The organism is Streptosporangium nondiastaticum (assembly GCF_003011965.1).
Lineage (GTDB): Bacteria > Actinomycetota > Actinomycetes > Streptomycetales > Streptomycetaceae > Streptomyces > Streptomyces nondiastaticus.
Window position 1 is genome coordinate 1 of sequence record NZ_PXWG01000045.1, and the last position, 48,026, is coordinate 48,026.

43 protein-coding genes and 2 pseudogenes are annotated in these 48,026 nt (G+C 71.3%); 9 read left to right on the plus strand and 36 right to left on the minus strand.

The features are described 5' to 3' along the window. Positions 1 to 104: 104 nt before the first annotated feature. The 10 genes from tatC to B7P34_RS18065 form a co-directional block, all read right to left on the minus strand. Positions 105 to 1,040: a twin-arginine translocase subunit TatC gene (tatC, locus tag B7P34_RS18020; RefSeq protein ID WP_223267964.1), complete on the minus strand. Its 936-nt coding sequence runs from the start codon at positions 1,038 to 1,040 to the stop codon at positions 105 to 107. 110 nt (positions 1,041 to 1,150) lie between these two features. Further along, the gene (tatA, locus tag B7P34_RS18025) at positions 1,151 to 1,432 is read right to left on the minus strand and encodes a Sec-independent protein translocase subunit TatA (protein ID WP_106677746.1); all 282 of its coding nucleotides are present in this window, start codon (positions 1,430 to 1,432) and stop codon (positions 1,151 to 1,153) included. Positions 1,433 to 1,661: 229 nt separating this feature from the next. Continuing rightward, positions 1,662 to 1,877 carry a hypothetical protein gene (locus B7P34_RS18030; RefSeq protein WP_106677748.1) on the minus strand — a complete coding sequence of 72 codons (216 nt, stop codon included), beginning with the start codon at positions 1,875 to 1,877 and terminating at the stop codon, positions 1,662 to 1,664. Positions 1,878 to 1,955: 78 nt separating this feature from the next. After that, positions 1,956 to 2,195 carry a hypothetical protein gene (locus tag B7P34_RS18035; protein WP_106677798.1) on the minus strand — a complete coding sequence of 80 codons (240 nt, stop codon included), beginning with the start codon at positions 2,193 to 2,195 and terminating at the stop codon, positions 1,956 to 1,958. Between the two features lie 11 nt (positions 2,196 to 2,206). Continuing rightward, entirely contained in the window at positions 2,207 to 3,169 is a 963-nt protein-coding gene (locus B7P34_RS18040; protein ID WP_106677749.1) for a helix-turn-helix transcriptional regulator, read from the minus strand. A 76-nt stretch (positions 3,170 to 3,245) separates the two neighbouring features. Beyond that, a complete protein-coding gene (locus B7P34_RS18045; RefSeq protein ID WP_106677751.1) occupies positions 3,246 to 4,259 on the minus strand; it encodes a helix-turn-helix transcriptional regulator in 1,014 nt (337 codons plus the stop codon). A gap of 117 nt (positions 4,260 to 4,376) precedes the next feature. Continuing rightward, complete coding sequence (locus B7P34_RS18050; RefSeq protein WP_106677752.1) at positions 4,377 to 4,751, minus strand: FKBP-type peptidyl-prolyl cis-trans isomerase; 375 nt, start codon at positions 4,749 to 4,751, stop codon at positions 4,377 to 4,379. A gap of 78 nt (positions 4,752 to 4,829) precedes the next feature. Next, entirely contained in the window at positions 4,830 to 5,813 is a 984-nt protein-coding gene (locus B7P34_RS18055; protein ID WP_106677754.1) for an FKBP-type peptidyl-prolyl cis-trans isomerase, read from the minus strand. Between the two features lie 137 nt (positions 5,814 to 5,950). Beyond that, positions 5,951 to 7,312: a Pup--protein ligase gene (pafA, locus tag B7P34_RS18060; protein ID WP_030367640.1), complete on the minus strand. Its 1,362-nt coding sequence runs from the start codon at positions 7,310 to 7,312 to the stop codon at positions 5,951 to 5,953. Between the two features lie 9 nt (positions 7,313 to 7,321). Further along, complete coding sequence (locus B7P34_RS18065) at positions 7,322 to 8,608, minus strand: MFS transporter (protein WP_106677755.1); 1,287 nt, start codon at positions 8,606 to 8,608, stop codon at positions 7,322 to 7,324. A 122-nt stretch (positions 8,609 to 8,730) separates the two neighbouring features. On the opposite strand from B7P34_RS18065, the gene B7P34_RS18070 reads away from it, so the two are divergent. Beyond that, positions 8,731 to 9,801, plus strand: coding sequence for a LacI family DNA-binding transcriptional regulator (locus B7P34_RS18070; protein WP_223267965.1), 1,071 nt, complete (start codon positions 8,731 to 8,733; stop codon positions 9,799 to 9,801). 92 nt (positions 9,802 to 9,893) lie between these two features. On the opposite strand, the gene prcA is transcribed toward B7P34_RS18070, so the two are convergent. The 6 genes and pseudogenes from prcA to arc form a co-directional block, all read right to left on the minus strand. Beyond that, a complete protein-coding gene (gene prcA, locus B7P34_RS18075) occupies positions 9,894 to 10,679 on the minus strand; it encodes a proteasome subunit alpha (protein ID WP_106677756.1) in 786 nt (261 codons plus the stop codon). A 47-nt stretch (positions 10,680 to 10,726) separates the two neighbouring features. Continuing rightward, positions 10,727 to 11,503, minus strand: coding sequence for a proteasome subunit beta (gene prcB / locus B7P34_RS18080; protein ID WP_223267973.1), 777 nt, complete (start codon positions 11,501 to 11,503; stop codon positions 10,727 to 10,729). A gap of 20 nt (positions 11,504 to 11,523) precedes the next feature. Continuing rightward, positions 11,524 to 11,688 (minus strand): annotated as a pseudogene (locus B7P34_RS39735) (hypothetical protein); the annotation flags it as partial. A gap of 28 nt (positions 11,689 to 11,716) precedes the next feature. After that, positions 11,717 to 11,935 carry a ubiquitin-like protein Pup gene (locus tag B7P34_RS18090; protein ID WP_030367635.1) on the minus strand — a complete coding sequence of 73 codons (219 nt, stop codon included), beginning with the start codon at positions 11,933 to 11,935 and terminating at the stop codon, positions 11,717 to 11,719. A gap of 174 nt (positions 11,936 to 12,109) precedes the next feature. Beyond that, on the minus strand, positions 12,110 to 13,621 hold the full coding sequence (gene dop, locus B7P34_RS18095) for a depupylase/deamidase Dop (protein WP_189382864.1): 1,512 nt from the start codon (positions 13,619 to 13,621) through the stop codon (positions 12,110 to 12,112). A 336-nt stretch (positions 13,622 to 13,957) separates the two neighbouring features. Continuing rightward, positions 13,958 to 15,733, minus strand: a complete 1,776-nt coding sequence (arc, locus tag B7P34_RS18100; protein WP_435693969.1) for a proteasome ATPase — start codon at positions 15,731 to 15,733, stop codon at positions 13,958 to 13,960. A 234-nt stretch (positions 15,734 to 15,967) separates the two neighbouring features. Between arc and B7P34_RS18105 the strand changes: the two genes are divergently transcribed. Then, positions 15,968 to 16,306 carry a ferredoxin gene (locus B7P34_RS18105; RefSeq protein WP_223267966.1) on the plus strand — a complete coding sequence of 113 codons (339 nt, stop codon included), beginning with the start codon at positions 15,968 to 15,970 and terminating at the stop codon, positions 16,304 to 16,306. 4 nt (positions 16,307 to 16,310) lie between these two features. Here B7P34_RS18105 and B7P34_RS18110 read toward each other — a convergent pair whose 3' ends face one another. The 3 genes from B7P34_RS18110 to B7P34_RS18120 form a co-directional block, all read right to left on the minus strand. Next, the gene (locus B7P34_RS18110; protein ID WP_223267967.1) at positions 16,311 to 16,925 is read right to left on the minus strand and encodes a hypothetical protein; all 615 of its coding nucleotides are present in this window, start codon (positions 16,923 to 16,925) and stop codon (positions 16,311 to 16,313) included. A 245-nt stretch (positions 16,926 to 17,170) separates the two neighbouring features. Then, positions 17,171 to 18,058 carry a tRNA (adenine-N1)-methyltransferase gene (locus tag B7P34_RS18115; RefSeq protein ID WP_106677765.1) on the minus strand — a complete coding sequence of 296 codons (888 nt, stop codon included), beginning with the start codon at positions 18,056 to 18,058 and terminating at the stop codon, positions 17,171 to 17,173. 80 nt (positions 18,059 to 18,138) lie between these two features. Beyond that, complete coding sequence (locus B7P34_RS18120) at positions 18,139 to 19,455, minus strand: site-2 protease family protein (protein ID WP_353620250.1); 1,317 nt, start codon at positions 19,453 to 19,455, stop codon at positions 18,139 to 18,141. Between the two features lie 76 nt (positions 19,456 to 19,531). Between B7P34_RS18120 and B7P34_RS18125 the strand changes: the two genes are divergently transcribed. Next, complete coding sequence (locus B7P34_RS18125) at positions 19,532 to 20,479, plus strand: RecB family exonuclease (protein WP_106677769.1); 948 nt, start codon at positions 19,532 to 19,534, stop codon at positions 20,477 to 20,479. Positions 20,480 to 20,492: 13 nt separating this feature from the next. After that, positions 20,493 to 21,164 carry a response regulator gene (locus B7P34_RS18130; RefSeq protein ID WP_030367627.1) on the plus strand — a complete coding sequence of 224 codons (672 nt, stop codon included), beginning with the start codon at positions 20,493 to 20,495 and terminating at the stop codon, positions 21,162 to 21,164. 80 nt (positions 21,165 to 21,244) lie between these two features. Here the strand turns inward: B7P34_RS18130 and B7P34_RS18135 are convergent. The 10 genes and pseudogenes from B7P34_RS18135 to B7P34_RS18175 all read right to left on the minus strand — a co-directional run. Beyond that, a pseudogene (locus tag B7P34_RS18135) lies at positions 21,245 to 22,579 on the minus strand (ABC transporter substrate-binding protein); the annotation flags it as partial. Positions 22,580 to 22,591: 12 nt separating this feature from the next. Beyond that, positions 22,592 to 22,834, minus strand: a complete 243-nt coding sequence (locus tag B7P34_RS38660) for a hypothetical protein (RefSeq protein WP_223267969.1) — start codon at positions 22,832 to 22,834, stop codon at positions 22,592 to 22,594. Positions 22,835 to 22,919: 85 nt separating this feature from the next. Further along, on the minus strand, positions 22,920 to 24,518 hold the full coding sequence (locus tag B7P34_RS18140) for an ABC transporter substrate-binding protein (RefSeq protein ID WP_106677771.1): 1,599 nt from the start codon (positions 24,516 to 24,518) through the stop codon (positions 22,920 to 22,922). A 413-nt stretch (positions 24,519 to 24,931) separates the two neighbouring features. Beyond that, complete coding sequence (locus tag B7P34_RS18145) at positions 24,932 to 25,645, minus strand: HAD family hydrolase (RefSeq protein ID WP_106677772.1); 714 nt, start codon at positions 25,643 to 25,645, stop codon at positions 24,932 to 24,934. 184 nt (positions 25,646 to 25,829) lie between these two features. After that, complete coding sequence (locus B7P34_RS18150) at positions 25,830 to 26,801, minus strand: PAC2 family protein (RefSeq protein WP_106677773.1); 972 nt, start codon at positions 26,799 to 26,801, stop codon at positions 25,830 to 25,832. Positions 26,802 to 26,939: 138 nt separating this feature from the next. Next, entirely contained in the window at positions 26,940 to 28,004 is a 1,065-nt protein-coding gene (locus B7P34_RS18155) for a hypothetical protein (RefSeq protein ID WP_106677775.1), read from the minus strand. Between the two features lie 130 nt (positions 28,005 to 28,134). Further along, positions 28,135 to 29,742, minus strand: a complete 1,608-nt coding sequence (locus tag B7P34_RS18160; RefSeq protein ID WP_106677776.1) for a glycerol-3-phosphate dehydrogenase/oxidase — start codon at positions 29,740 to 29,742, stop codon at positions 28,135 to 28,137. Between the two features lie 2 nt (positions 29,743 to 29,744). Next, positions 29,745 to 31,271, minus strand: a complete 1,527-nt coding sequence (gene glpK / locus B7P34_RS18165; RefSeq protein WP_106677777.1) for a glycerol kinase GlpK — start codon at positions 31,269 to 31,271, stop codon at positions 29,745 to 29,747. A gap of 40 nt (positions 31,272 to 31,311) precedes the next feature. Then, complete coding sequence (locus B7P34_RS18170; protein WP_106677779.1) at positions 31,312 to 32,094, minus strand: MIP/aquaporin family protein; 783 nt, start codon at positions 32,092 to 32,094, stop codon at positions 31,312 to 31,314. Positions 32,095 to 32,395: 301 nt separating this feature from the next. After that, complete coding sequence (locus B7P34_RS18175; RefSeq protein WP_106677780.1) at positions 32,396 to 33,160, minus strand: IclR family transcriptional regulator; 765 nt, start codon at positions 33,158 to 33,160, stop codon at positions 32,396 to 32,398. Positions 33,161 to 33,422: 262 nt separating this feature from the next. Between B7P34_RS18175 and metH the strand changes: the two genes are divergently transcribed. From metH to B7P34_RS18190, 3 genes are all read left to right on the plus strand, one after another. Continuing rightward, positions 33,423 to 36,932 carry a methionine synthase gene (gene metH, locus B7P34_RS18180; protein ID WP_106677782.1) on the plus strand — a complete coding sequence of 1,170 codons (3,510 nt, stop codon included), beginning with the start codon at positions 33,423 to 33,425 and terminating at the stop codon, positions 36,930 to 36,932. 131 nt (positions 36,933 to 37,063) lie between these two features. After that, complete coding sequence (locus tag B7P34_RS18185; protein WP_106677783.1) at positions 37,064 to 37,717, plus strand: TetR/AcrR family transcriptional regulator; 654 nt, start codon at positions 37,064 to 37,066, stop codon at positions 37,715 to 37,717. Then, the gene (locus tag B7P34_RS18190) at positions 37,714 to 38,382 is read left to right on the plus strand and encodes a VC0807 family protein (protein ID WP_106677784.1); all 669 of its coding nucleotides are present in this window, start codon (positions 37,714 to 37,716) and stop codon (positions 38,380 to 38,382) included. The genes B7P34_RS18185 and B7P34_RS18190 overlap by 4 nt, the downstream gene beginning before the upstream one ends. A gap of 63 nt (positions 38,383 to 38,445) precedes the next feature. On the opposite strand, the gene B7P34_RS18195 is transcribed toward B7P34_RS18190, so the two are convergent. From B7P34_RS18195 to B7P34_RS18215, 5 genes are all read right to left on the minus strand, one after another. Then, a complete protein-coding gene (locus B7P34_RS18195) occupies positions 38,446 to 39,426 on the minus strand; it encodes an SMP-30/gluconolactonase/LRE family protein (protein WP_106677786.1) in 981 nt (326 codons plus the stop codon). Between the two features lie 174 nt (positions 39,427 to 39,600). Beyond that, positions 39,601 to 40,830, minus strand: coding sequence for a cysteine--1-D-myo-inosityl 2-amino-2-deoxy-alpha-D-glucopyranoside ligase (mshC, locus tag B7P34_RS18200; RefSeq protein WP_106677787.1), 1,230 nt, complete (start codon positions 40,828 to 40,830; stop codon positions 39,601 to 39,603). A gap of 161 nt (positions 40,831 to 40,991) precedes the next feature. Next, the gene (locus B7P34_RS18205; RefSeq protein WP_223267970.1) at positions 40,992 to 41,780 is read right to left on the minus strand and encodes an SCO1664 family protein; all 789 of its coding nucleotides are present in this window, start codon (positions 41,778 to 41,780) and stop codon (positions 40,992 to 40,994) included. Then, positions 41,777 to 42,367 carry a DUF3090 domain-containing protein gene (locus B7P34_RS18210; RefSeq protein ID WP_106677791.1) on the minus strand — a complete coding sequence of 197 codons (591 nt, stop codon included), beginning with the start codon at positions 42,365 to 42,367 and terminating at the stop codon, positions 41,777 to 41,779. Before B7P34_RS18210 ends, B7P34_RS18205 begins: the two co-directional genes overlap by 4 nt. A 128-nt stretch (positions 42,368 to 42,495) precedes the next feature. Next, positions 42,496 to 43,200 carry a histidine phosphatase family protein gene (locus B7P34_RS18215; RefSeq protein ID WP_106677800.1) on the minus strand — a complete coding sequence of 235 codons (705 nt, stop codon included), beginning with the start codon at positions 43,198 to 43,200 and terminating at the stop codon, positions 42,496 to 42,498. A 97-nt stretch (positions 43,201 to 43,297) separates the two neighbouring features. Between B7P34_RS18215 and B7P34_RS18220 the strand changes: the two genes are divergently transcribed. Beyond that, entirely contained in the window at positions 43,298 to 44,290 is a 993-nt protein-coding gene (locus B7P34_RS18220) for a magnesium and cobalt transport protein CorA (RefSeq protein WP_106677803.1), read from the plus strand. 51 nt (positions 44,291 to 44,341) lie between these two features. On the opposite strand, the gene B7P34_RS18225 is transcribed toward B7P34_RS18220, so the two are convergent. Both B7P34_RS18225 and B7P34_RS18230 read right to left on the minus strand, forming a co-directional pair. After that, entirely contained in the window at positions 44,342 to 45,130 is a 789-nt protein-coding gene (locus B7P34_RS18225; RefSeq protein ID WP_106677792.1) for a ferritin-like domain-containing protein, read from the minus strand. A 252-nt stretch (positions 45,131 to 45,382) separates the two neighbouring features. After that, positions 45,383 to 46,441, minus strand: coding sequence for an LLM class F420-dependent oxidoreductase (locus B7P34_RS18230; RefSeq protein WP_223267971.1), 1,059 nt, complete (start codon positions 46,439 to 46,441; stop codon positions 45,383 to 45,385). A gap of 163 nt (positions 46,442 to 46,604) precedes the next feature. On the opposite strand from B7P34_RS18230, the gene B7P34_RS18235 reads away from it, so the two are divergent. Beyond that, the gene (locus tag B7P34_RS18235; protein ID WP_106677795.1) at positions 46,605 to 47,588 is read left to right on the plus strand and encodes an aldo/keto reductase; all 984 of its coding nucleotides are present in this window, start codon (positions 46,605 to 46,607) and stop codon (positions 47,586 to 47,588) included. The last annotated feature ends 438 nt before the right edge of the window (positions 47,589 to 48,026 follow it).

Below are 48,026 nucleotides of genomic sequence, written 5' to 3' on the forward strand. Positions count from 1 at the left end.
AGCGCCCGGGCGGCGGGCTGGGCCGCGCCCGCCCCGCGGCCGCGGCCCGCCGCCGGGTTGACGAAGAGCGTGATGTCGCTGGTCACCCGGCGGACCCTATCGGGTCAGGTCACGTCGTCGTAGCCGTTGCGGGCGGCGTGCTGACGGCCGTCCTCGGAGCGGTCCCGCAGGGCCGGCATCGGCTCGGAGTCGCCGAGGGACTGCGGGGTGAGGTCCAGCGGTGCGGCCTCGTCGTCCGACAGCATCCGGTCGGGGTTGCTCCGCGCCCGGCGCTTGTCGTTGAGCATCGAGAACCCGACCGCACCGAAGTACAGGATGATGATCGGGACGGCCAGGATGCACATGCCGAACGGGTCGGTGCTGGGCGTGGCGACGGCGCCGAAGACGAAGGTGCCCATGACGACGCCGCGCCACCACTTGACCATGGTCTTGCCCGTGACCATGCCGGCGATGTTCATCATCACCAGGAGCAGGGGCAGCTCGAAGGCGAGGCCGAAGACCAGGATCATCCGGACGGTGAAGTCGAGGATGTCGTCGAGGTTGAGGGTGTTGGCCGCCGACTCGGGGGTGATCTTCAGCAGCACCCGCATGCTCATCGGCATGATCGAGTAGGCCAGCCAGGCGCCCGCGACGAAGAGCGGGGCCGCCGTCGCCACGAAGGCGATCGTGTACTTCTTCTCGTTCTTGTGCAGGCCGGGGGCGAGGAACGCCCACAGCTGGTAGAGCCAGATCGGTGCGGAGACCGTCACGCCCGCCAGGAGGCAGATCTTGACGATCGTGGTGAACGGCGACGACAGGCTGTTGAAGACCACGACCGCGCAGTTGCCGCCGTGGCTCTGGGCGAGGTCGCGCCCCTCGCACTTGGGGACGGGGCTCGAGAGGAAGTCCGTGAGCTGCTTCTGGTAGAAGGCCGCGACGATCGCGACCACGACGATCGCGAGGACCGCCTTGGCCAGCCGGTTGCGCAGCTCACGGAGGTGCTCCGCGAGCGGCATCCGCCCCTCGGGGTCCTTCTCCTTCTTGCGGGCAGACTTGGGCAACCCACGTCCCTATCTCGTGCGGCAGACGGACGCCACGGGGGCGGCCGCCTCGATCGTCCCTGGAAAAACCTGGAAAAGCTGGAAACCTGAAAGACCCGGCTGAGCGGTGCTCAGTGCTGGGTCGTGCGGTCGCTCGGCTCGGTGACCGGCCGGGCGCCGGCGACATCGCCGGGAGCCGCCTTGATCGTGCGGGGGGCCTGGCCGGCGGGCGGGTCGGCCGGAGCGGAGGCGTTGTCCTGGCCCTCCGACTTCATGGCCTTGGCCTCGCTCTTGAGGATGCGGGCGGACTTGCCGAGGGAACGCGCCATGTCCGGGAGCTTCTTCGCACCGAACAGCAGGACGATGACGACGAGAATGAGGATGATCTCGGGGGCGCCGAGCCTACCGAACATTTGCGTTTACCTTCTCACCGAGGCGGCATGGGGTGGGGTACTGCCCGACTGATCGGACATTTGTCCATCAGACGTACGGCAGCGATCGTAACGCGCAGGGGTAAACGCTGGGCAATCCCCTTGCGTACTCCCGGTTGCGGCCCCCCGCCTCGTAGCCAGGGCCGCCGAAACAGCGTACCGCCCGGTCAGCGGCCCCAGCAGAGAGCGGGAGCGACGTTGTCAGAACCGCTCATTCCTGGCGCAAAGTCTGCACCGCCCGGGCGCTCGCGGCGGCGAGCGGGGCCGCGGCGCGCTCCAGGTCCTCCGCCGCCCGGCTGATCCGCACCGAGCTCTCCGACACCTGGCGGGCCAGCCGCCGCACCTCGGCCAGCACCCGGGCGGCCAGCACCCCGAGCACGGCGATGCCCAGGAAGGCGAGGGCGACGGCAAGCATGGGCCAGAACATGGGACGAACCTATCGGGATGTCGGAACGACGCGAAGCATCGGAATGACTCAAAACAGCTGTTTGTCCGGGCGGCGCGCTCAGACCGTGGAGTGCAGCCGCAGCGTCCGCACGCCGCCGCCGGTCAGCAGCTCCACGATCCGCTCCCCCGCCGGCTTGCGGACCGCCGTACCGCAGTCCGGGCACGTGAAGGAGTAGAAGGTGGTGCGCCGGCTGCCGCCGATCGCCAGCCGCAGCGCGCTCGCCGCCAGCTCGAAGCTGCCGCGGCAGTCCGGGCAGGCCGCCTTGAACATCGCGGCGCCCGGCACCCTCCCGTCCATCCCCTCCACCCTCACTCCCCGTACGCCGCAAGGGCCTCGCGGGCCGCGTCCCGGGCGCTGTCCGCCAGCGCGGCGGGCGAGACGATCCGCCCGTCGCCGCCGAGCCGCAGCGCGAGCCGGCGCAGCGAGGCCGGGTCCGGGGTGCGCAGCGTGATCCGCAGGCCCCCGTCGGGCAGCTCCTCGGCGCTGTCGTGGGGGTAGTACTCGGCGACCCAGCGGCCGCCGGGGCCGACCTCGATCACGACCTCCGGGTCCTCGGCGGCGGGCTGCACCAGCCCCTCGGAGAGGTCCCGCAGCTCGACCGGCGGCGGGTCGGAGGGCTCGTCCAGCAGCCTGATTTCGGCCACCCGGTCCAGGCGGAAGGTGCGCCGGGCCTCCGAGAGCCGGCACCACGCCTCCATGTACGTGTGCCCGACGACGAACAGCCGGATCGGGTCGACCTCGCGCTCGGTGAGCTCGTCGCGCGCGGGCGAGTAGTACGTGATCCAGACGCGGCGGCGCTCGGCGATCGCCCGGTCGACGTCCGCGAAGACGCCGCCCTCGGACTCGAAGGTCACCGACAGCCGGGAGCTGGCCCCGGCGGCCTCGCCCGCGGCGGCCTCGATCTTCGCGGTGGCCCGCACCAGCGCCTGCCGGCCGCTCTCGCGCAGGCCCGGCAGCGTGGCCACGGCGCGCGCGGCCACCAGCAGGGCCGTGGCCTCGTCGGCGGCGAGCCGCAGCGGCTCACCGGTGCTGCTGCCCGAGGCGTCCGGGTTGTGCCACCAGATGCGGTCGCCGTCGGTGTCGATGTCGAGCAGGTCACCGCCGCGGAAGCTGGTGCCGCACATGGGCAGCACGTCGAGGTCGCCGATGAGCTCGTCCTCGGTGATCCCGAAGGCCCGTGCCACGTCCGTGACCCGGGCGCCGGGGCGCTCCCGCAGATAGGTGACGAGCGACAGCATGCGCCGCGTCTGGTCAATGGCGTTTCCGGCCATCAGAAGTCGGTCCGTTCCTCTCAGCCCTCGCCGGGCCCTCGGGCCCGTCGTCCGCCTGTCCCCGTATCAGCCTGTCTCAGCCCTTGGCCACGGCACGCAGCCGGTCCAGGACCGCGTCCCGCAGCTCGGCCGGCTCCAGCACGACCACGTCCGGGCCGAACTCCACCAGCCACGCGTCCAGCCCGTGCCCGTAGGGGATCTCCAGCTCGTCCCAGCCGTCGCCCAGCTCGCGTGTGCTCGTGGCCCGGGCGCGCAGCGGATAGCCGTGGTCGGCCCGCACCTTGATCCGGGCCGTGCCCGTCGCCGTCTCGCCCGCCCAGCGCTCGACGGTCTCGCGGACCGTCACGTGGTCGGGCACCGGCGCCGTGAAGGGGATGCCCCGCGAGCGGACCTTGCCGGTGATCCGGGACAGCCGGAAGACCCGCTCCGCCTTGCGGTCGCGGTCCCAGCCCGCCAGGTACCAGTGGCCGCGCCAGCACTCCAGGGTCCACGGCTCGACGTGCCGCTGCTCGGGGCGGGCCGAGTTCGCCTTGCGGTAGTCGAAGACCACCGGGCGCCGGTCGCGCGCGGCGAGCATCAGCGGCTCGAAGGCCGCCTCGTGCACCGGGATCCGCGTCTCCAGCGCGCTGTGGCTGCCGTAGACCTCTTCCGCGAGCGGCATGCCGGCGGCCCGCAGCTTCTGCAGCGCCCCGCTGGCCGCGGCGGCCAGGCGGGCCTGCTGCCAGACGCTGGCCGCAAGGCCCAGGGCGGCGGCCTCCTCCACGTCCAGCGTGATGGGGGGCAGGCGGTTGCTGTCGCGGCGGGCCAGGTAGCCGGTCTCGCCGTCGACGCTCTCCACCGTCTCGATGATCAGGCCGAGCTCGCGCAGATCGTCCTTGTCGCGCTCGAACATGCGGTTGAAGGCGTCATCGCTGCCCGTGGCGTTGTCCGCGGCGCCGGACTCGGCGCCCGAAGCCGCCCCGTTCCCCGGCCCGAAGGCCTCCAGGTAGGCCTCGATGGACCCGCGAAGCTCCCGCTTGCTCAGCGGGCGGCGGGTCCCCAGCAGGCACAGCGCCAGGTTCATCAGCCGCTCGGCCTTGGCAATCGCCATCGACGCCCTCTCTACTTGTGCTCTCAACCGCTGACCGTACCGCCCCGGTCTTCCTGCGCAAAAGCCGAGGGTCCATGCCCCTCGGGGCATGGACCCTCGGCCCGTCAGCGGATGACGTCAGACCGCGATCAGGTCACAGACGAAGATCAGCGTCTCGCCCGGGGCGATCACGCCGCCACCGGCGCCACGCTCGCCGTAGGCGAGGTGGGCGGGGATGACCAGCTTGCGGCGGCCACCGACCTTCATGCCCTGGATGCCCTTGTCCCAGCCCTCGATGACCTGGCCGGCGCCCAGCTTGAACTCCAGCGGGTTGCCACGGTTCCAGCTCGCGTCGAACTCCTCGCCGGTGGAGAACGCCACGCCCACGTAGTGGACCTTGACGAAGTCGCCGGCCTTGGCGACCGCGCCGTCGCCCTCCCAGACCTCGGTGATCTCCAGCTCGGTGGGCGCCGGGCCCTCGGGGAAGTCGATCTCCGGCTTGTCGATGCTCACGAAAGTGCTCCTACGAACGAATCTTGTAGACAACCGTGCAAGTCTGGCAGATCCCGGTCAAGGTTCGGACCTTACGGGTCAGACCTTGCCCACGATGTCCACGACGAAGACCAGGGTGTTCTTGTCCAGGCCGCTGCCGGCCTGGCCCTCGTAGCCCAGCTTCGGCGGGATCACCAGCTCCACACGGTCGCCGACGTGCTTGCCGACCAGGCCCTTGTCCCAGCCCTGGACGACCGAACCGGTGCCGATCTGGAAGCTCGTCGCGCCCGAGTGGTCCCAGGAGGAGTCGAACTTCTTGCCGTCCTCCCACTTCACACCCGTGTACTGGGCGATCAGCCCCTCGCCGGCCTTGATCTCCGGGCCGCTGCCCTTGATCAGCACCTGCTCCTTGAGGTCCGACGGCGCCTTGGCGTCCTTCGGAATGGTGATCTCCGCGGCCTTCTGCGGCACCACCTTCACCTCGGGCATGCCCTCGTCCGGCTTCGCCTGATCGCCCTTGACCTCGCTCTTCGGGTCGACCTTCTGGCCGCCGACCACGTCCACGACCCAGACCAGGCCGTCCTCCGGAGCCAGGCCGAGCTGCGGGTTGACCTGCTCGCCGATGGTCTCCTTCACCGTGCCCACGACCTCGACCCGGCTGCCGGCCCGCTGGCCGATCACGGCGTCCGCCACCTTCGCCGGCACCTGCTGCCCCGGCTGGCCCGCCGCGAAGACGTCCTGGCGGCGCACGTCCTTGTTGCCCGGAACCTGCCCCTGGCTCGACCAGGAGCCGCCCAGCGGCTTGTCGTCCTTCATGCTCTGCACGGCGAAGTCGAGGCGCACGAACGTGCCCTTCTCGACCTTGTCGCCCTTGCCCTCGGAGAGCGTCTTGACGGTGAGCTCGTCGCCCGCCTTCGACCCCTTCTCCACGGAGATCTCGGGCTTCTGACCGAAGTCGCCCTTCACCGAGACCTTCGCCTCGGACGAGCCCTTGTCGTCACCACCGCACGCGGCGGCGGAGAACAGCAGGGCAGGCACGGCCAGCGCCGCGGCCAGGCGACGCGTGTTCTTCGTGAGGTTCATCAGTCCAACTCGGGCTAGGGGGGTGACTGAGCAAGTGCCCGCCACTCTACGGGCTCAACCTGTGCGATCAACCCCGCTCGACACGGCGGTGCACCGGGCCCGGCCGCCCGGTGCACCACGCTGCCCGCGCCGCCCGGTCACATCCCGGCGATCAGCTTCTCCACCCGGTCGTCCACCGACCGGAACGGGTCCTTGCACAGCACCGTCCGCTGCGCCTGGTCATTGAGCTTCAGGTGCACCCAGTCGACCGTGAAGTCCCGCCGCTGCTCCTGCGCGCGGCGGATGAAGTCGCCCCGCAGCCGGGCCCGCGTCGTCTGCGGCGGCACCGACTTGCCCTCGAAGATCTTGAGGTCGTTGCACACCCGGGCCGCCTGACCGCGCTTCTCCAGCAGGTAGTACAACCCGCGGCGGCGGTGGATGTCGTGGTACGCGAGGTCTATCTGCGCCACCCTCGGGTGCGACATCGTGATGTTGTTCTTCGCGCGGTAGCGCTCGATGAGCTGGTACTTCATCACCCAGTCGATCTCCGTGGAGATGCGGTCCAGGTCCTCGTCCCGGACGGCCTCCAGGGTGCGGCCCCACAGCTCCAGGACCCGCTCCACCGTGCCCGTGCGGATGCCTCGGCGCTCGCAGAAGTCCACGGCCTTCTCGTAGTACTCCTGCTGGACCTCCAGGGCCGAGGCCTCGCGCCCGCTCGCGAGCCGGACCTTCCGCCGGCCCGTGATGTCGTGACTGACCTCGCGGATGGCCCGGATCGGATTCTCCAGCGTCAGGTCCCGCATGACCGTGCCGGCCTCGATCATGCGCAGCACCAGGTCGGTCGCGCCGACCTTCAGCAGCATCGTCGTCTCCGACATGTTGGAGTCCCCGACGATCACGTGCAGCCGGCGGTAGCGCTCGGCGTCGGCGTGCGGCTCGTCCCGCGTGTTGATGATCGGGCGGGAGCGGGTCGTCGCCGAGCTGACGCCCTCCCAGATGTGCTCCGCGCGCTGGCTGACGCAGTAGACCGCGCCCCGCGGCGTCTGCAGGACCTTCCCGGCCCCGCACAGCAGCTGCCGCGTCACCAGGAACGGGATGAGGATGTCCGCAAGACGCGAGAACTCCCCGTGCCGCGCGACGAGATAGTTCTCGTGGCAGCCGTAGGAGTTCCCGGCGGAGTCGGTGTTGTTCTTGAAGAGGTAGACGTCGCCCGCGATCCCCTCCTCGTGCAGGCGCCGTTCGGCATCGACCAGCAGACCCTCGAGAATGCGCTCGCCCGCCTTGTCGTGGGTGACCAGCTCGATCACACTGTCGCACTCCGGCGTTGCGTATTCCGGGTGCGAGCCCACATCCAGGTAGAGACGCGCTCCGTTGCGCAGGAAGACATTGCTGCTGCGGCCCCAGGAAACGACACGGCGGAAGAGGTAGCGCGCCACTTCGTCAGGCGACAGCCGGCGCTGTCCCCTGAAGGTGCACGTGACGCCGTACTCGTTCTCCAGCCCGAAAATGCGGCGGTCCATGCCTGAACATTACGCCTGATGCCCTGCGCTGAAACCGGGTTCGACCGCACCGTTCCGATCATTTTCCGACCGCGCCACGGCGGGCTCCTCCTCCGACCGCGCCACGATGGGAGACGGCGTCGCGGGAGCCTGCAGCGCCCGCCGCGCCAGCAGCATGACGAGCAGGGCGGCCACGCCGCAGCCCACGGCGACCGCGAAGCCCGCACGGAGGCTGACGTTCTGGAGCGCGGGACCGGCGAAGGCCGTGCCGATGGCCGCGCCCACGCCGAAGGAGGTCACCAGCCACGAGAACGCCTCGGTCACGGTGCCGCGCAGCGCGTGCCGGTCCACGACCACGAAGGCACAGGCCAGGCAGGGGGCCAGGAAGACGCCCGCGACACCGGCGAAGACCGTCATCAGGACCGGGCCCGGAACCAGCAGCAACGGCAGGTAACACACCGCGAGGCCCGTCACGAGCAGCCGCAGCCGCTGCTCCGGGGTGCCGGGCCACTGGCGGTGACCGTAGACGGTCCCGCCGATGAAGGCGCCGACACCGACCGCGGAGAGCATGTAGCCGGAGATGTTGCCGTCGTGGTGGGCCTCTCCGTAGGCCACCGCGGAGACGGCGATCGAGCCGAGCGCGGAACCGATGAAGAAGAACGTGCCGAGCAGCACGAGCAGGCCGCGCGAGCGCAGGGCGCCCAGCCAGTGCGCCTCACGGGGCGCGCTGCGCCACTCGCGGGACGGCGGCGAGGTGACGACGGCGAGCGCGCCGAGGGCGCCCAGGGCGTTGATCACGAACAGCGAGCCGGCCGGGGACCACAGGGAGACGAGCCCGGTGATGATCAGCGGACCGACGACGTACATCACTTCCTGGGCGATGGCGTCGAGGGAGTACGCGGCGTGGATGCGCTCCTCGCTCTTGAGGACCGAGGGCCACAGGGCCCGCAGCCCGCCCTCCAGCGGCGGCGTGAAGAAACCGGACACCACCATGGCCGCGTAAGCTAGGGCGACGGGCTCCAGACCGACGGCCGCGAAGACCGTCATGCCGAGCGCGGCCAGCAGGGCCGACGGCAGCATGACGCGCGGCTGGCCGTAGAGGTCGACGGCCCGGCCCAGCAGTGGCTGGCCCACCGCGTTCGCCACGCCGTAGACGGCGGAGAGCGCCGAGGCGAGCGCGAGGCTGCCGCCCTCGGCACGGACGAAGAGGACGATCGCGAGCGCGGCCGTGGCATTCGGCAGACGGCCGACCAGCGTGCCTGTGAGCAGGCGCGCGGCATGCCGCGTTCGGAGCATCTCGCCGTAGCCGGCCGCCATCGGTGACTTCCTCTCTTCCCCGAGCCTCGGGTTTTACGTATAACTAGAAGCGTCATACGTATCATGGCCGCAGCCCGCGGGTCCAACGCCGCAGGCCGCGGCAGTCAGGGGAGGCACCGACAGTGACCAGCGGCGAAGAGAAGGCGCAGCCCCGCGACGAGCGGTGGCCCACGGCCCGCGGCCCCCGCGCCGGAGCCCGCGCCACCAGCCGCGACGTCGCCCGCGCCGCCGGCGTCTCCCAGGCCACCGTCTCCCTCGTCATGGGCGAGAAGTGGCGCGGCCGCGTCTCCGAACGCACCGCCGAAGCCGTCCGCTCCGCCGCCCGCAGCCTGGGCTACCGCCCCAACCTCGCCGCCCGCGACCTCCGCCTCGGCCGCACCCGCACGGTCCTGCTCGTCGTCCCCGCGCTCACCAACGAGTTCTTCGCCCGGGTCCACACCGGCGTCGTCCGCGTCGCCCAGGAACACGGCCTCGGCGTCGTCCTCTACCTCTCCCCCGGAGGCACCGGCCCCGCCCAGGACCCCTTCGCCTCCGCCAGCGCCACCCTCGACGGCGTCCTCGCCTCCTCGATGGCCGCCGAAGCCCTCGGCGCCATCCGCGGCGGCGGCCTCCCGCTCGTCATGCTCGACAGCGACCCCGGCCACGAAGGAGCCTCCGCCACCGTCAACCCCGACATCGCCGACGGCATGCGCCAGGTCGCCGGACACCTCCTGGGCCTCGGCCACCGGCGCTTCCTGCACCTCGCCTCGGACATCGACACCTGGACCTTCCGGGTCCGCGCCCGCGCCCTCACCGAAGCCCTCCGCGGCACGGCCGGCGCCACGGTGCGCACCGAGCGGGCACCCCTCACCGTCGCCGACGGCCTGCGCGCCACCGAGAAGGCCCTCGCCGAGCCCGGCCACCGCCCCACCGCGATCATCTGCGACGACGACGTCCTCGCCGCGGGCGCCTGCAAGGCCGCCCGCCGGCTGGGCCTGCACGTCCCCGCCGACCTCTCCGTCACCGGCTTCACCGACCTCGCCCTCGCCACGGCCGTCGAGCCCGAGCTCACCACCGTCCAGCTGCCGGCCGAGGCCGTCGGCGAGGCCGGGATGCGCGCCCTCGTGGCCGTCCTCGACGGCCGCACCCCGGCTCCCGAGGCCCTCCCCGTCCGCCTCGTCACCCGCGGCACCACGGCACACGCCCGCACCTAGCGGGACCGCCCGAGCGAACCGGAGCGAAAACGCCGTGCGCCCCGGCGGGGAAACCCGGCGGGGCGCACGGCGACGGCTGAGGCAGCAGGAAATCAGCTCTCGGCGGAGGACTCTCCGCCCTCCTCCGGAGCCGCCTCCGGCTCCGTACCCGGCTCGGCGCCGGCGGCGGACGCGCCCGAACCCTCCTCCAGCAGCCGCGACAACTGCCGGCCCAGCAGCCGCTTGAACTTCCGCTGCTGCGGCCGCGTACGGTCCAGGACCGCGACCTCCAGCTGCTCCGCGGTCAGCGTCCGCTCACCGCCGTTGCTGTCCCGGGTGAGGGACTCCACGGCCAGCTTCAGCGCCTCGGACAGCGTCATGCCGTCGCGGTGCCGCTGATCGAGGTAATTGCTGATCTGATCGGCATTGCCGCCGATGGCGACCGAACCGTGCTCGTCCACGATCGATCCGTCGTGCGGCAGCCGGTAGATCTGGTCGTCCTCGGGGCCCGCGCCGACCTCGGCGACGATCAGCTCGACCTCATAGGGCTTCTCGGCCGCGCTGGAGAAGATCCCGCCCAGCGTCTGGGCGTAGACGTTGGCCAGGCCACGGGCCGTGACATCGTCCCGGTCATAGGTGTAACCACGGAGATCGGCGTAACGCACGCCGCCGATCCGCAGATTCTCGAATTCGTTGTACTTCCCGACCGCGGCGAACGCGATCCGGTCATAGATTTCGCTGACCTTGTGCAGGGCCCGGGACGGGTTCTCGGCGACGAAGACAACGCCATCGGTGTACTGGAGCACCACGACGCTGCGGCCGCGCGCGATGCCCTTGCGGGCGTACTCGGCGCGGTCGGCCATGGCCTGCTGAGGTGATACGTAGAACGGCGTCGACACCGGTTATCCGTCCCTTTCTGTCATTGACGAGTTCACAACCGCGGCCCTCAGAGGAGGGCGGCCCGCGGGCCGTCCGGCTCTTCCAGCCGCCGGTCGTGGATGGCCCGGACGATCTCGGAGCACTGTGCCTCGGTGAGCTTCCGGAACCCCTCGTCGGTGATGACGGTGACGATCGGATAGATGCGCCGCGCAAGATCCGGTCCGCCGGTGGCGGAGTCGTCGTCGGCGGCGTCGTAGAGCGCCTGGACGACGAGCGTGAGGGCCTGTCCCTCCGTCAGGTCCTCCCGGAAGAGCTTCTTCAGCGACCCCCGGGCGAAGACCGAGCCCGAGCCGGTGGCGGCGAAGCCGTGCTCCTCCGAGCGCCCGCCGGTCACGTCGTAGGAGAAGATCCGGCCCTTCTGGCGGTCCACGTCCCAGCCGGCGAACAGCGGCACCACGGCCAGGCCCTGCATGGCCATGCCGAGGTTGCTGCGGATCATCGTCGACAGCCGGTTCGCCTTGCCCTCCAGCGAGAGCTGGACCCCCTCGACCTTCTCGAAGTGCTCCAGCTCCAGCTGGAAGAGCTTGACCATCTCCACGGCCAGACCGGCCGTGCCGGCGATGCCCACCGCCGAGTACTCGTCGGCCGGGAAGACCTTCTCGATGTCGCGCTGGGCGATGACGTTGCCCATCGTCGCCCGGCGGTCACCGGCCAGCACCACACCGCCGGGGAACGAGGCCGCGACGATGGTCGTCCCATGGGGGATCTCGATCGCGCCCTGCACCGGGGGCAGCGCCCGGTTGCCCGGGAGCAGCTCCGGCTGGTGCGCGGAGAGGAAGTCCATGAAGGACGAGGAACCGGGGGTCAGGAAGGCAGCCGGCAGACGCCCGGTGCTACGAGTGTTGGCTTCCACACGTTTCCTTCCAGGTATGCAGCGGCCCGCCCCATGACGTCCGCTCGATCCTTGAACCGCCCCAGGCCCGCGTCGGAGCTGGGGCGCACTACGCCAGGGACCTTACCGGTCCCATGATCGTGATCCGCAGGCGGCGGCCGGGGCCTACTGGCCGCCCTTCTGGACGAAGGACCGCACGAAGTCCTCGGCGTTCTCCTCGAGGACGTCGTCGATCTCGTCCAGCACGGAGTCGACGTCGTCCGACAGCTTCTCCTGCCGTTCCTTGAGGTCCTCCGAGACCTGCGCGTCCTGCGCCTGTTCCTCGACGTCCTCGGTGGATCGCGTGGCCTTCTGCTGACCGCCGCCGGTGTCCTTGGTCGCCATATCCCTCACCCCGCTCGGTTCGACGTACTGGATCGGACGTGCACAGTCGTACTCAGCCGTACTCGGCCCTGCATGATCAGACCCTATAACCCGGGTCCGGCATCGGCCCTGCACTTGCTACAACGTCCCGGAACCACCGTGATGATTCCCTGAACGTCCTCCTCTCAGACCTGCTCAGCCCCCGGAGAGGACCCGGACCAGCTCCTCCGCGGTGCGGCAGCGGTCCAGGAGCTCCTTGACGTGGTTGCGCGTGCCGCGCAGTGGCTCCAGGGTGGGCACCCGTTGCAGGGAGTCACGGCCCGGCAGGTCGAAGATCACCGAGTCCCAGGAGGCCGCGGCCACGTCGTCCGCGTACTGCTCCAGGCAGCGGCCGCGGAAGTAGGCCCGGGTGTCCTCGGGCGGGACCGTGCGGGCGCGCTCCACCTCGGTCTCGTCCAGCAGGCGCTTCATCCTGCCGCGGGCCGCGAGGCGGTTGTACAGCCCCTTCTCGGGCCGGACGTCCGCGTACTGCAGGTCCACCAGGTGCAGCCGGGCCGCGTCCCAGCCCAGGCCGTCGCGGCGGCGGTAGCCCTCCAGGAGCTCCCGCTTGGCCACCCAGTCCAGCTCGCCGGCCAGGCTCATCGGGTCGTGCTCCAGCCGGTTCAGCACGTCCTCCCAGCGGCCCAGGACGTCCTTGGTCTGCTCGTCGGCGCCGGCCCCGAAGCGGTTCTCGACGTACTTGCGGGCCAGCTCGCAGTACTCCATCTGGAGCTGTACGGCGGTGAGCGTGCGGCCGCTGCGGAGCGTGATCAGGCGTTGCAGGGTGGGGTCGTGGCTGACCTGGTGGAGCGTGCGGACGGGCTGGTCGACGGCCAGGTCGGAGACGATGAAGCCGTCCTCGATCATGGACAGGACCAGGGCGGTGGTGCCCAGCTTGAGGTAGGTGGAGATCTCCGAGAGGTTGGCGTCGCCGATGATCACGTGGAGCCGGCGGTACTTCTCGGCGTCGGCGTGCGGCTCGTCGCGGGTGTTGATGATCGGCCGCTTGAGGGTGGTCTCCAGGCCCACCTCGACCTCGAAGTAGTCCGCGCGCTGGCTGAGCTGGAAGCCGTGCTCGTGGCCGTCCTGGCCGATGCCGACGCGGCCGGCGCCGGTGACGACCTGGCGGGAGACGAAGAAGGGCGTCAGGTGGCGCACGATGTCCGAGAAGGGGGTCTCCCGCTTCATCAGGTAGTTCTCGTGGGTGCCGTAGGACGCGCCCTTGTTGTCGGTGTTGTTCTTGTAGAGGTGGATCGGCTGGGCTCCGGGCAGCTGGGCGGCGCGCTCGGCGGCCTCGGCCATGATCCGCTCTCCGGCCTTGTCCCACAGGACGGCGTCGCGGGGGTTGGTGATCTCCGGGGAGCTGTATTCGGGGTGGGCGTGGTCGACGTAGAGTCGCGCGCCGTTGGTCAGGATGACGTTGGCGAGGCCGATGTCCTCGTCGGTGAGCTGGCTGGAGTCCGCGGCTTCGCGGGCGAGGTCGAAGCCCCGGGCGTCCCGCAGCGGGTTCTCCTCCTCGAAGTCCCAGCGGGCGCGTCGCGCCCGGTGCATCGCCGCGGCGTAGGCGTTGACGATCTGGGACGAGGTGAGCATGGCATTGGCGTTCGGGTGACCGGGGACGGAGATTCCGTACTCCGTCTCGATGCCCATTACTCGCCGTACGGTCATGCGGCCCTCCTTGCCCGGCGGCGCCCCCTGGTGGGGTCGGCGCTCAAGTACCGCTGCGCATCCGGTCCGTGTCCGGCCTTCTGTCCCCCGGCGCGCGCTGCGGCGGTATCGAAGAGCCTAGAACGGCTTTGCGGCGGTGGGGAGATCATTACAGTCATTGCTCCGGTTCGTGGCGTACCCGGGCCATGGGCGCTCCCCGTGGCGCGATCCTGGCGGAAATCCTGCGGCGGGCCGGGAGAGGAGTGCGCTCCCGGGAAAAACGCGTCCGGCCGCGGTTGTCCCGGGGTGTGCCCCCGCCGGGGGCGGGGGCGGGACATCCGCAGCCGGACGGCGGTCCTACAGGTACTGGCCGGTATTCGCCACCGTGTCGATGGAGCGACCGGTGTCGGCGCCCTGCTTTCCGGTGACCAGGGTGCGGATGAAGACGATCCGCTCGCCCTTCTTGCCGGAGATCCGGGCCCAGTCGTCCGGGTTGGTGGTGTTGGGCAGGTCCTCGTTCTCCTTGAACTCGTCGACGCAGGCGGCGAGCAGGTGGGAGACGCGCAGGCCCTTCTGGTTGTGGTCGAGGAAGGCCTTGATCGCCATCTTCTTCGCCCGGTCCACAATGTTCTGGATCATGGCGCCGGAGTTGAAGTCCTTGAAGTAGAGGACTTCCTTGTCGCCATTGGCGTAGGTGACCTCGAGGAAGCGGTTCTCCTCGGATTCCGCGTACATCTGCTCGACGACCGACTGGATCATGCCGGCCACGGCGGCCTTGGCGTCCCCGCCGTGCTCGGTGAGGTCGTCCGCGTGGATGGGCAGGGTCTCGGTGAGGTACTTCGAGAAGATGTCCTTGGCGGCCTCGGCGTCCGGGCGCTCGATCTTGATCTTCACGTCGAGGCGGCCGGGGCGCAGGATGGCCGGGTCGATCATGTCCTCGCGGTTGGAGGCGCCGATCACGATCACGTTCTCCAGGCCCTCGACGCCGTCGATCTCGGAGAGGAGCTGGGGGACGATGGTGTTCTCGACGTCCGAGCTGACTCCGGAGCCGCGGGTGCGGAAGAGGGAGTCCATCTCGTCGAAGAAGACGATGACCGGGGTGCCCTCGCTGGCCTTCTCCCGGGCGCGCTGGAAGATCAGCCGGATGTGCCGCTCGGTCTCCCCGACGTATTTGTTGAGGAGCTCGGGGCCCTTGATGTTGAGGAAGAAGCTCTTCCCCGCGGGCTTGCCGGTGACCTCGGCGACCTTCTTGGCAAGGGAGTTGGCGACGGCCTTGGCGATGAGCGTCTTGCCGCAGCCGGGCGGGCCGTACAGCAGCACGCCCTTGGGCGGCCGCAGTTCGTGCTCCTTGAAGAGGTCGGGGTAGAGGTAGGGGAGCTCGACCGCGTCGCGGATCAGCTCGATCTGGTTTCCCAGGCCGCCGATCTTGGTGTAGTCGATGTCCGGGACCTCTTCGAGGACGAGCTCCTCGACCTCGCTCTTCGGGATGATCTCGTAGACGTAGCCGGATCGGGGTTCCAGGAGCAGGGCGTCGCCGGGGCGGATGGTGGTGTCCAGCAGCGGCTCGGCGAGCCTCACCACCCGCTCCTCGTCGGTGTGCCCGATGACCAGGGCGCGCTCGCCGTCCTCGAGGATCTCCTTGAGGGTGACGATGTCTCCGGCCCGCTCGAACTCCATGGCTTCGACCACGTTGAGCGCTTCGTTGAGCATGACCTCCTGGCCGCGCCGGAGGTCTTCGACCTCGACGCCGGGGCTGACGTTCACCCGGAGCTTGCGGCCCCCGGTGAAGATGTCGGCCGTGCCGTCGTCGTTGGCCTTGAGGAAGACTCCGAAGCCGGCCGGCGGCTGCGCGAGCCGGTCGACCTCCTCCTTGAGGGCGACGATCTGGTCGCGTGCCTCGCGGAGGGTGTTGGCGAGCCGCTCGTTCTGAGCGGACACGCCGGCCAGGTTGGCCTGGAGCTCGACGATCCGCTCTTCGAGAATCCTCGTGTGACGCGGAGAGTCGGCGAGCTTGCGTCGCAGGACGGCGATCTCCTGCTCGTAATAGGCAACCTGGCTCGCGAGGTCGTCGGACGCTCGTCCCGGCCGGATGCCGCGGTTCATGTCGTCGTCGTGGGCTGCCACGGTCCTCACCTCCTCCAAGGGGAGCTGGACGCTTCCTGACCCTACCTGGGCCGGTGCAGGTTGAAACCCCTAGATCACAAACCCGGTCGGAGTGTGTCCGATCTTCACCCTTGCGCACGTCCCCACAGCAGGGGAATACCCACCCATCAACATCGGAAAGCGGGCGGTTGTATCGTCGAGTCGGTCAACACCCGTCAGGGCTGGCTCCAATTGATTCACAGACGTAGCGAACGGCAGGGCGAGATGACCGTGCAGAACGACGACCGCGCAGACACGGCCGGGGCTCCGGTGGGCCTGGATGCTACGGACGAGGCTCTGGAGGTCTGGATCGACCAGGACCTGTGCACGGGGGACGGGATCTGCGCCCAGTACGCGCCGGAGGTCTTCGAGCTGGACATCGACGGCCTGGCCTATGTGAAGAGCGCCGACGACGAGCTGCTGCAGGAGCCCGGCGCGACGACTCCGGTGCCGCTGACCCTGCTCACGGACGTCCGGGACTCCGCGAAGGAGTGCCCGGGCGACTGCATTCACGTGCGTCGCGTCTCGGACAAGGTGGAGGTCTACGGCCCCGACGCGGAGTGACGGATCACACACTCCCCGCGACCGGGCGCGGCCGGAGGACGAACTTCCCGTTCTTCCAGTGCCATTCGACGGTCCGCTGCATGTCCGGGCAGCAACGCGGCACGCTCGGGGCGGAATAGCCGAGCAGAGTGGCCGAAACGATGCCCTCGGTGACCGTGAGACCGGTGACGGTCATCTTCTCTTTGGGGTCGACGAGCGTGGCGAGCACGCGCGGCGGCTCACCGTACGCGGAGGGCTCGGCGAGGAGGTAGACGCCACTGGGCGGGGTGCCGCCGCCGGCGCGGCAGCGCACGACGGCCACGGTCTCCAGGCGGCCGTCGTGGTCGAGGTCCGAGGTGATCTGCTGGACGACGTCGGGTCCGCCGCCGGGGCCGCACTCGAGGGGGTAGCGGGCGGCGAGCGCGTCGGGGGCCCGGGTGGCCGCGGCGGGGGCGACGGCCCGGGCCGGGGCGGGGTCCTCGCGGGGGCCGGTGACGCAGGCCGCGGCGATCACGGCGGCCAGGGCCACGGCGGTGACCAGCCAGTGCACGGGCCCGGGGCGGGTGTGCGGGAGGGGCTCGGCGGGCTCGGGATCGGGCTGAGCACGGTCTGGACGAGGACTGCCGGCCGGTGGCTGCACGCGCGCTGACTCCTGTGGCGGTGACTGCGGGGGATGCGGGGGGTGCTGAATTGATCAGCATCGTGCCACATCACCGCGTACCGGTGAACAGCGGGCACGCCGGTGGAGGGCCGCCGGAATGAGCGGGCCGGGAAGCGGGCGGGAGCCGGGCGGGTGAGCCGAACGAAGAGGCGCCGCCCCCGAGTTCCCCGCGGTGCGGGGTCCCGGGGGCGGCGCCGTGCGTGCCGGGCACGCGGCGTTCGGGGTCAGCCCTTGTTGGGGCCTTCGTAGTCCTCGCCGTAGGCGCCCTTGGCCGGGCGGCGGCGGCGCATGGGCGGCTCGACGCCGTCCGCGAGGCGGCGGGCGGTGACCAGGAAGCCGGTGTGGCCGATCATGCGGTGGTCCGGGCGGACGGCCAGGCCCTCGACGTGCCAGTTGCGGATCATCGACTCCCACGGCTGCGGCTCGGCGAAGCAGCCGATCTCGCGGATGGACTCGACGGTCCGGGCGAGCTGGGTGGTCGTCGCCACGTAGCAGCAGAGGATGCCGCCGGGGACGAGCGCCTTGGAGACGGCCTCCAGGCACTCCCAGGGGGCGAGCATGTCGAGGATGACGCGGTCGACGTCGGTGTCCGACAGGTTGTCCTGGAGGTCGCCGACGGTGAGCTGCCAGGCGGGGTGCGGGCCGCCGAAGTAGCGCTCGACGTTCGCCTGGGCGATCTCGGCGAAGTCCGCGCGGCGCTCGTAGGAGTGCAGCATGCCCTGGTCACCGATGGCGCGCAGCAGGAAGCTGCTCAGGGAGCCGGAGCCCACGCCCGCTTCCACGACGCGGGCGCCGGGGAAGATGTCGGCGAAGGCGAGGATCTGCCCCGCGTCCTTGGGGTAGACCACGGCGGCGCCGCGGGGCATGGACAGGACGTAGTCGGGGAGCAGGGGGCGCAGCGCGAGGTAGGCGACGTTTCCCGTGGTACGGACAACACTGCCTTCGGGGGCGCCGATCAGCTCGTCGTGGGGGAAGGCACCCTTGTGGGTGTGGAACTGCTTCCCGGCTTCGAGCGTGAACGTGTAGTGGCGTCCCTTGGGGTCGGTGAGCTGGACCTGGTCCCCGACCTGGAAGGGCCCGCGACGGCGGGCGGCACCGGTCGGTTCGGACATGTGACCAGCGTACCCGTCATCCGGCGGGGGTACGGACACGGCGCCGGTGCGCGGCCCCGGGCGGAGGCTCGCGGGGGGCCTCAGGAGGGCGTGCGGGCGGAGGAGGGGTTCCGGGACATGGCGGCCACGAAGGCCCGCTCGACGTCGGAGGTGGACAGCACGCCGTAGACCTCTCCGCCGGCCTCGACGACCAGGTATTCGGTGGCGGGGGTGGCGCGGAGGGTGTCGAGGAGCTCCTCGCCGGCGAGGTCGGCGGGGACGCGCATGCCGTCCTTGAGGTCCTGGGCGAGGGCGCTGACGGCGACCCAGGGGCGGCGGTGCTCGGGGACGCCGACGATGGCGGCTTCGCGGACGAGGGCGGTGGGGCTGCCGCGGCCGTCGACGACGACGAGGGCGCGGGCGCCGGCTTCCCCGGCGCGGCGCAGGGCCTCGGAGAGGGGGGTGGCGGCCTGGACGGGGACGGCGCGGCGGGTGAGGGCGCGGGCCGAGAGGGCGGGGAGGCGCTCGCGCAGGCGGGCCATGCGGAGGCTGTTGCCGGCGCCGGTCCAGATGATGGCGGCGAGGATCGCCGCGAGGAGGGCGTCGGTGAGGGAGTCGAGGCCCCCGAGGTCCGCCCCGGACTCGCCGAGGCCGCCGCCGGCGCGGGTGAGCAGGGGCAGGCCGATGAGGACGGCGACGGCGAGGGCGCGGCCGATCCAGGCGGCGGCGACGGTGCCGGTCATGGGGTTGCCGCTGAGCTTCCAGACGACGGCGCGGAGCATGCGGCCGCCGTCCAGCGGGAGGCCGGGGAGCAGGTTGAAGGCGGCGACGAGGAGGTTGGAGACCATGAGGCCGGCGAGGAGGACGCCGGGGACGGTGCCGGGCTCGACGGCGAGCACGCCGAGGTAGAAGACGCCGGCGAGGACGAGGGAGAGGAGGGGGCCGACGAAGGCGAGGACGAACTCGCGGCCGGGGGTCTCGGTCTCCTTCTCGATTTCGGAGACGCCGCCGAAGAACTGGAGCTGGATGCGGCGCACGGGGAGCTTGAAGCGGAGGGCGGCGACGGTGTGGGCGAGCTCGTGGACGAGGACCGAGGCGTAGAAGGCGACGGCGAAGAAGAGGGAGACGAGGTAGCGGGCGCGGCCGAGCTCGGGGAGCACGCGGTCGAGCTGGCCGCCGAAGACCCAGGTGATGAGGGCGGCGACGAGGAACCAGCTGGGGGCCACGTAGACGGGTACGCCGAAGGGGCGTCCCATGAGGATGCCGCCGCCGCTGCCCCGGGCGCGTTCGGGCGGGGGCTTGCCGGGCTCGTGCCGGTGACCGGCGTCCCCGCCGCCGGACCTGCTCTGCCCGCTGTTCTCCACGGTGTCCCCTCGTCGGATGCGGCCCTCGCAGGTGACCGGTGCTGCTCCGATCATGCAGTGCGAAGGGGTCTGTGGTCGATGGTATGACGCCGGCTGTCGGTGGCGGGCCTTAGGGTTTTCTGTCATGGGTATGGACAGTGGGGCCCCTGCCGGGCAGGCCGGGTCGGACGCGCGCCGCGGGCCTGCGGAGACGGGGACGGGTGCGGGGCGGCCGAAGGCGCTCTCGCCGTCGCGGGCGGGCGATTTCATGCAGTGCCCGCTGCTGTACCGGTTCCGGGTGATCGACCGGCTGCCGGAGAAGCCGAGCGCGGCGGCCACGCGCGGCACGGTGGTGCACGCGGTGCTGGAGCGGCTCTTCGACGCTCCCGCGGCGGAGCGGACGACGGAGCGGGCCCGGGGGCTGGTGCCCGGCGAGTGGGAGCGGCTGCTGGCCTCCCGCCCGGAGCTGGCCGAGCTCTTCCACGACGAGGACGGCGCGCACGATCCGGCGCTGCTGGCGAAGTGGCTGGGTGAGGCGGAGCGGCTGGTCGAGCGCTGGTTCACGCTGGAGGACCCGACGCGGCTGGAGCCCGCGGAGCGCGAGCTGTACGTGGAGACGGCGCTGGAGTCGGGCCCGCTGCTGCGCGGATTCATCGACCGGGTGGACGTGGCGCCGACGGGCGACGTGCGCATCGTGGACTACAAGACGGGCAAGGCTCCGGCCCCGCGGTTCCGCTCCGAGGCGCTGTTCCAGATGACGTTCTACGCGCTGGTGCTGTGGAAGCTGAAGGGCCGGGTGCCGCGCCGGCTCCAGCTGGTCTACCTCGGCAGTGGTGACGTGCTGACGTACGACCCGGTGGAGGAGGAGCTGCGGGCGGTCGAGCGCAAGCTGCGGGCGCTGTGGGACGCGATCGTGCTGGCCACGGAGACCGGTGAGTGGCGGCCGCGGCCGACGAAGCTGTGCGGCTGGTGCGACCACCAGGCGGTGTGCCCGGAGTTCGGCGGCACTCCCCCGCCGTATCCGCTGCCGATCGTGGCGCAGCGCGACGGCCGGGTGGCCACCGGGGAGGGCGAGCAGGGCAGAATGGACTCGGTCTAACGAAGGAGTTCCTGTGGCGATCCGCGTCCTACTGGTCGACGACCAGCCGCTGCTGCGCACCGGCTTCCGGATGATTCTCGAAGCGGAACAGGACCTCGCGGTGGTGGGCGAGGCGGGGGACGGCCTGCAGGCGCTGGATCAGGTGCGGGCCCTGCAGCCGGACGTGGTCCTGATGGACATCCGGATGCCCCGGATGGACGGCGTCGAGGCGACGCGCCAGATCACCGGTCCGGACCGGAACGGCCCGGCGAAGGTGCTGGTGCTGACCACCTTCGACCTCGACGAGTACGTGGTGGAGGCGCTGCGGGCGGGTGCGAGCGGTTTCCTGCTGAAGGACGCGCCGGCGAATGAGCTGGTGCAGGCGATCCGGGTGGTGGCGGGCGGTGAGGCGATGCTCGCGCCGAGCATCACGCGCCGGCTGCTGGACAAGTACGCGGGTCATCTGCCGTCGGGCGAGGAGCCGCTGCCGGACACGCTGCACACGCTGACGGACCGCGAGGTCGAGGTGCTGAAGCTGGTGGCGCGCGGTCTGTCGAACGCGGAGATCGCGGCGGATCTGTTCGTCAGTGAGACCACGGTGAAGACGCATGTGGGGCACGTCCTGACGAAGCTGGGGCTGCGGGACCGGGTGCAGGCTGCGGTCTACGCGTACGAGAGCGGGCTGGTGCGGCCGGGCGCGCAGTAGCCGCCCGCTTCTCTCCCTTGAAAAGCACGGTGCCCTCCCCCGGATGTCCCGGGGGAGGGCACGTTCGCGTCGGGGGCGGGTCAGCCCTTCGCGGACTTGCTGATCTCCCAGAAGCGGAAGACGGTCGAGGCGTCGAGGGTCCACTGGAGACCGGAGACGCGCTCGCTGGCCACGGCGTACTGCTTGCCCTGCCAGAGCGGGAGGAGCGGCACGTCCTGGGCGACGGTGTTCTGCACCTTGGCGTAGTCGCTGACGGTGGAGGGCCGGCTGCCGTTGGCGGCGGTGGCCAGGATGCGGCTGGTGATCTCCTTGGACTCGTAGTTGTTGGAGACCACGTTGTCCTCGCCGAAGAAGGGCGCGGTGAAGTTGTCCGGGTCCGGGTAGTCGGGGACCCAGCCCTTCACGTAGACGCCGTACTTGCCGGCGGCGATGCCCTGCTCGTACTCCTCCAGCGGGACGGACTTCACGTCCGCCTCGAAGAGGCCGCTCTTGTTGAGCTGCTGCGCGATGGCCTGGAACTCCGGGACGGTGCCCGGGCCGTAGCGGACCGGGGTGGCCCACAGGGTGAGCTTGACCTTGTCCTTGATGCCGGCGGAGCTCAGGGCGGCGGCGGCCTTGTCCTGCTGCGGCCGGTCGCCGTAGGTGTCGTAGAACGAGGTCTTGTGACCGGTGATGCCGCTGGGGACGATCGAGTACAGCGGCTCGGCGGTGCGCTTGTAGACGTCGCGGACGAGGGCGCTGCGGTCGATCAGGTAGGCGATGGCCTTGCGGACGCCGACCTTGCCGACGACGGGGTCCTTGGTGTTGAACACCAGGTGCTGGACCTCGGCGCTGGTGCCCTCGACGACCTTGAGGTTGTGCTTGCCGGCCGCGGCGTCGAGGTCGGCGATGTCCTTCATGGCGAGACCACGGTAGGCGAGGTCGATGTCGCCCTTCTGGACGGCTTCCTTCAGCGCGGTCTGCTCGCCGTGGAAGAGCTTCATCGTCACGCCGCGGTTCTGGACGACGGCGCTGCCCTTGTAGTCCTTGTTGACCGAGAACTTGGCCTGCTTCTCGTCGTAGGAGTCCAGCTTGTAGACGCCGGAGCCGACGGCCTTGCCGTCGGTGCGGAGCTTGTCCGCGGGGTACTCCTGGTGGTCCACGATCGAGCCGGCGCCCGAGGCGATCTTCTGCGGGAAGGTGGCGTCGGAGCGCTTGAGCTCGAAGACGACGTTCAGCTTGTCCGGCGTCCTGATGTTCTTGATCGAGGACAGCAGGGCCGAGGCGGGACCCTTCTTGTCGTTGATCTTCAGGGTGCGGTTGAAGGAGTAGGCGACGTCCTCGGAGGTGAGGTCGTGGCCGTTGCTGAACTTGAGCCCCTCCTTGAGGGTGCACTGGTAGACGGTGCTGCTCTCGTCCTTGAAGCTGCACTTGTCGGCGGCGTCGGGCTAGGGGATGGTGCTCCCCTTGGGGAAGCTCATCAGCGACTGGAAGATGTTGTTGAACACGATCCAGGAGCCCGGGTCGTAGCCGGATGCCGGGTCGGTGGACACGACCTCGTCGGACATCCCCATGACCACCGACTCACCGGTGCCGCCGGCGTTGCCGTCTTCCGAACCGCACCCGGTGAGCAGGGCGGCGGCGAGCCCCGCACCGAGCGGGGCGGCAAGCCACTGGTCACGTTTCCTCACGTGCACGTTCCTCACAGTTTCCTTGTTCGTCTCTGAACAAATCGTGAACAGGTCGTCGGCAGAACCGGTCTGACGGCTGGGTGCCTCACACGCCGCGGGCGAGTTCCCACGGCTGCATCTCGGAGGCGGAGTTGAGCGCCCACTCGGCACCGGTGACGTTCTCCCGGGCCGCCACGTACTGCTTGCCCTGCCACAGCGGCAGCACCGGCACCTCGTCGGCGACGATGTCCTGAGCCTGCTGGAAGTACTTGGCCGCCGCTTCGCGCTGCGCGGCCTCGCGGGAGTCCGGGATCAGCTCGTTGCTGATCTTGTTGTTCCGGTACGGCGAGCGGAGGAAGTTGTCCCGGCCGATGAAGGGGGCGACGAAGTTGTCGGGGTCCGGGAAGTCGGGGAACCAGCCCATGCCGTAGACGGCGTACTTGCCGGCGGCGGCCTCGGGCCGGAAGTCGGACCACTCCTTGCCCTGGAGCTTGACGCTGAACAGCCCGCTGTCGTTGAGCTGCTTCTGCAGGGTCTTGAAGGACTTCTCGGTCGCCTCACCGTAGTGGTCGGTGGTGTAGGTGAGGGTGAGCGGTACGGGGGTGCTGACGTTGCCGGAGCGCAGGATGCCGCGGGCCTTCTCCGCGCTGGGGTCGCCGTACTTGTTGGAGAACGAGTTCTGGTGACCGGTGATGCCCATGGGGACCAGCGAGTACAGCGGGTCGTTGGTGCGGTCGTAGGAGTCGCGGGCCAGCGCCGCGCGGTCGACGATCTGGGCCATGGCCTGGCGGACGGCCTTGTTCTTCACCGTCGGGTCGTCGGTGTTGAAGGCGAGATAGCTGATCTCCTGGCCGGGGGCTTCGAGCAGCTTGACGTCCTTGCCCGCCTCCCCGCGCAGGCGGCTGACCTGGTCCGGGGAGAGGGTGCGGTTCATGATGTCGATGTCGCCCGCCTTGAGGGCCTTCTCCATCGACCGGGAGTCGTCGTAGAAGCGCATCTCGACCTTGTCGTTCTGCGGCTCGACGGCGCCCTGGTAGTCCTTGTTGCGGTTGAGCACGGCCTTGACGACGCGGCCGTCCTTCTCCTCGGTCTGCAGCGTGTACGGGCCGGAGCCGACGACCTTGAAGCCGTTGTCGAGCTTGTTCTTGTCGTAGGACTCGGCGTCGACGATGGCGGCGGCCGGGGTGGCGATCTTCTGCGGGAAGGTCGCGTCGGGCGTCTTCAGCTGGAAGACGACCTCCAGCTCGCTCGGCGTCTCGACCCGGTCGATGTTGCTGAGCAGCGAGACCGGGCCGTTCTCGAAGTTGATGGTGCGGGCGCGGTCGATGGAGAACTTGACGTCCTCGGCGGTGAGCGCGTGCCCGTTGGAGAACTTCAGGCCGCTGCGCAGGGTGCAGCGGAACTGCTCGTTCTTGCGGTCGCCCCACGAGCACTTGGAGGCGGCGTCGGGGGCGGGGGTGGTCCCGGAGCGGGGCAGCCGCAGCAGCGTCTGGAAGGTGCTGTGGAGGACGTTCCAGACGCCGATGTCGTACGCGGCGGCCGGATCGAACGGCGCGGGGGCGTCGGTGGTCTCCTCGAACCGGTCGGTGGTGCCGATGACGATGGCGCCGCCGCCCTTGCCGGCTCCGCCGCTCCCGCCGCAGGCGACGAGCACGGGGGCCAACAGGGCTGCCACGGTCGGCAGCACCAGCGTCTTGCGGTTCATTGTGTGGGGTTCTCCCTGTGATGCGTTCGGTTCCCGGGACCCTACCGAGGAGCGGTGCGCGGGCCCACGGGCAAGCCGTGAAGTTCTCGCGAAAAGATTAGTGCCGGGGGCCGGTGCCACCGGAACACGGAGAAGTTGACGCGATATCACGCGGCGATAACAGCGGCGGGTTTCACCGATATCCGGACGCAGGAACGATCCACGCACTCGATCACCAATCGGGACACAAGGGTGCGCTTCAACCCGGGTCAGGGCGCCATCGGGTGATCGTTTCCGCACACAACGCCGCCGTGGGCGGTGACGAAGGTCACTCGGGCGACTTTCCCCCGGCCGCGGGAATTAAGTCACCGCATTCGTCACGGAAAACACTCGTTCCGGCGCCCAGAGTTCCTTGAACTTTCCCCGGGGCACGCTCAGTGCACGGGCCGGTGCATTCCCGTGATCAGACCCCGGAGAAAACCGAGATCCACTTCCTCCAGGGAGCCGACGACGGTCCGCCCGGCGGCGGGCGGGATGGGTGCCACCGACGGCACCGCCACCACCCGGCAGCCGGCCGCCTCCGCGGCCGTGACCCCGGTCAGGGTGTCCTCCACGACCGCGCACCGGCCGGGCTCGGCCCCGAGCCGGGCGGCCGCCAGCAGATACGGGTCAGGATGCGGCTTCGTGCGCTCGATCTCGTCGCCCGCGACGGTCAGCGCGAAGTTCTCCCGGCCCAGGGAGAGCAGCACGCGGTCGATGATCTCCCGGTGCGAGGCCGAGACCAGGGCGGTGGGGATCTTGTGGGCGGCGAGCTCGGCGAGCAGCCGGCGGGCGCCCGGCATCAGCGGCACCCCGCGCCCGATCATCTCGGAGAAGCGCGTGTTGAGCAGGACGGTGAGCTCCGTCAGAGCGATCTTCGCGCCCGTGGCCCGGATCAGGAAGGAGGCGCTGCGCGCCATCGGGCCGCCGACGACGACCTCGCGGTACTCCTCCAGCAGCTGGTGCCCCAGCTCGGCGAAGACGGCGACCTCCACCTCCCACCAGAAGCCCTCCGTGTCGACGAGGGTGCCGTCCATGTCGAGCAGGACCGCCTGCAGGGCGGAGCCCGCGGCCGCACGGGGCGGGGCAACGGGGATGCTGCTGGTCATCCGGGGCACACCTCCTGGGGGACGAGAAGGCCGGTTCGCGCGGCCCCCGGCGGGGCTGTGCGAACCGGCCTTCACCGGACCGACAAGTGTACGGCGGACGGTTGCGGACGTCTCTTCAATATCGGGGATTCGTCACATCGGGGGCCCCGGGACCGGGCCCCCCGCCCCACCTGCCGCTGCTGCCTCAGGCCTCTTCTTCGGGCCCCTCGGGCTCCTCCTCGGGCGCCGCCCCCTCGTCCTTCGGCGACCGCTGCGGGCGCGTGCGCCCGCTGGTGGTGTCGCGCAGGTACGAGCCGTCGCCCTGCTGCGGGTCGCGGCGGCGCAGATAGCGCTCGAACTCGCGGGCGATGGCCTCGCCGGAGGCCTCCGGCAGGTCCGCCGTGTCGCGCGCCTCCTCCAGGGACTGCACGTACTCGGCGACCTCGCTGTCCTCGGCCGCCAGCTGGTCGACGCCCAGCTGCCAGGCCCGCGCGTCCTCCGGCAGCTCGCCGAGCGGGATGCGCAGGTCGATCAGGTCCTCCAGGCGGTTCAGGAGCGCCAGGGTGGCCTTCGGGTTGGGCGGCTGCGAGACGTAGTGCGGCACGGCGGCCCACAGGCTCACCGCCGGGACACCGGCGTGGGCGCAGGCCTCCTGGAGGATGCCGACGATCCCGGTCGGGCCCTCGTAGCGGGACTCCTCCAGGTCCATGGTCCGTGCGAGGTCGGGGTCGGAGGTGACGCCGCTGACCGGCACGGGCCGCGTGTGCGGGGTGTCCCCGAGCAGCGAGCCCAGGACGACCACCAGCTCCACGCCGAGCTCGTGGGCGAAGCCCAGGATCTCGTTGCAGAACGAGCGCCAGCGCATGCTGGGCTCGATGCCGCGCACCAGCACGAGGTCGCGCGGTGCCCCCTTGCCGTCGCCGCCGGTGCGGACGACGGACAGTCTGGTCGTCGGCCACGTGACCTTGCGGACCCCGCCGTCGAGCCAGACCGTGGGGCGGTTGACCTGGAAGTCGTAGTAGTCCTCGGCGTCGAGCGCGCCGAACACCTCGCCCTTCCACTCCCGGTCCAGGTGCGCGACCGCGCTGGAAGCAGCGTCCCCCGCGTCGTTCCAGCCCTCGAAGGCACAGATCATGACCGGGTCGATCAGCTCGGGTACCCCCTCAAGCTCGATCACCCAGCGCCTCCTTCCGACCGGGCCCCCGCACGGTGGCTCCGGTTGCTGTTCCTTGCGGATTTTTCTGCTGCTCTGTTGTGCGACCCCAAGACTACGACTTCCCTGCTGCCCGGTCGCAGCCCCTGTACGGGCTCTTCCTCAGCCCCTTGCGCCCCATCCGTTCCGGTAGGCACGCCAGTCGTCCTCGGTGGCGGCGAAGTCCACGTAGAGCGCCAGGCCGAAGCGCGTGCGGCCGCGGTCCTCGCGGGACAGGCCGAGCCGCGCGCCGCGGACGGCCGCCGCGGCCGTCTCGGCGTGACCGTGGTGGCCGAGATCGTCCGTGTGGTAGAAGGGCAGGCCCATCAGCAGGTCGGTGCCGGCGGGCGTGACCTGCAGGGCGAGCTCGGTCTGCCGGGCGACGTAGCCGCCGTAGAGGCTCTCGACGGGCAGGGCCGTGTCGTACGACATGACCGCGATCTGGTCGGTGCGGCGCGCGACTTGGGCGAAGTAGCGCTGCGTCCACCACTTGGGGCTGCCGGCCAGGCGGGCGGCGGCGTGCATCGCGGGCACCGGGTCGATCTGCTGGGCGGCGACCGACAGCACTCCCCCGGCGTCCCGCACCGCCGGGTGCAGGGCGTCGAGCAGCGCGAGGAAGCCGCGGTCGCCGGTGCGGACGGGTTCGACGTCGAGGTGGACGCCCTCGAAGCCGGCCCGCACGACCTGCCGCGCGCTCTCGACGACGGCGGCGCGGGCCCGCGGGTCGTCCAGGCGCAGGCCGCCGGAACCCTCGCCGGGGCGCACCAGCTTGTCGCCCAGCCAGGCCTGGATGCGGATGCCGGGCAGCTCGCGGTGCAGGACGCCGAGCATCCGGCGGGCGTCGGGGTAGGCGGTGGCGGGCAGGGTGCCGTCGTGCTCCAGCGGGCCCGCGTGGATGTACAGGTCGCGCATGCCGGTGCCGGCGAGGTTGCGCTTGAGCGCGGCGACGTCCTCGGGCCCGCGCCGTCCGTCGAGCCACGCGTGGCCGAGCCACACGGCGTCCCGGCCGCGGGTCACGGCGTCGGCGGCGGGCGTCCCGGCGTACGAGGCCCGCAGGACGCTGCCCGCGGCGACGACGGGCGCCAGCACCACCAGGACGAGGGCCAGGAGAACCCGTATCGCCGTCTTCCTGCGCGGACGCCACGCGCGCACCCGGGCCACCAGGGACCGGCCGGCCTGCTTCTTCATCTCGTCCCCCTCGTTTTTTCTTAGGGACGACAAAAAGAGCAGGTCAGTTGCCCTGTGGCGAAAACGGGACGCCCCGGGGGCGGGACACGCAGGGTGTCCCGCCCCCGGGGCCGCGGCGGGTGCCGGCGGATCAGCCCTTGTCGGCCAGCATGTCCTTGACGCGGGCGCGGACGTTCTCGTCGTCCAGGCCGCGGATGGTCAGGGTCGTGCGGCGGCGCAGGACGTCGTCGACGGTCTCGGCCCACTCGTGGTCGCGGGCGTAGGCGACCTGGGCCCAGATCTCCGGGCCGTCGGGGTGGATGCGCTCGCCCAGCTCGGGGTTCTCGTTGACCATGCGCGCGATGTCGAAGGACAGCGAGCCGTAGTGCGAGGCGAGGTGGCGGGCGGTCAGCGGGTCCATGCGGGCGCCGGGCTCGCGGTCGACGAGCAGGCGGTGGGCGACCGCGTTGGGGTTGGCGACGCCGGGCAGCGGGGTGCGGCGGACGAGGCTGGAGATGGGCTCCATGTCCTCGGTCAGCGGGCTGCCGGGCACCTGGGCCAGCTTCTTCATGACCGTGCGGCCGATGTGACGGTAGGTCGTCCACTTGCCGCCGGCGACGGAGAGCATGCCGCCCTTGCCCTCGGAGACGACCGTCTCGCGCTTGGCCTGGGCGACGTCGCCCGGGCCGCCGGGCAGCACGCGCAGGCCCGCGAAGGCGTACGTCATCAGGTCGCGGTCGAGGTCCGCGTCCTGGATGGAGAACGCCGCCTCGTCGAGGATCTGCTGGATGTCCGCCTCGGTGGCGCGCACGTCCGCCGGGTCACCCTCGTACTGGGTGTCCGTGGTGCCCAGCAGCAGCTGGTCCTCCCACGGCAGGGCGAAGGTGATGCGGTACTTGTCGATCGGGGTGGCCATGGCGGCCTTCCACGGCGACTTGCGCTTCATCACGATGTGCGCGCCCTTGGAGAGGCGGATCGACGGCGCGGCGCCCTTGTCTTCCAGCTTGCGCAGGTGGTCCACCCACGGGCCGGTGGCGTTGAGGACGACGCGCGCGTCGATGCCGAACTCGGTGCCGTCCATGCGGTCCTTGAGCTCGGCGCCGGTGACCTTGCCGTGCGTGAAGCGCAGGCCGGTCACCTCGGCGTGGTTGAGCACCACGGCACCGGACTCGACCGCCGCGCGGACCGTCATGACGGCCACGCGGGAGTCGTTCATCTGGTGGTCGTAGTAGACCGCGACGGCCTTCAGGTTGTCCGTGCGCAGACCGGGGTTGTCGGCCTTGGCCTTGGCCGGGGAGATCACCTTGCCGACGCCGTCGCCGAAGGCGGACAGCGCCGAGTAGGCGAAGACACCGGCGCCGAGCTTGGCCGCGCCGACCGGGCCGCCCTTGTACACGGGCAGGTAGAAGGTGAGCGGGTTGACCAGGTGCGGGGCCACGTCCTTGGCCAGCACCCGGCGCTCGTGGTGGTTCTCCGCGACCAGCTTGACCGCGCCGGTCTGCAGGTAGCGCAGACCGCCGTGGACCAGCTTGGAGGAGGCGGAGGAGGTGGCGCCGGCGAAGTCGCCGGCGTCCACCATCGCGACCCGCAGGCCGGACTGCGCGGCGTGCCAGGCCACCGAGGTGCCCAGGATGCCGCCACCGATCACCAGGAGGTCGTACGTCGCCTTGGACAGCCGTTCCCGGGTCTCGGCGCGGCCCGGGTTGGCGCCGGCAGCCGGGTGCGTTCCCAGGGTCGGAACGCTCTGCGGGGTTGTCATGATTACTCCTCGTCCTCGATCCAGCCCATGGTCCGCTCGACGGCCTTGAGCCAGTTCTTGTACTCGCGGTCACGCGTGTCCGCGTCCATGCGGGGGGTCCACTCGGCGGCCCGGCGCCAGTTGGCGCGCAGCGCGTCGGTGTCCGGCCAGAAGCCGACGGCCAGGCCGGCGGCGTAGGCAGCGCCGAGGCAGGTCGTCTCGGCGACCATCGGGCGCACGACGGGTGCGTCCAGGAAGTCCGAGAGGGTCTGCATCAGCAAGTTGTTGGAGGTCATGCCGCCGTCGACCTTGAGTGCGGTCAGCTCGACGCCCGAGTCCTTGGTCATGGCGTCGGTGATCTCGCGGGTCTGCCAGGCGGTGGCCTCGAGCACGGCGCGGGCGATGTGCGCCTTGGTGACGTAGCGGGTCAGGCCCGCGATCACGCCGCGCGCGTCGGAGCGCCAGTAGGGGGCGAACAGGCCGGAGAAGGCCGGCACGAAGTAGGCGCCGCCGTTGTCCTCGACGGAGCTGGCGAGCGTCTCGATCTCGGCGGCGCTCTTGATCAGGCCCATCTGGTCGCGCATCCACTGCACGAGGGAGCCGGTGACGGCGATGGAGCCCTCGAGGGCGTAGACGGGCTTCTCGTTCCCGATGCGGTAGCCGACGGTGGTCAGCAGGCCGTTGTAGGAGTTGACGGGCTCGTCGCCGGTGTTCATCAGCATGAACGTGCCGGTGCCGTAGGTCGACTTGGCCTCGCCCTCGGAGAAGCAGGTCTGGCCGAAGAGGGCGGCCTGCTGGTCGCCGAGCGCGGAGGCGACGGGGACGCCGGCGAGGGCGCCGCCCTTGGCGGTGCCGTAGACCTCGGCGGAGGAGCGGATCTCCGGCAGCACGGCGGCCGGGACCTCCATCGACTCCAGGATGCGCTCGTCCCAGTCGAGGCTGCGGAGGTTCATCAGCATCGTGCGGGAGGCGTTGGTGACGTCGGTCACGTGGACGCCGCCGTCGGCACCGCCGGTGAGGTTCCAGATGACCCAGGAGTCCATGGTGCCGAAGAGGATGTCGCCGGCCTCGGCGCGCTCGCGCAGGCCCTCGACGTTGTCCAGCAGCCAGCGGACCTTCGGGCCGGAGAAGTAGGAGGCCAGCGGCAGGCCGGTCTCACGGCGGAAGCGGTCCTGGCCGACGTTGCGGCCGAGCTCCTTGCACAGCGCGTCGGTGCGGGTGTCCTGCCAGACGATGGCGTTGTAGACCGGCTCGCCCGTGTTCTTGTCCCAGAGCAGCGTGGTCTCGCGCTGGTTGGTGATGCCGATGGCCTTGACGTCGGCGGCGGTGATGCCCGCCTTCTCGACGGCGCCGGCGACGACTTCCTGGACGTTGGCCCAGATCTCCTTGGCGTCGTGCTCGACCCAGCCCGGCTTCGGGAAGATCTGCTCGTGCTCCTTCTGGTCGACGGAGACGATGCGGCCGTCGCGGTCGAAGACGATGCAGCGGGAGGAGGTGGTGCCCTGGTCGATCGCCGCGATGAACGGGCCCTGGTTGTGCGCGTCGGTCATGGTGTGTCTGCTCCTGAAGGTCGGATGGTCTCGGCGGTGATCAGAACGCGATCTTGTGGATGCCTGCGGCCAGGGCGGCACCGACGAGCGGGCCGACCACGGGGATCCAGGCGTAGCCCCAGTCGGAACCGCCCTTGTTCGGCAGCGGCAGCAGGGCGTGCACGATGCGCGGACCCAGGTCACGGGCGGGGTTGATGGCGTAACCGGTCGGGCCGCCGAGCGAGAGGCCGATGCCCACGACGACGAAGGCGACCATGAGGGTGCCCGTGCCGCTGACGGCCAGGCCCTTGGTCAGACCCATGGTGAGGATGAACAGCACCAGGGCGGCGGTGCCGATGATCTCGGTGACGAGGTTCTGCACCACGTTGCGGATCTCGGGGCCGGTGGAGAAGATGCCGAGCACCGGACCGGCCTGCGGGGTCGCGGTCTGGTCGACCATGCCCTCGGCGGGGTTCAGGGTCGACACGAGCTCCGGGTCCGTCAGGTGGGCCTTGAACTGGCCGTAGTAGGCGAGCCACACCAGCGTGGCGCCGATCATCGCGCCCAGCAGCTGGGAGCCGATGTAGAGCGGCACGTCGCTCCACTTGACCGCGCCGTCGATGGCGAGGCCGAGGGTGACGGCGGGGTTGAGGTGCGCACCGGACTTGGCGCCGATGTAGGCACCCGTCAGCACGGCGAAGCCCCAGCCGAACGTGATGGCGAGCCAGCCCGCGTTCTGCGCCTTCGAACGCTTCAGGGTGACGGCGGCACAGACGCCGCCGCCGAGCAGGATCAACACTGCGGTACCGATGAGCTCACCGGTGAAGATGTCGGAGCTGGACACCCGCGACTCCTTTGTCCTTCGTCCAGGGGAAGGCGGACCCCGGGTCCCTCCGGTGGTCCGCAGCTCTCCGATGGAGAGCTTCGATCGGCCCGCGGCAGTGTCCACCATAGCGAATATTGTCGTTAGGTGTTCGACAATGCCGACCGATGCACGGCAGTTTTCTGCACTGTAAGAACCGCGTCAAGAGCCCTGTGACCGAAAACTCTAGGCAGGAGTGGCTGAAAATCGCCGTGCCGGATACGAGCGGTTACCGACCAGTAGTACCCGGTAGTCACCACCGGGCACAACAAAGTCCCCGGTGTCAGAAGCGGCCCGCGCCCAGGTCGCGGGAGACGGCGCGCGCGCAGTCCCGGACGGCGGCGACCAGCTGCGCCCGCAGCTCGCCGTCCTCGCAGACCCGCTCCACCGCACCCGTGATGCCGACGGCCCCCACGGGCATCCGGTGCCGGTCGTGGATGGGGGCGGCCACCGAGGCCACGCCGTCCCAGGTCTCCTCGACGTCCGCGGCCCAGCCGCGGGCGCGGGTCAGGTCGAGCACGCCCTCCAGGTCGGGCAGCGCGGTGACGGTCCGCCCGGTGAACGCCTCGCGCTCGGCCTCCAGCAGCTGGCTGTGCGCCACCGGGTCGTAGGCGCACAGCACCTTGCCGAGGGCCGTGCTGTGCAGCGGCTGCATGGCGCCCACCTCCAGCACCTGGCGGCTGTCGTCCGGACGGAAGACGTGGTGGACGATGAGCACCCCCTGCTGGTGCAGGACGCCGAGATAGACGCTCTCGCCGCTGGAGCGGGCCAGGTCGTCCGCCCACAGCAGGGCGCGGGCGCGCAGTTCGTGTACGTCCAGGTAGCTGTTGCCCAGGCGCAGCAGCTCGGCGCCGAGCTGGTAGCGGCCCGAGGCGGGGTCCTGCTCGACGAAGCCCTCCTGCTGCAGGGTGCGCAGGATGCCGTGGGCGGTGCCCTTGGCCAGCCCGAGTGCGGAGGCCACATCGGACAGTCCCAGCCGTCGTTCGCCCCCCGCGAGCAGCCGTAGCATCGCTGCCGCCCGTTCGAGCGACTGGATGGTCCGTGCCATCGCTCAACCTCCTCCGAAATGCCCGTTCGGCATTGCTGAACACTATCGGCCGATGCCGACCAGGAGATAGCTGACCGGCGGCGGGACCATGATCGCCGAGACGCTCCGGCCGCCGCGCACGGGCCCGTCCGCCGCGTATCCGTCCCGTATCCGAGGTGTGGGACACCCGCCCGAATTCCGGTTGGGGCGGTTACGCTGACGGCGTGCGCCTTCTTCCGGAGGGCGCAAAGCCGACAGCCGTCGCAACCCCGGGAGCACATCCATGGCCTCGTTCACGCCATCGACCGCAAGCACCGCCCGAGCCTCCGAACTGCGGGAGGCACTCGCCTCCCGGGTCGTCGTGGCCGACGGGGCCATGGGCACGATGCTCCAGGCGCAGGATCCGAGCATGGAGGACTTCGAGCAGCTCGAAGGCTGCAACGAGATCCTGAACGTCACCCGGCCCGACATCGTCCGCTCCGTCCACGAGGCGTACTTCGCGGTGGGCGTGGACTGCGTGGAGACCAACACCTTCGGCGCCAACCTCGCCGCCCTCGGCGAGTACGACGTCGCGCACCGCATCTTCGAGCTCTCCGAGGCCGGCGCCCGCGTCGCCCGCGAGACCGCCGACGACTTCACCGCCCGCGACGGGCGCACCCGCTGGGTGCTGGGCTCGGTGGGCCCGGGCACCAAGCTGCCGACGCTCGGTCACGCCCCGTACACCAGCCTGCGCGACGCCTACCAGCAGAACGTCGAGGGCCTGGTGGCCGGCGGCGTCGACGCGGTCCTGGTGGAGACCACGCAGGACCTGCTGCAGACCAAGGCCTCGGTCATCGGCGCCCGCCGCGCCATGGAGGCCCTCGGCGCGGACCTTCCGCTGCTCGTCCAGGTGACCGTCGAGACCACCGGCACGATGCTCCTGGGCTCCGAGATCGGCGCGGCGCTGACCGCCCTGGAGCCGCTGGGCATCGACATGATCGGCCTCAACTGCGCCACCGGACCGGCCGAGATGAGCGAGCACCTGCGCTATCTCTCGCGGCACGCCCGCACCCGCGTCTCGGCCATGCCCAACGCCGGCCTGCCGGTCCTGGGCAAGGACGGCGCGCACTACCCGCTCAGCCCGGCCGAGCTCGCGGACGCCCACGAGACCTTTGTCCGGGAGTACGGGCTGTCCCTGGTCGGCGGCTGCTGCGGCACGACCCCGGAGCACCTGCGCCAGGTGGTCGAGCGCGTCCGCGGGCTGCGGCCGACCGAGCGGGAGCCGCGCCCCGAGCCGGGCGCCGCCTCGCTCTACCAGACGGTCCCCTTCCGCCAGGACACCTCGTACCTCGCCATCGGCGAGCGGACGAACGCCAACGGCTCGAAGAAGTTCCGCGAGGCCATGCTGGACGGCCGCTGGGACGACTGCGTGGAGATGGCCCGCGACCAGATCCGCGAGGGCGCCCACCTGCTCGACCTGTGCGTGGACTACGTGGGCCGGGACGGCGTGGCGGACATGGCCGAGATCGCCGGCCGCTTCGCCACCGCCTCCACCCTGCCCATCGTGCTGGACTCCACCGAGCCGGCCGTCATCCAGGCGGGCCTGGAGAAGCTGGGCGGCCGGGCCGTCATCAACTCCGTCAACTACGAGGACGGGGACGGCCCCGAGTCCCGGTTCGCGCGGATCACCCGGCTGGCGGTCGAGCACGGCGCCGCGCTGATCGCGCTCACCATCGACGAGGAGGGCCAGGCCCGCACCGTCGAGAAGAAGGTCGAGATCGCGGAGCGGCTGATCGACGACCTCACGGGCAACTGGGGGGTGCAGGAGTCGGACATCCTCATCGACTGCCTCACCTTCACCATCTGCACCGGGCAGGAGGAGTCCCGCAAGGACGGCATCGCCACCATCGAGGCCATCCGCGAGCTCAAGCGCCGCCACCCCGACGTGCAGACGACGCTCGGCCTGTCCAACATCTCCTTCGGCCTCAACCCGGCCGCCCGGATGGTCCTCAACTCCGTCTTCCTCGACGAGTGCGTCAAGGCCGGCCTGGACTCCGCCATCGTCCACGCCTCGAAGATCCTCCCCATCGCGCGCCTGGACGAGGAGCAGGTCAAGGTCGCCTCCGACCTCATCTACGACCGCCGCAGCGAGGGCTACGACCCGCTGCAGCGGCTGCTGCAGCTCTTCGAGGGCGTGGACACCAAGTCCATGAAGGCGGGCAAGGCCGAGGAGCTGGCGGCGCTGCCGCTGGAGGAGCGGTTGCGGCGCCGGATCATCGACGGGGAGAAGAACGGCCTGGACGAGGACCTCGACGCGGCGCTCGCCGAGCGCCCGGCGCTGGACATCGTCAACGACACGCTGCTGGAGGGCATGAAGGTCGTCGGCGAGTTGTTCGGCTCGGGGCAGATGCAGTTGCCGTTCGTGCTGCAGTCGGCCGAGGTGATGAAGACGGCGGTAGCCTATCTGGAGCCGCACATGGAGAAGTCGGACGCGGAGGGCAAGGGCACGATCGTGCTGGCCACCGTCCGCGGTGACGTCCACGACATCGGCAAGAACCTCGTCGACATCATCCTGTCCAACAACGGCTACAACGTCGTCAACCTCGGCATCAAGCAGCCCGTCTCGGCGATCCTGGAGGCCGCCGAGGAGCACCGGGCGGACGTCATCGGCATGTCCGGGCTCCTGGTGAAGTCCACCGTGATCATGAAGGAGAACCTGGAGGAGCTCAACCAGCGCAAGCTGGCCGCCACCTACCCGGTCATCCTCGGCGGCGCGGCGCTCACCCGGGCCTACGTCGAGCAGGACCTGCACGAGATCTACGACGGCGAGGTCCGCTACGCCCGCGACGCCTTCGAGGGCCTGCGGCTCATGGACGCGCTGATCGCCGTCAAGCGGGGCGTGCCTGGCGCGTCCCTCCCGGAGCTCAAGCAGCGGCGGGTGGCGAAGAAGGCGGCGGCCGCCGTCCTGGAGGTGGAGGAGCCCGAGGGCTCCGTCCGCTCCGACGTCGCCGTCGACAACCGGGTGCCGGAGCCGCCGTTCTGGGGCACGCGCGTCGTCAAGGGCATCCCGCTGAAGGACTATGCGTCCTGGCTGGACGAGGGCGCGCTGTTCAAGGGCCAGTGGGGCCTGAAGCAGGCCCGCGCCGGCGGCCCGACCTACGAGGAGCTGGTGGAGACCGAGGGCCGCCCGCGGCTGCGCGGCTGGCTGGAGAAGCTCCACACCGAGAACCTGCTCGAAGCGGCCGTCGTCTACGGCTACTTCCCCTGCCACTCCAAGGGCGACGACCTCATCCTCCTCAATGAGGACGGCACCGAGCGCACGCGCTTCACCTTCCCCCGGCAGCGGCGCGGGCGCCGGCTGTGCCTCGCGGACTACTTCCGCCCGGAGGAGTCCGGCGAGAAGGACGTGGTGGGCCTGCAGGTGGTCACGGTCGGCTCCCGGATCGGGGAGGCCACGGCGGAGCTGTTCGCCGCCGACGCCTACCGCGACTACCTCGAACTCCACGGCCTGTCCGTCCAGCTGGCCGAGGCCATGGCCGAGTACTGGCACGCCCGCGTGCGCGCCGAGCTCGGCTTCGCCGGCGAGGACCCGGCGGACGTGGAGGACATGTTCGCCCTGAAGTACCGCGGCGCCCGCTTCTCCCTGGGCTACGGCGCCTGCCCGAACCTGGAGGACCGCGCCAAGATCGCCGAGCTGCTGCGGCCGGAGCGGATCGGGGTCCACCTCTCCGAGGAGTTCCAGCTGCACCCGGAGCAGTCCACCGACGCGATCGTCATCCACCACCCGGAGGCGAAGTACTTCAACGCGCGCTGAGCAGGGCGCCCGAGGGCCGGGCGCACACACCGCGGGTCGGTGTGTGCGCCCGGCCCTTTCGCTTGCCCGGACCATCTCCTGTGCCCGGACCATCTCTTGCTTACGTGAGCAAGACTCGCTATTTTTTGCTCATGGAAGCAAGATCTGACTCGGCCGAGCAAGAAGAGGCCGTGAAGAGGCCGTCCCGCAGGACGTTCACCGAGGCCGCCCGTCGCGCACAGATCGTGAACGCCGCGATCGAGGTCATCGCCGACGCCGGCTACGCCAAGGGCTCGTTCGCGAGGATCGCCCGCGAGGCCGGGCTGAGCAGCACGGGGATGATCTCGTACCACTTCGCCGGCAAGGACGACCTCATGCGGGAGGTCGTCGCCGAGGTCTCCCGGGTCGCCGAGGCGTACGTACGGCCCCGGATGGAGGAGCGGACCGGGGCCCGGGCCCGGCTGCGGGCCTTCATCGAGGCGAGCGTCGGGCTCGCCGGCGCGTACCCCAAGCACCTGCCCGCCATGATCGACGTGCTGGCCCACCTCCGGGACGACGACCCCTCCCGGCACGGCCTCCTCGGCACGGTGGACTCCGCGGCGGACGTGCAGGTCGAGCGGATGCGCGAAGCCCAGCGGAGCGGAGAATTCCGGGAGTTCGACCCGCGGGTGATGGTCACCGCGATCCGGGCGGCCATCGATGCGACGGTGACGCGCGCGGGCCGGGAGCCCGGCTTCGACGCGGCGGCCGCGGGGCGCGAGCTCGCGGACCTCTTCGACCACGCGACCCGGAGCGCGGAGCGGTGACCGCCCCCGCACAGGTGCGGACGGACGGCAGGACGGAGCGTCAGGAGGGCGCCTCTGCACGGAGGTTCCTGCTGCTGCAGCTCGTCTTCGACGTGGCCCTGCCCCTGGGCAGCTACTACGGGCTCCGCGCGCTGGGACTGGGCCAGTGGTGGTGCCTGACGCTGGGCACCCTGCTGGGCCTGCCCTGGATCGTCCATGGCATCGTCAAGCGCCGCAAGGTCGACGTCATGGGGCTGTTCACGCTGAGCATCATGGCCGTCGCCACGCTGCTGTCCCTGGTGACCGGGGACCCGCGGACCCTGCTCATCAGGGACAGCTGGCTCACCGCCGTGATCGGCCTGTGGGTGCTCGGCACCGTGCCGGCCCGCCGCCCCTTCATGCTCGGCGCGATGCGCAACGTCTTCCTGGCGAGGGGCGGGGAGGAAGCGGCGGCCGGGTGGGACTCCCGGTGGGACACCGACCCCGCCTTCCGCCGGAAGCTCCGGCTCCTGACCGGTGTGTGGGGAACGGTGTTCACCCTGGACGCGGGCGTCCGCGTGGCCTGCGCGGCCGTGCTGCCCGTCGACACGGTCCCGACCGTGAACACCGTGCAGTGGCTGGTGGTCCTGGCGGGCCTGATGGTCTTCCACAAGCGGTACATCACGCGGAAGGGCCTGACGGCCTGACACCGGCAGCCGGGCGCCGGACGCGGGACGGACGACGGGGGCCGTCCGGCGCCCGGCAGCGCGTCAGGGGACCCGCCGCACCGCCACCGCGTCGTACTGCGTCCCGGGCGCCGGCGGGATGTCCAGGCGGGAGTTGGGCAGGTAGAGCCGGTCGCCGTACGCGGCGACGGTCGTCGGGACCCGGAAGCGCGGGTCCGTGATCCGGGCGATCGCCCTGCCGCGCAGCCCCGTCGTGTCCATGCGGAAGACGTCCACGGCGTTCTGGAACTGCTGGACGACGTACAGCGTCCGGCCGAGCAGCAGGGCGCCGTCGCCGTCCGGGATCTTCGCGCCGCCCAGGTCCACGCGGCGGGCGCCGCCCGTGCGGGGATCCACGCGGTAGAGGCTGCCGCCCTCCGCGTAGACGTTGATGACCAGCAGGCCCAGGCCGTCGGGGGTGCGTTCGAGCCCGTTGGTGGTGAAGCCCTCGGCGGGCGCCTCGGCCCACTCGCCGCCGAGCGGGAGGGTCACCACCTCGCGCGGGTGCGGCAGCTCGCCGCGCGGGCCGAGCGGCAGGCCGTAGAGCTGCGGCTGGGTGGAGTCGGTGAACCAGGCCGCGCCGGGCGTGAGGACCACGTCGTTGACGACGGTGGCGGGCCTGCCGACCTCGTACGTGGCGAGGATCCGGCCCGTGCGTCCCTCGACGACGCGCAGCTGGCGCGATCCCCCGCCGGCGATGAAGACGCGGCCGTGCCGGTCGGTCTTGAGGCCGACGGACATGGCGTCCGTGCCGGTGGCGACGGTCTCGCCGCGGCCGGTGGCCAGGCTCGCGCGGTAGAGCGAGCCCCCGCCGAGCGAGCCGAACCAGGCGTACGGGCCGGGGCCGGTCGCGATGCCCTCGGGCCGGAAGCCGTCCGGCAGGGGGAACGCGGTGGGCCAGGAGGCGTCCGCCGGCTCGGCGCGGGCCGGCGCGGCGAGCGGCCCCGCGGCGGCGAGGGCGCCCAGAGCGGCGCCCGCTCCGAGGACTCTTCGGCGGGAGAGGGGACGGGAGGGCTGTTCAGCCATGGCGTGCGTCCTTCCGTGCTGCTGGTCGGCCGACCGGCTTACGGAACCACGGCCCGCACGGCGCCACGCCGCACGCGTAAGGATCTCCCCACAGATCTCCCCACAGGTCTCCACATGTGAGAGGGGGCGCTCCCGGCCGGGAGCGCCCCCTGTGCTGTCGTGCGGTTCAGCGCGTCACAGCGCGACGCCGAGCAGGGCGTCGGCGGCCCGGGAGACGAGGCCGGGCGCGCCCTCGTCCGTGCCGCCGCCGGCGGCCTGGGCGGCCGCCCAGCGGTCGATCGCCGCGAGGGCGCGGGGCGAGTCGAGGTCGTCCGCGAGGGCCTCACGGACCTCCTCGACCAGCGCGTCGGCGGACGGGCCGTCGGGGCGCGAAACGGCGGCGCGCCAGCGGCCGAGGCGCTCGACGGCCTCGTGCAGGACCGCGTCGGTCCACTCCCAGTCGGCGCGGTAGTGGTGCGCGAGGAGCGCGAGCCGGATCGCGGCCGGGTCGACGCCGTCGCGGCGCAGGGCCGAGACGAAGACGAGGTTGCCCTTGGATTTGGACATCTTCTCGCCGTGGAGCGCGACCATGCCGGCGTGGACGTACGTCTTGGCGTAGGGGTGTTCGCCGGTGAGGACCTGGGCGTGCGAGGCGCCCATCTCGTGGTGCGGGAAGACGAGGTCGGAGCCGCCGCCCTGGACGTCGAAGCCCATGCCGAAGTGCTCCAGGGCGATGGCGACGCACTCGATGTGCCAGCCGGGGCGGCCGGGGCCGAGCGAGGCGCCGTCCCAGCTGGGCTCGCCCGGGCGGGCGGCCATCCACAGCATGGGGTCCAGCGGGTTCTTCTTGCCCGGGCGGTCCGGGTCGCCGCCGCGCTCCGCGGAGAGCAGGCGCATGGCCTCGGCGTCGAGGCCGGAGACCTCGCCGAAGCGGGCGTCGGACTCGACGGAGAAGTAGACGTCGCCGTCGAGCTCGTAGGCGGCGCCGGCGTCGCGCAGGCGCTCCACCAGGGGGACGATCTTCGGTATCGATTCGACGGCGCCGACGTAGTGCCGGGGCGGGAGCATCCGCAGGGCGGTCATGTCCTCGCGGAAGAGGGCGGTCTCCCGCTCGGCGAGCTCGGTCCAGTCGTCGCCGTTGGCGACGGCCCGCTCCAGCAGCGGGTCGTCGATGTCGGTGACGTTCTGGACGTAGTGAACCTGCCGCTTGGTGTCGAGCCACACGCGCTGAACGAGGTCGAACGCGTTGTAGGTCGCCGCGTGTCCCATGTGGGTGGCGTCGTACGGCGTGATGCCGCAGACGTAGATACGGGCGACGGGGCCGGGGACGAGGGTCACCCGTCCGCCGGTCGCGGTGTCGTGGATCCGGAGGTCGCGGCCACTGCCGGGCAGGGCGGGAACCTCAGAAGCGGGCCAGGCATGCATGTCACGAGCGTAACCGGACGCATGTTCCGGATACGAACCGGATCCTGCTGTTGGCCGAACAGGCACTCTTGTGGAAATTACCGGGCTGTGCACGGGCATAAAACGAGCCCGCACGGCGTTTGCGGGCCGCACTCACCCGGGCCCGCGACGGGGCCCGGTCCTCACACCGGCGGCCACGGAATCGCGGGCCACTGCCCGGACGGCTCGCGGTGCCGGCCCGTGCGGAGCAGCTCCGCCACCCGCGCCCGCAGCGCCGCGATCTCCTCCGCCGTGATCAGCTCGGCGAGCCGCTCCGCCAAGGGGCTCCCGTCGGCCAGATTGGCCGAAAGACGCCGCAGCGCCTCCATGGCCTCGTCCGTGAGCGGCTCGCCCGCCCAGCCCCACAGCAGCGTGCGCAGCTTGTCGTCGGCGTTGAAGGTCACTCCGTGATCGATCGCATAGAGCCGGCCGTCCGCGGCCGGGAGCAGGTGGCCGCCCTTGCGGTCCCCGTTGTTGATCACGGCGTCCAGCACGGCCAGCCGGCGCAGCCGCTCGTCGTCGGCGTGCACGAGCAGGGCGGTGCGCTCCTCCCCCACGTCCGCGGGGCCCACGGCCTTCCAGCCCGGTTCCGGCTCCTCGCCGTCGACGAGCGCGAGCAGCGCGGAGTCCTCGGCCGAGGCCTCGATCCACAGCTGGCACATGCCCTCGCCGTACGGGCCGTCGCGCAGCACCGTGGGCGGGATCAGGCCCCACCCCATGGCCTCGGAGAGCTCGTACGCGGCGACCTCGCGCTGGGCGAGGGTGCCGTCGGGGAAGTCCCACAGGGGCCGCTCCCCGGCGACGGGCTTGTAGACGCAGGCGGCGCTCACGCCCTCGTGCTCGACCGTGCAGTACAGCACCGCGTTGGACGCGCCGGGAATCCGGCCACGGACCGTCAGCTCACCCTCGGCCAGCAGCTCCTGCGGGCTCACGCGCCGCGGCGGTATCCGTTCTGGCGCGGACATACGTGTCCTTCCGGGTCGAGCGGCAGACTGCACAGCGGGCAGGGCGGGCGGCCGGCGTTGACGACCTCCAGGGCGCGCTTGGCGAAGGCGCGGGCCATGGTGCCGGTGATGCGGACGCGCAGCATCGGCGGGCCGTTCGTCTCGTCCTGCAGGAGGCGCTCCTCGGCCTCGGCGAGGTCCTCGTCGGTGGCGGCGTCCAGCTCGACGAGGGCCTGGGCCTCGACGATCATGCGCTGGTGCTCGCCGTCCCAGGCGAGGGCCATGGTGCCGACGCGGAACTCCTCCTCGACGGGGGTCTCCAGGGGGGCCGTGTCGGCGAGCTCGGCCGGGGCGACCGCGGGCACGGGGGCGCTGCCGCCGGTGCGCCGGACGACCTCGTCCAGCAGCTCGTCGATGCGCTCGGCGAGCGCCTCGACCTGGGCCTTCTCAAGGGCGACGGTGGTGGTGCGGCCGGCCGCGGTGGCCTGCAGGAAGAAGGTGCGGCGGCCAGGCAGCCCGACCGTGCCGGCGACGAAACGGTCCGGCGGGTCGTAGAGGAACACCTGACGGGACAACGTCCTGCTCCATTTGGTTCGGGCGGTTCGGGCGATCGTGGTGCGGGCGATCGTGCTCGGTGGGTCCGGCGCCGGTCACGGGGTGACGGGCGGACTCTGCCGCGTCACCACCCTACTGCGCGGCACGATCACGGTGCCCCCGCCCCGCCCCCCACGACGCCGTCCTCCTCCGGGCGCGGCCCCTGGCCCGGCGTCTCCTCGTGCGGCGCGAGGCCGCGCAGGTCGCCGGTGTCGCCGAGGCGCACCAGGAAGGGGCGCAGCCGGGTGTAGCGGATCGCGGTGACCGAGCAGGGGTCGACGGCGATGCGCTGGAACAGGTCGAGGTGCAGGCCCAGGGCGTCGGCGACGAGGGCCTTGATGATGTCGCCGTGGGTGCACACCAGGTAACAGGCGTCGTGGCCGTGGCCGGCCTCCATGCGGGCGTTCCAGTCCCGCACGGCGTCGACGGCGCGGGCCTGCATGGCCCGTACGGACTCGCCGCCCGGGAAGGCGGCGGAGGACGGGTGGCGCTGGACGACCTCCCAGAGCGGTTCGCCCGTGAGCTCGGCGATCCCGCGGCCGGACCAGTCCCCGTAGTCGCACTCGCCGACGCGCTCGTCGGTGTGCAGGGGCAGCCCGGGGCGGGCGGCGAGGAGGGGCGCCAGGGTCTCGCGGCAGCGCTGGAGGGGGCTCGTGACGGCGGCCGCGAGCGGCACCTGCGCGAGCCGGTCCGGGAGGGCGGCCGCCTGGGCGGTGCCGCGCTCGTCCAGGGCGATGCCGGGGGTCCGTCCCGCGAGCACTCCGCCGGTGTTGGCGGTGGAGCGGCCGTGCCGGACCAGGATCAGCGTGGGCATGGCGGCCAGCCTAGTCCCGGGCCGGTCCGGGCCGTCGCGGTCATTTTCCGTGCCCTTGGCGTCCGGTGCCGTGTGCCCGGGCGCGATCGGCGGCACAATGCCCTGCGTGATCGTGGACTGCGCCATCTACCGCAACGGACGCCGCACCGACGGCCCCGCCGACTTCTCCGACGCCCTGGACGAGGCGCGGGCGGTGGGGGACTCCTTCCTGTGGGTCGGGCTGCACGAGCCGACGGAGGAGGAGTTCGACCTCATCACGAGCGAGTTCACCCTGCACCCGCTGGCGGTGGAGGACGCGCTGAAGGCGCACCAGCGGCCGAAGCTGGAGCTCTACAACGGCTCGCTGTTCGTCGTCCTCAAGCCGGTCACGTACGACGACGAGGCGGACACGGTCACGACGGGCGAGCTGATGCTGTTCGTCGGCGACTCGTTCGTCGTGACCGTGCGGCACGGCGAGGGCAGCCCGCTCGCGCAGGTGCGGCAGCGGCTGGAGCTCGAGCCGGAGGTGCTGCGGCACGGGCCGGCTTCGGTGCTGTACGCGGTGTGCGACGCGGTCGTGGACCAGTACACCGAGGTGGCGACGGAGCTGCAGCTGGACCTGGAGGAGCTGGAGGCGGAGGTGTTCGCCCCGATGGGCGGCGACAACCGGACCATCGCGTCGCGGATCTACTCCTTCAAGCGCCAGGTGCTGGAGTTCCGGCGGGCGTCGGCGCCGCTGGCCGAGCCGATGTCGCGGCTGGCGGGGGTGGGCGTGCCGTTCGTGCCGGAGCGGTCGCAGCCGTTCTTCCGGGACGTCGGCGACCACTTGATGCGGGCGAACGAGTCCGTCGAGGGCCTGGACCGGCTGCTGTCGGACATACTGTCCGCCCACCTCGCGCAGATGGGCGTCCAGCAGAACGACGACATGCGCAAGATCTCGGCGTGGGCGGCGATGGCGGCCGTCCCCACGATGATCGCCGGGATCTACGGGATGAACTTCACGCACATGTGGGAGCTGCGGCAGCCGTGGGGCTATCCGGCGGCCGTGCTGGTGATGGCGGGGCTGGTGTTCTGGCTGCACCGGCTGTTCAAGCGGCGCGGCTGGCTGTGAGGCCGGGGCGGGCGGGTCGCCTGCGGCGGGTCTCGGGGCCGTGGCCGCCCCTCAGGCGAACTCGGGCTCGGAAGCCGGGGTTCCGCTCAGTGCGTCGCGGCGCTCCGGCATGCGCAGGGTGACCATCCGCCGCCAGCCCGCAAGCCGCTCGTAGCCGTACACGGCCCGGATGCCGAGGGACAGCGCGAGCGCCTTCGGCCGGGGCCAGCGCAGGATCTCCCCCATGCGCGCCATGACGGCCAGGCTCACGTCCCGGTAGACGCGGATCTCGGTGCGGGCGCTCTCCCGCAGGACCGCGCGGATGGTCCGGCCGTGGCCCTCGCGCACCAGGCGCAGCAGTTCCTCGTGACAGTACGAGAGGTGGTTGGTCTCGTCGTGGGCGATCATCCGGATCGCCCTGCCGACCTCGGGGTGGTCGCCGAAGTGGGTGATGAGCATCTCCATCTGGTCGGCGGCGCGCTGCTCGGTGACGCGGCTGTGCGCGAGGTAGGTGACGATGTCCTGCTCGGTCAGCGGCCCGTCGCCGCGCAGGAGCGTGTGGGGCAGGCCGATGCCGCTGCGTTCGAGGAGCATCGTGTAGTCGGTGTCGTACGGCACCGGGGCGGGGTCGAGGCCGCGCTTGCGCAGCAGGGCCCGGAAGATGCGGCCGTGCTTGTCCTCGTCGGCGCCGTGCCGGGCGATCTTCGGGGCGAGGGCGCGCTGTTCCTCCGGCACGAGGGCGGCGATCCGGCCGTTCTCCCAGCCGCCCTGTTCCTCGCCGCTGGCGGCGATGGAGCAGAAGAGCCGGTACGCCTCGTCGTCGTCGAGGATCTCCTGGAACAGGCTTCTGGCCGAGAGCATGCCGGACCCACCTCCGTTCACGGCGCACTGCGCGTGCGTCCGTGAGACCCGAGTCAAGTCCCCTGCGCGCGGAGCGGCAATCGGGGGCGGTGCACGCTCGGCCGAATGCGCGACGCCGGAGCCGGTGCCGGGCGCGTAACCCGGCGCCGGTACGGGCGTTGTCTTCTGTACCGGCCGTGGCGGGGAAGGCCCCCGAGCCCCCACCACGGCCGCTGTCGTTCCCTCCCGGCCCTCCCGGCCCTTCTTCCGCCGTTACGCCAGGCCGGCGCGCTCCAGGGCCTCGACGCCCGCCCGCAGGCTCGCGATCCGCTCGTCCAGCGTGAAGCCGGCCGGGGCGAGGGACAGGGTGGTCACGCCGGCCGCGGCGTAGGCCTGCATACGGTCGGCGATGCGGTCCACGGAGCCGATGAGCGTGGTGGAGTCGATCAGGTCGCGGGGGACGGCCGCGGCGGCGCCCGCCTTGTCCCCGGCCAGGTACTTCTCCTGGATCTCGGCGGCGGCCTTCCCGTAGCCCATGCGCTGCGCCAGCTTGTTGTAGAAGTTCTGCTTGGCGCTGCCCATGCCGCCGACGTAGAGGGCGGTGTACGGGCGGAAGAGGTCGGCGAGGCCGTCGATGTCGTCGCCGACGGCCATGGGGACGGTCGGGACGATGTCGAAGCCGCCGAGGTCCTTGCCGGCCTTCGCGCGGCCCGCGCGGAGGGCGCCGAGCGTGGTCTCCTCGGCGTGCTCGGGGGCGAAGAAGACGAGCAGCGCGCCGTCGGCGATCTCGCCGGTCTGCTCCAGGTTCTTCGGGCCGATGGCGGCGATGTACAGCGGGATGTGCTCGCGGACGGGGTGGACGGTGAGCTTGATGGGCTTGCCGGGGCCGTCGGGGAGCGGCAGGGTCCAGTGCTCGCCCTCGTGCGTGAGGCGCTCGCGGGACATGGCCTTGCGGATGATCTCCACGTACTCGCGGGTGCGGGCGAGGGGCTTGTCGAACCGCACGCCGTACCAGCCCTCGGACACCTGCGGGCCGGACACGCCGAGGCCGAGCCGGAAGCGGCCGCCGGAGAGCGAGTCCAGGGTGGCGGCGGTCATCGCCGTCATGCTGGGCGTGCGGGCGGGGATCTGGAAGATGCCCGAGCCGATGTCGATGCGCTCGGTCTGCGCGGCCACCCAGGACAGGACGGTGGCGGCGTCGGAGCCGTAGGCCTCGGCGGCCCAGCAGACCGAGTAGCCCAGCCGGTCGGCCTCGCGGGCGACGGCGAGGTTGTCGGCGTCCATCCCCGCGCCCCAGTAGCCGAGGTTGATGCCGAGCTTCATTCGACTCATGCGGGCTCCCCTTACTGATCAGTAACGTCGTCGTTGCGGGGACTGTAGCGCGCCGGTGCGGGGTACGTCACCGGTCGGCCTGCGGTGCCGTCGTCCACAGGCCGGCGGGGCCGTCGTCCACAGGCGGCCACGGCGCGGGCCGCGGCCAGTAATCTCAGCGCTCATGGAACTGAGGCATCTCGGCCGTACGGGCCTGCGAGTGTCCCGGATCGGGCTCGGCACGCTCACCTGGGGCCGGGACACCGACGAGGGCGACGCCGCGGAGCAGTTGAAGGCGTTCTGGGAAGCCGGCGGCACCCTGATCGACACGGCCGACGTGTACGGGGACGGCGCCGCCGAGTATCTGCTCGGGCAGCTGATGGAGGAGCTGGTCCCCCGCCGCGACCTGGTCGTCGCGACCAAGTCCGGCAGCGTCCCCGACCCCGACCGGCGCTTCGACGGCTCGCGCGGCCACCTGCTCGCCGCGCTCGACGCCTCCCTGGAGCGCCTCGGCACGGATCACGTGGATCTCTGGCAGATCCACGCCTTCGATCCGCACACGCCCGTCGAGGAGACACTGCAGGCCATGGACATCGCGGTCACCAGCGGCCGCGCCCGCTACGCCGGCGTCTCCAACTTCTGCGGCTGGCAGCTCGCCCGCGCCGCCACCTGGCAGCTCGCCGCGCCCGGCGTCCGCACCCGGCTCGCCAGCACCCAGATGGAGTACTCGCTGCTGCAGCGCGGCATCGAGCGCGAGGTGCTGCCCGCCGCGCTCGACCTCGGCATCGGGGTGCTGCCCTCCTCCCCGCTCGGCCGCGGCGTCCTCACCGGCAAGTACCGCCACACGACGCCCGCCGACTCCCGCGGCGCCTCCGAGCACCTGGCGCCCTTCGTCGCCCCCTATCTGGACGAGACGGCGGGCCGCGTGGTCGACGCCGTCGCCACCGCGGCGGACGGGCTCGCCACGACGGCCCTCAAGGTCGCCCTCGCCTGGGTCCGCGACCGGCCCGGGGTCGTCGCCCCGATCGTCGGCGCGCGCACGGCGCAGCAGCTCAGGGCCGCGTTGTCAGTGGAGAGCCTTACGCTTCCGGACGAGATCTGCCGGGCGCTGGACGATGTGTCGGCGCCCGTGCACCGCTATCCCGATCAGGACTGGAGCACCCTGTGAACACCGACCGCCGCGCCGGCGACCCCGCACCCACGGACGGCGTTCCGGAACCGGACTCCGCTCCCGGGCAGGATCCGGCTTCCCCGGCGGACAGCGCACCGGCTCCTGACGGCGGGACCGCGTCTCCCTCGGCCGAAGGCGCGGATGCCGGTGCTGGTGCCAGTGCTGGTGCTGGTGCCGGTGCTGCCGCCGGAGCGGAGCCCGCCGCGGCGCCGGCGGCGCCGAAGAGCGCCGTCGCCGAAGCGCTCGCCGCGGCCGTCCGGGCCGTGGAGAGCGGGGAGCGCTCCGCCGCGTCCTTCTTCACGGAGGCCCGAGATATCAGCCGGATCGTGCGACACACCGGGCCAATTGGCGGAATCCCCTGCGCGTACCCCTCTACGGTGTGAAGTGTGAGCAGCAGCGGCCTCATCTACGCAGTCATCGTCGGGGCCTGGGCCG

Excerpts from the sequence above, each read along its gene's own strand:
- glpK (WP_106677777.1), bottom strand. The coding sequence starts at position 31,271 with ATGACCGACGCGCACAACCAGGGCCCGTTCATCGCGGCGATCGACCAG.
- B7P34_RS18035 (WP_106677798.1), bottom strand. The coding sequence starts at position 2,195 with ATGGACGGGAGGGTGCCGGGCGCCGCGATGTTCAAGGCGGCCTGCCCG.
- B7P34_RS18195 (WP_106677786.1), bottom strand. The coding sequence starts at position 39,426 with ATGGCTGAACAGCCCTCCCGTCCCCTCTCCCGCCGAAGAGTCCTCGGA.
- B7P34_RS18040 (WP_106677749.1), bottom strand. The coding sequence starts at position 3,169 with ATGGCCGGAAACGCCATTGACCAGACGCGGCGCATGCTGTCGCTCGTC.
- metH (WP_106677782.1), top strand. The coding sequence starts at position 33,423 with ATGGCCTCGTTCACGCCATCGACCGCAAGCACCGCCCGAGCCTCCGAA.
- tatA (WP_106677746.1), bottom strand. The coding sequence starts at position 1,432 with ATGTTCGGTAGGCTCGGCGCCCCCGAGATCATCCTCATTCTCGTCGTC.
- B7P34_RS18045 (WP_106677751.1), bottom strand. The coding sequence starts at position 4,259 with ATGGCGATTGCCAAGGCCGAGCGGCTGATGAACCTGGCGCTGTGCCTG.
- B7P34_RS18140 (WP_106677771.1), bottom strand. The coding sequence starts at position 24,518 with ATGAACCGCAAGACGCTGGTGCTGCCGACCGTGGCAGCCCTGTTGGCC.
- B7P34_RS18065 (WP_106677755.1), bottom strand. The coding sequence starts at position 8,608 with ATGGCGGCCGGCTACGGCGAGATGCTCCGAACGCGGCATGCCGCGCGC.
- B7P34_RS18055 (WP_106677754.1), bottom strand. The coding sequence starts at position 5,813 with ATGAACCTCACGAAGAACACGCGTCGCCTGGCCGCGGCGCTGGCCGTG.
- prcB (WP_223267973.1), bottom strand. The coding sequence starts at position 11,503 with ATGGACTTCCTCTCCGCGCACCAGCCGGAGCTGCTCCCGGGCAACCGG.
- mshC (WP_106677787.1), bottom strand. The coding sequence starts at position 40,830 with ATGCATGCCTGGCCCGCTTCTGAGGTTCCCGCCCTGCCCGGCAGTGGC.
- B7P34_RS18115 (WP_106677765.1), bottom strand. The coding sequence starts at position 18,058 with ATGTCCGAACCGACCGGTGCCGCCCGCCGTCGCGGGCCCTTCCAGGTC.
- B7P34_RS18030 (WP_106677748.1), bottom strand. The coding sequence starts at position 1,877 with ATGTTCTGGCCCATGCTTGCCGTCGCCCTCGCCTTCCTGGGCATCGCC.
- B7P34_RS18185 (WP_106677783.1), top strand. The coding sequence starts at position 37,064 with ATGGAAGCAAGATCTGACTCGGCCGAGCAAGAAGAGGCCGTGAAGAGG.
- B7P34_RS18220 (WP_106677803.1), top strand. The coding sequence starts at position 43,298 with ATGCCCTGCGTGATCGTGGACTGCGCCATCTACCGCAACGGACGCCGC.
- B7P34_RS18160 (WP_106677776.1), bottom strand. The coding sequence starts at position 29,742 with ATGACAACCCCGCAGAGCGTTCCGACCCTGGGAACGCACCCGGCTGCC.
- B7P34_RS18215 (WP_106677800.1), bottom strand. The coding sequence starts at position 43,200 with ATGCCCACGCTGATCCTGGTCCGGCACGGCCGCTCCACCGCCAACACC.
- B7P34_RS18145 (WP_106677772.1), bottom strand. The coding sequence starts at position 25,645 with ATGACCAGCAGCATCCCCGTTGCCCCGCCCCGTGCGGCCGCGGGCTCC.
- B7P34_RS18235 (WP_106677795.1), top strand. The coding sequence starts at position 46,605 with ATGGAACTGAGGCATCTCGGCCGTACGGGCCTGCGAGTGTCCCGGATC.
- B7P34_RS18225 (WP_106677792.1), bottom strand. The coding sequence starts at position 45,130 with ATGCTCTCGGCCAGAAGCCTGTTCCAGGAGATCCTCGACGACGACGAG.
- B7P34_RS18120 (WP_353620250.1), bottom strand. The coding sequence starts at position 19,455 with ATGATCGGAGCAGCACCGGTCACCTGCGAGGGCCGCATCCGACGAGGG.
- B7P34_RS18230 (WP_223267971.1), bottom strand. The coding sequence starts at position 46,441 with ATGAGTCGAATGAAGCTCGGCATCAACCTCGGCTACTGGGGCGCGGGG.
- pafA (WP_030367640.1), bottom strand. The coding sequence starts at position 7,312 with ATGGACCGCCGCATTTTCGGGCTGGAGAACGAGTACGGCGTCACGTGC.
- B7P34_RS18155 (WP_106677775.1), bottom strand. The coding sequence starts at position 28,004 with ATGAAGAAGCAGGCCGGCCGGTCCCTGGTGGCCCGGGTGCGCGCGTGG.
- B7P34_RS18175 (WP_106677780.1), bottom strand. The coding sequence starts at position 33,160 with ATGGCACGGACCATCCAGTCGCTCGAACGGGCGGCAGCGATGCTACGG.
- B7P34_RS18125 (WP_106677769.1), top strand. The coding sequence starts at position 19,532 with ATGGACAGTGGGGCCCCTGCCGGGCAGGCCGGGTCGGACGCGCGCCGC.
- dop (WP_189382864.1), bottom strand. The coding sequence starts at position 13,621 with ATGACCGTACGGCGAGTAATGGGCATCGAGACGGAGTACGGAATCTCC.
- B7P34_RS18105 (WP_223267966.1), top strand. The coding sequence starts at position 15,968 with ATGACCGTGCAGAACGACGACCGCGCAGACACGGCCGGGGCTCCGGTG.
- B7P34_RS18090 (WP_030367635.1), bottom strand. The coding sequence starts at position 11,935 with ATGGCGACCAAGGACACCGGCGGCGGTCAGCAGAAGGCCACGCGATCC.